Raw genomic sequence first — 57,671 nt, forward strand, 5'->3', positions numbered from 1 at the left:
TCTCTTGTAATCAATTTCACGGCTGTAGGCTGACGCACCTGCGATAATCAATTTGGGTTGCTCCTTTATAGCAATCTCCTCTATTTTATCGTAGTTTAATAATCCAGTTTCTTTTTCAACACCGTAAAAAGAATTTGTATAGATCTTTCCAGAAAAATTCACAGGTGATCCATGTGTTAAATGACCTCCATGAGAAAGATCAAAACCTAATATCTTATCTCCAGGATTTAAGCAGGCATGATAAACAGCTGTATTAGCTTGACTCCCTGAGTGAGGCTGTACGTTAGCATATTCTGCATTAAAGAGCTTTTTTGCTCTTTCAATGGCGATATTTTCAATTTCATCTACAACTTCACATCCACCATAATACCTTTTACCAGGATAGCCTTCAGCGTATTTGTTAGTTAAGATAGAACCAGCTGCTGCTAGCACATCATCACTTACGTAATTTTCACTAGCAATTAGTTCTATACCTTCTGTTTGACGAATTCTTTCTTTTTCAATGAGATTGAAAATTTCGTGATCCTTGTGAGCCATTTTTAGATAAATTTAGATAACAAAAATAAGGCACTTATGCCATCATCCAATTCTTATATAATATATTTGGACATATTTTAACAAGAAATCAAGATAACATGGCTAATAAAACTAACGACCCTAAAAGAAGCTCTTGGATAGGATATAACCGAGATACTCATTTTCCAATACAAAACATACCATTCGGTGTTTTCCTTACTAGAGATAACGTCATTACTATCGGTACACGAATCGGTGATTACGCTATTGATTTAGGGGCACTACAAGAAATGGGCTATTTTGATATGGTACCACTAACCGATGATATGTTCATGCAGGATACCTTAAATGATTTTATATCAGATGGTAAAAAAACTTGGAGCCTTGTTAGGAATAGAATTGGTGATATTTTTGATAAGAATAATCCAGAATTAAGAGATCATAAAGAGCATAGAGACAGGATTATTTTTGCTATGGATGAAGTGGAAATGCAATTGCCGGTGCTTATAGGCGATTATACAGACTTCTATAGCAGTAAAGAGCACGCTACTAATGTGGGTACTATGTTTAGAGATCCAGATAATGCGCTGCTACCTAATTGGTTGCATATGCCTGTAGCCTATCACGGTAGATCCAGCTCCATCATTCCATCAAATATTCCTATTCATAGACCTCAAGGGCAAACCATTCCTGCTGGTTCAGATCAGCCTGTTTTTGGTCCTTCTAAGCTTGTAGATTTTGAGTTGGAAATGGCTTTTATTACAACAGACGCTAATCTCTTAGGGCATCCTATTCCTGTAAAAGAGGCAGAAGATTATATTTTTGGAATGGTAATGCTTAATGATTGGAGTGCTAGAGATATACAAAAATGGGAATATGTGCCACTCGGACCCTTCCTTGCAAAAAGCTTTGCGAGTTCTATCTCTCCATGGATAGTAACCTTAGAAGCCTTAGAGCCTTTTAGAACAGAAAGTCCTAAAAGAGAAAAGCCAGTATTAGATTATCTTGATTCTAAAAAGAATAGTAGTTTTGACATCAACTTAGAAGTGGACATCACTCCACAACAAGGCAGACCTACTACCGTATGTAAGTCCAACTTCAAGCACCTTTACTGGAATATCTCTCAACAGTTAGCACATCATACAGTTAACGGTTGCCCAGTAAATAGCGGTGATTTGATGGGTAGTGGTACTATTTCAGGTCCGACACCAGATTCTTATGGCTCGATGCTAGAGTTGAGTTGGAGAGGAGAAAAACCGATTAAGCTTAACGATGGTACTGAACGTAAGTTTATTGAAGATTACGATACAGTAACGATGAGAGGATATTGCCATAAAGGAGATTTAAGAATCGGATTTGGAGAAGTTTCCAATAAGATTCTACCTTTTTATCAGCCTAAATCTAAATAAATGAAAAGATTATTAATTGTAGTAACAGCCATAATCTTGCTAGCTTCCTGTAGTAGTGTTAAAAAAACAGAAACAGCTATCAATGAGGGCGATTACGATCAAGCTATTAACATTGCTGTAGAAAATTTAGTAGACGGTAAGAACTCCAAAAGAAATCAAGAGTATATCCCACTTCTTGAGAGGGCCTTTAAAAAAGCAACAGAACAAGATCAAATGCAACTTAAAAGGTGGCAATTAGATCCCAATCCTGCGGTGCTAGAATCTATTTATGAAACCTATCTAAGAATGGATAGACGTCAGAATAGAATTCGTCCCTTATTGCCGCTCAAATCATTGAAAAATAATCGTGTAGCTCAATTTGAGTTTCAAGATTACCACTCTGAGATTCTAGCTTCTAGAACTACTCTTAGCGATTATTTATTGGATAACTCTAAAAAAGCTTTAGCGGTTGCTAATATCATGGAGTCTAGAGATGTGTATAATGACCTCAGATATTTGGATAAGATCAATCCTAACTTTAGAGATACACGTGTTTTGATGCAACAAGCTTTAGAACAAGGAACACATTACATACTTGTTGGTTTACAAAATCAGTCACAGACCGTATTACCAGAAAGGCTAGAGGAAGAATTACTTAATTTTTCTACTTATGGTATTAATGATCAGTGGACTCAGTATCACAATAATAAAATCAATACTCTAGATTATGATTATGATCTGGACATTATTATCGATAGAATAGTCATTTCTCCAGAGCAAGTACTTCAAAAGGAATTGGTAAAGGAAAAACAAATCAAAGACGGTTTTATTTATGAGTATGATGATAACGGTAATGTAAAAAAAGATAGTCTTGGTAATGACATTAAAAAAGATAAGTTCATTACGATCAAAGCAAATGTGATTCAAAACACTCAATTAAAGGAATCTAATGTGAATGCAATAGTTCAATTAAAAGATAAAAGAACGTTTCAAATTACCGATCGATTTCCGGTGAGTAGTAGTTTTGTGTTTACCTATATTTATGGTTCCGTATACGGCGATAGAAGGGCTTTGGAAGCTAATTATCTAGAGACTTTGAATCCGCAATCGGTTAACTTTCCACCAGATGAACAAATGGTTTATGATACAGGAGAAGATCTTAAGTTGAAGATAAAACAGATTTTAAATAGGTTGCATTACAATTAGTATAGTTGTTTCGCTTTCGCGAAAGCGAGATAAAAAGAATGGGCACATCTATTTAAGTCTTAAGAAATACTTCACAATTCAACTCCTATCTTTGAACAGATCCAAAATCAATGAGTTTGAACCACAAACCGTATCAGTCTATTAGACATTTCTCTTCGTTAATGTCAGATTACCTTGATAAAGAGGATCTATTGAAACCTTTGTATCACAGGTTTCCTAAGATGGAAAACTTTGAGGAGCAGATTTTAGAAAAGCAATCTGAATGGAGTAATGCTCAAGTAAAGAGAGAACTGTTATCTGACGTATTACAACATCAATATGAGTATATAGAAGACAAGGAGCAGAGTATTCAAAACATCAATTTACTTAAGGATCAAGCTACGTTTACTGTAACTACCGGCCACCAGCTTAATTTGTTTACAGGGCCGTTGTATTTTTTATACAAGATTATTTCGACCATCAATTTGTGTCAACAACTTCAAGAAAAGCATCCTAATTACAATTTTGTACCTGTCTACTGGATGGCCACAGAAGATCATGATTTTGAGGAGATTCAGTATTTTAATTACGGGGATAAAAAAGTAGTTTACAATCGAGAGGCCACAGGTGGAGTAGGAAGGCTATCTAACGATGGATTAGATGATGTGTTTTCTGCCTTTAAAGATCTTTTAGGGAAACATGATCATGCTGTAGAGGTGCTGAGCCTTTTTGAGAAAGGATATATAGAAAATAAAAATCTGGCAGATGCCACTAGAGTCATTGCCCATGAATTGTTTAAGGAGCAAGGTCTGGTTATTATAGACGCTGATAATGAGCGGCTGAAATCCTTGGCAATACCTTATTTTAAGGAAGAACTGGTCTCAAAAGCTAGTTTTAATGCAGTTAGTAAAACACTAGAAACCTGGCCAGATCAATATAAAGTACAAGTAAATCCGCGAGAGATCAATTTATTTTATCTGACGGATGACTATCGCAAACGTATTATAGAAAAGGAAGGAATCTATCATATAGATGAGACAGAAACAAGCTTTACCCAAGAAGAAATCCTTAAAGAATTAGAAAACCATCCTGAGCGTTTCTCGCCTAATGTGATTATGAGACCGCTTTATCAAGAAGTGATATTACCTAATTTGTGCTACATAGGTGGTGGAGGCGAGATGGCCTATTGGTTAGAATTGAAAGACTATTTTGATTCACAACAAGTAAGCTTTCCGATATTGTTATTGCGCAACTCTGCATTGTTAGTGACTAAAAAACAACTGGATAAGCTGGAAAGAATGCAGTTAGATGTCTGGGACCTATTTGAACAAGATCACAAGCTTACTACTCGACTTACTCATAAAATTAGTGGTATAGAAATAGATTTTTCTGATCAGAAAGAGCATTTGAAGCAACAATTTGCGGCACTTCACCTCCTAGCAACTCAAACAGATTCTTCTTTTGAAAACGCGGTAAAAGCCCAGGAGCATAAGCAAATAAAAGGGTTAGAGCACCTTGAAAAAAGGCTTTTAAAAGCCCAAAAGCGGCAACTAGATGATCATCTAGAAAGGGCGTTAAAACTTAAAAAAGAACTGTTCCCTAATGATAGTTTACAAGAAAGACAGACTAATTTTTCTGTCTTCTATGAAGAATATGGGACAGCCTTTATAGATAACATTAAAGAAAATCTAGATCCGTTAGATTTAAGATTCACCATTATTAAACTCTAATTTTAGAACTTATTTATTCTTGTTTTACGTGTTGGAATTCTCTTGAAAACACGTTAACAAAAGTGTTTTATATCTCTTAAGGTTAGTTAATAAAAAAGTAAATTTGTTCATGCAACACGACAAGATATTAATATTAGATTTTGGATCACAATACACGCAGCTTATTGCGCGCAGAGTAAGGGAATTAAACATCTACTCTGAAATCCATCCTTTCAATAAAGTGCCATCTAACCTAGATGGCTATAAAGCAATAATTCTTTCTGGAAGCCCTATGTCAGTAAGGTCTGAAGCTGCTTTTCATATAGATTTAAGTGAGATAAGAGGTAAAAAACCACTTTTAGGTGTTTGTTACGGAGCTCAATATCTAGCTCATTTTCACGGCGGTGAAGTAGGAGCTTCTAGCACTAGAGAATATGGACGTGCCAACCTTTCCTTTGTCAAAGAAGATCCTTTCCTTGAAGGAATCTCCGTAGGAAGTCAGGTATGGATGAGCCATAGCGATACCATTAAAAAATTACCTGAGAATAGTGTCTTGCTTGCCAGTACGCATGATGTTCAAAATGCAGCCTACAAAATAGCAGGTGAAATGACGTATGCGATACAATTCCATCCTGAAGTGTATCACTCTACTGATGGGAAGAAGTTATTAGAAAATTTTCTGATAAATATTGCTCAAGTAACTGCAGACTGGACTCCTGATAGTTTTGTAGAAGAAACTGTAGCAAAATTACAAAATCAAATCGGCGAGGATCGAGTTGTTTTAGGACTCTCAGGAGGCGTGGATTCTTCAGTAGCGGCAATGTTGCTGCATAAAGCAATAGGTAAAAATCTCTATTGCATATTTGTGAACAACGGCTTGTTGCGTAAAGATGAATACAGCCAAGTACTTCTGCAGTATGAAGGTATGGGCTTGAATGTAAAAGGAGTTGATGCTTCGGCACGATTTATGGAAGCTCTGGCTGGAGAAAGCGATCCCGAATTAAAACGCAAAGCAATAGGACGAGTTTTTATTGAAGTCTTTGATGATGAGGCACATGAAGTTAAAAACGTAACCTGGCTTGCTCAAGGTACTATTTATCCTGATGTCATAGAAAGTGTCAGTGCCACTGGTGGACCTAGCGCTACGATCAAATCACACCATAATGTAGGTGGGCTACCTGATTTTATGAAGCTTAAGATTGTAGAGCCTTTAAAAGCATTGTTTAAAGATGAAGTTCGTCGAGTAGGGAAGTCCATGGGAATGGAAGCAGAGCTTTTAGGAAGACATCCTTTTCCAGGTCCAGGTCTTGCCATTAGAATATTGGGGGATATCACACCAGAAAAAGTAAGCATCCTTCAAGAAGTAGATGCGGTGTTTATCAACAACCTAAAAAAATGGGATCTATACGATAAGGTTTGGCAAGCAGGAGCAATTCTTTTGCCTGTAAATAGTGTTGGGGTGATGGGAGACGAGCGAACTTATGAAAAATGTGTAGCGCTTAGAGCAGTAGAAAGTACGGACGGGATGACCGCAGATTGGGTGAATTTGCCCTATGAATTTTTACAAGCTACCAGTAATGAAATAATAAATAAGGTAAAAGGCGTTAATAGAGTGGTATATGATATCAGTTCAAAACCACCAGCAACCATAGAATGGGAATAACAATAATATGAAAAATATAGTAGTTATAGTTTGTATGTGTTTCGCTTTCGCGAAAGCGGATGCCGCATTCATCCAAAATTATAAGCAACATACCGTAGAGCAAGGGGAAACTATTTATACACTTACAAGAAAGTATAAGGTAACCTCTCAAGAGCTGTTAGAACTCAATCCAGACTTAAAGTCTGGGCTTAAATACGGTCAAGTGCTTTTGATTCCAGCTGAGAATAAAGTGCTTACACAACGAAGAATCAAAACCTATAAAAAACACCGTGTAGGTCGTAAAGAAACGCTCTATAGTCTTTCTAAAAAATACGGAATTACAGAGTTAGATATTAAGGAAGCAAATAAAGAGCTGTATTCTAACCCATTGAGAAAAGGAGATCGCATTCAAATACCTGTTTTTGAAGAGGTAGAAAATACAATTCCTAAAATTAAAGAAATTGTATTAGACCCTACTAATTTACCAGACGGTAAGTATCTCGTAAGGCCTGGCGAGGGAATGTACCGCATCGCTACTAAATATGGTATCCACACAGATTCCCTTCAAAAACTCAATCCAGAGGTAGAGGCATTAAGACCAGGGATGATATTAAATGTGCCGAAGAATGTTTCTTTGATTACTCTAGAGGACAAGGATAATGATGCGCCTGTTACTGCAGCTATTGATGAGAATCGAATGATGCAGTATGTAATACCTAAGAAAATGGGTATGTATTCGCTTAAAAAATTAGCTGGTGTGAGTGAAGATTCTTTGATCTCTCTGAACCCACAATTAAAGGAAGGACTCCAAGAGGGAATGAGTGTTACTATTCCTAATCCTAATTATGGAAAGCTCATCGATTTAAAACTCGAGACTTCAGGCATTGCTAGATTAGCAGATAGTTTGAGAAACTTTAAAAAACAGCGTCTTGCGATCATGCTTCCTTTCTCACTTCAAAAAATAAATGAAACTACTAGCGATCGAGATAACTTAAAGAGTGACCGTACGATGCGTATTGCATTAGATTTTTATAGCGGTGTGAAGATCGCAATAGACAGTGCTAATGCATTGGGAATTCCAGTAGCTTATGACCTTTTTGATACGCAGAAAAATCTTCAGGCTACTAAGAATATTTTGAAAGGAACTGACTTTACCAAATACAGTACTGTTATAGGGCCGTTAATGTCCATGAATGTTGTGGAAACCGCCAAGGAGCTTAAAGGAATCAATATTCCAGTCATTTCCCCGTTAACCAATACAGATGTGAAGTTGTATCGCAATTTGTTTCAAGCGCGACCTGATGATGACATGCTCAAGTCAAAGCTCAAAGCCTATCTGGTAAAATATGCCGCTGATAAAAATGTAATTATCGTAACCGATAATAGTAATCCCGAACTTAAAAACGAGTTTGCCTCGATCTTACCTCATGCCAAGCTTTTGGTCCCTAACGCAGAGAAGAATTACATTTATAGCATTGATTATATCAAAAAATTAAAGCCAGATGTGGAAAATGTAGTGGTCCTAGCGGTGGATAATGTAGGCTTTATTACAGATGCGATTACAAATTATTCTGCAAAGGCAGCTACTCATCAAATTACCATGTTTGGTTTGGAGAATTATGAGGAAATGGAACTATCTAGCACAAAACTAGCAAGGCTTAATTACATATTTCCACGTATGTTTAAAGAAAGCGACGATAGTAATTCCTTTATTGAGAAGTATTACTCTATTCATAATATCACGCCTAATGCCTATGCTACCCGAGGTTTTGATGTGGCTCTAGATATTATATTCAGACAAGCCAGTGCTTCTGATTTATACGATAGTGCCAGGAGAAATGGTAAAACTGTTATGACCGAGAACAAATTTGATTATTCCAAAAAGTTCCTTTCTGGATTTTATAACGATGCTGTTTATATTTTACAATATCAAGAAGATTTAAGTATTAAAGAACTAGATATTAATGCAATTACAAAAGAACTATAAGTAATGACTTCAATTGTTGAGTACAAAGGTAATCTAAGATGTGAATCAACTCATTTAAAAAGCAGCGATTCATTCACTACAGATGCTCCAGTAGATAATAATGGTAAAGGAGAAGCTTTTTCCCCAACAGATACTGTAGCTACTGCTCTGGCGAGTTGTATGCTAACTGTTATGGGGATAAAAGCTGAAGAAATGGGAGTGAACCTTATAGGAAGTGTTGCAAAAGTGACTAAAACTATGTCGGCAAGTCCACGGCGTATTTCTCAAATAGATGTGGAACTAGGGATGAAAGGAAATTGTGATCATAGAGCACAATTGATATTAGAACGCGTGGCAAATACTTGTCCGGTTCTCAATAGTTTGCATCCTGAGCTGTTGAAAAACATTATTTTTAATTGGGGATAAATGAAAGTTGTTCTTTTTTGTTTTTCATTCTTTCTCTTTTTCTTTACGGATCCAGTAGAAAAATTCACATATAAAGAACGCCCGCAGTTAGTTTGGAATGATTTTAAAGGGGTGCCACCCAAAAATGCGCAACATTTTGCTAGTGTCAATAGTGGAATGGGGTATCGTCTTGTTAGTAAAAATAGGGATGGAAAGTTAGCGACAGCTATTGATGTGACAACCTACTTTTATCCTCAACTGAGCTGGAAGAAGAATAGCAAAGAAAATAATCAAGATCTTTTAAAACACGAGCAGTTGCACTGGGATATTTCAGAATTATATGCTCGTAAATTAAGAGCTGCCTACAAAAAGTATATTCCACAAAAGAATCCAAAGAAAGAAGTGGATTACATCTTTAGAAAATTTGAAAAGGAGCGCCTGCAAGCCCAAAATGCTTATGATCTTGAAACCAAGCATGGGCTTTTAAAAGACGCCCAAGAAAAATGGTCTGATAAAATCAGAGAAGAACTTTTTAAAACCAGCTTAGAAGCTTAGCGTATTAAAGTTCAAAATATTCCGTAAAAGAAGTGATGACCTGTGGCACTTCATTTACCTCAAAATTTAGAGTTACCTGAAAACCTTTTTGGTGTTCAGAAATATGTAAACGGCCCTTTCTAATTTTATAGAGTCCTGTCGCACCTCGACAAAAGCACATTCTCCTGAAACTCACTTTTGCTTTGCTTAATAACTCATCGTTTAGTTCCACTTCATTTACAGGGTCATCGATTTCTATAAATATCATTTCTGAATAGGAATCATCTGCCAGATGAGGATCTTCATTTTTGCGGTATTCAAATTTTAACACCACTCTTCCTTTAGCCGCTTTTAGTTGATGATAGCTATTTTTAAATTCATCTTCCAGAATCAGAAGTTCTGTGTCTTTAAAGACTTCAAAAGAGCAACTGCCGTCTAGGGGGCATTTTTGCTGCTTTACTGATGTGTTATCTGATACCGTCTGGGTTTTGCACGAAGTCAGTAAGGTCAACACCAAAAAGATTTGCCAGATATGACGCATGAATTATAAGTTTAGGTTTTGAATGTTTCTTTTATTGCCGCTTTTGATATTTTTTAAATGAAGCACATGCCTTGCTTGACGCATTTTGATAGCCAAATCAATTAAAAACACTTTATAGGCAATTTAAAGAGCATAAGGTAAGCTTAGAGTTGCAAAAGGTATTAAAATGCGATCATTTTCTCGTATCATTGTGACACAAAAATTATAACATGTTTCAAAATTACCGGTTATGGGTAACAATACTTTTATTTGGTATTAGTACCGTCTTATCAAGTACAGCACAAAACAGGAAGTCTTCTTGGTCTTCGGTTAGTGTTTCCCAACTAGAAAATGAGTCCCAATGGTCTAGAAAATCGGAGCCTACTATAGCTTCTTACTATAGGATCGATATGAGGGCACTAAAAAACAAGTTAGCAAATGCTCCACAAAGAGGTGCTAGTTCCAACACATCAAATACTATTATTGGATATCCTACTTCTAATGGAATTGAGTTTTTTAAAGTAAAAGAAGCCAGTGTTATGGCTCCCGAGTTACAAGCTACATATTCTGATTTTAGATCTTATGTAGGTCAGAGCATCAGTGAGCCGACCAACCAAATTAGGTTTTCAATAACATCTCAAGGATTTCATGGAATGATGTTTTCCCCTAAATTAGGGACACAATTTGTTGATTCTTATACCATGAATAACTCTTCAGTTGTTGTTTATAAGAAAATGGAGCTTGTTGATTTAGGAGAACGATGGGAATGTCATGTAGAGGATGATTTAGGGTTGAGACAAGGCTTTGCAGGTCCAGAATCACCTATTGATCTAAAGAATGCTAATGATGGTATTTTGAGAAATTTCAGATTAGCTATTTCTACTACCGTAGAATATTCAGCTTTTCACTGGATGAGAGCAGGAGTATCTGCAAGCGCACTAGATGCTGATAAGAGAATGGCAGTAATGGGGGCTATGGTCGTTACCATGACTAGAAATAATTTTATTTACGAGCGTGATTTAAGTATTACGATGACTTTTGTAGCAAATAATGACCTTCTGATCTCTATAGGGTTTGATAATTTTTCAAATACAAATCCAGGTGCCATTCTCGGAGAAAATCAAACTGCTATTGATAACACCATAGGTTTTGCTAACTATGATATAGGCCATATATTTTCCACTGGTGGTGGAGGTCTAGCTTCTTTAGCGTCACCTTGCACCAATAGAAAGGCTCAAGGAGTTACTGGAAGAGGTTCCCCTGTAGGTGACCCCTTTGATATTGATTTTGTAGCCCATGAAATAGGGCATCAAATGGGAGCACCGCATACATTTAATGGAGATGCTGCAAATTGTGCCGGAGGGAATAGATCTGCAAACAGTGCTTATGAACCTGCTAGTGGAACTACTATCATGGCTTATGCAGGAATATGTCCTCCTCAAAACATTCAAAATAATAGTGACGCATACTTTCATCAAACGAGCTTGCTAAGGATATTTAATAATGTTTTTAACGGTCTTAGTACTTGTGCGCAACTCAATCTAACAGGAAATGCTGCACCTAGTGCAATTGCAGATGCTGACTATACCATTCCTAAAGGAACTCCATATAGATTAGTAGGTAATTCTACTGACCCTGACGGGACGTCAACACATACCTATACCTGGGAGCAATTTGATTTAGGACCCGCAGGAACCCCTCTAGAAAATAATGTTAATGGTCCATTAGTAAGGTCCTTTGAAGGAACAGATCAAAAGGTTAGGGTTATTCCTAAATTAGAAGATATTGTTGCTTTTGGTGGGAATTCTACGCAATGGGAAAAGCTTCCTTTTGCAACAAGACCTATGAATTTTGTGTTAACCGTAAGAGATAACGATTCTAGAGGTGGACAAACCGATGCAGACCTAATGACCATTCAGGTTGATGCAAATGCAGGTCCATTTAGTGTAACCTCACCTGGTAATAGTGGAACAGTATGGCGCCCTAATACTACAGAAACAATTACTTGGAATGTCGCTGGAACTAATGCTAATGGAGTTAATACTTCCAATGTAAATATCATATTATCTACGGATAGTGGGAGAACATTTGACACCGTACTTGCCAGTAATATACCCAATACGGGCTCTTATGATCTCTTAGTTCCATCTGGTATAGTTGCTCCTAGCTGTAGACTCATGGTAGAAGGAGCTGGTAATATTTTCTTTGCCATTAACAATGTAGATTTTAATATCAATGCAAGTGTTCAAACCGTATGTACCACCTATTTATCTGGAGCATTAAACACCGCCATACCAGATAATAATAGTAATGGACTTACTTCTACTATAAATGTTCCAGTAACAGGAGATGTAGCGAGTATCAAAGTAGGCTTGGATATTTCTCATACTTATATTTCTGATATGACAGTAGGTATTTCTGACCCTTCCAGTAACAACTTTGCTTTAATCTGGAATAGAGAATGCGCAAATCAAGATGATTTGAATGCTACATTTGAAGATGGAGCAGCTGCTATATTATGTAGACAGCCTACCGTAGGTAACTTTGCTCCATCAAGCACCTTTTCTGTTTTTGACAACCTGCCTGCAAATGGGGATTGGGCTTTAAATATTATTGATAATGCGGCTCAAGATACAGGAGCTCTAAATAGTTGGTCTATAGAAGTTTGTACATTAATGGTGACTCCATTGAGTAATGAGTCCTTTGAGTTGGATAATTTATCCATTTATCCTAATCCTAGCAGAGGTAGCTTTACTATTTTATTTGATAATGCTTCTAGTAATCTAGTGGAACTCGGTATTTTTGACTTAAGCGGTAGATCTGTATTCAAAAAGTCTTATGAAACTTATTCTAGCTTTAATCAAAACATCAGTTTAAAAGGAGTTTCTTCAGGGATGTACCTTGTTCAAATTAAGGACGGAAACAGGACCATTACTAAAAAGATCATTTTAGAATAAATAGCCCTTTCAACTAAATTATAAAAAGCCAGTAAATCCTTACTGGCTTTTATGCTTTCAAGCATTTCTTTTTAAGGTTAAAAGTTCTCGTTTCTCTTATCCAAAACACCTATTTTTGCATCTGTTTTTAAAACTCTTAAAACAGAACTATGGCACATGCAAAGTACATATTTGTAACCGGTGGGGTAACCTCTTCTTTAGGAAAGGGGATTGTCGCCGCTTCTCTGGCAAAACTGCTGCAGGCCAGAGGTTTAAGGGTTACTATTCAGAAGCTTGATCCGTATATAAATGTGGACCCAGGAACGCTGAATCCTTATGAGCATGGAGAGTGTTATGTGACAGAAGATGGAGCAGAAACAGATCTTGATTTAGGCCATTACGAGCGTTTTCTTAACGTAAACACCTCTCAATCCAATAATGTTACTACTGGTAGAATCTATCAAAGTGTCATAAATAAGGAAAGACGTGGTGAGTTTTTGGGCAAAACAGTACAGGTAATCCCTCATATTACGGACGAAATTAAAGAACGAATTCAGATATTAGGTAAATCTGGAGATTATGATGTTGTTATCACAGAAATAGGTGGAACAGTAGGTGATATTGAGTCCCTTCCCTATATTGAAAGTGTTAGACAGTTGCAATGGGAACTAGGCGAGCATAATTCTTTAGTGATTCATTTGACATTGATACCTTATTTGAGAGCAGCAGCAGAGTTAAAAACCAAGCCTACGCAGCACAGTGTGAAAACACTTATGGAAAGTGGTGTACAGGCAGATATTTTGGTGTGCCGCACAGAACACGAGCTTTCTGATGAGATACGTACCAAGCTGGCACGTTTTTGTAACGTAAAGCAAGAAGCGGTGATTCAGTCTATTGACGTAGAGACCATCTATGATGTTCCTAATAAAATGTTATTGGAAGGACTTGATAGAGTCGTGATTAAAAATCTTAAAATTGAGACAAAGGACCAACCGGACTTAAGAAGCTGGAATAAATTTGTCCAGAGACATAAAAATCCTAAGAGTACGGTAACCATAGGATTAATAGGTAAATATGTAGAGTTACAAGACTCTTATAAATCTATATTAGAAGCATTTATTCACGCAGGAGCTGCTAATGAAGTTAAAGTAAAGATTGAATCCATACACAGTGAATATTTAGAAGTTGAAAACGTAGCAAAAAAATTATCTCATCTTGATGCTGTTTTAGTGGCACCAGGATTTGGTGAGCGAGGTGTCGAAGGAAAGATAGAAGCTGTACGTTACGCTAGAGAGCATAAACTGCCATTTTTTGGTATTTGTTTAGGAATGCAAATGGCAGTAATTGAATACGCTCGTAACGTTTTAGGAATTCAAGACTCTAACTCTATAGAGATGGATGAGAAAACGGCAAACCCTGTGATTTCCCTGATGGAAGATCAGAAAAATATTTTGGACATGGGTGGGACTATGCGTTTAGGAGCTTGGGATTGTGAGCTTTTAGGTGGGAAGATCAAAGAGATATACGGTAGTAATCTTATTAGTGAGCGTCACAGACATCGCTATGAGTACAATAACGAGTACCGAGAACAACTTGAACAAGCAGGTTTAAAAACCACAGGTATCAACCCTAAATCAAACCTTGTTGAAACTGTTGAGGTAGAAGATCACCCTTGGTTTATAGGGGTGCAATACCATCCAGAATATAAAAGTACTGTTGCTTCACCACATCCATTATTTATATCTTTTGTAAAGGCAGCAGCAAAGTATAAATTAAAAAGGAATACCATATAAGTTGGGCTTTCTATTTTCTTTTTAGGAAATAGAAATTTATCCTGGGGCAGCTCAAGGCGAAAGCGAGATCAATATAAAAATATACCAAGTAAATTAATCGCCTCATTGGGCAAAAGTATGGAAGAGAAAAAGACGGACTGGAAAAGTATGCTAGGATTAGCAATCATATTTGCTATAGTGGCATTTATGCTTTTCAGAAACCAAGCAGAGAAGAAGCAAGTTGAAGAAAGTACACCAGCTACAGAAATAGCGGCAGAAACTCCGTCTACAGCAGTAGTGCAGAATGATGTTCCAGCAACTTCAGTTGCATCAGAAGGCGAGGTCATTCAATTTAACAATAATCTTGTAGATTTCAAAATTAATACAAAAGGAGCATTGATCAACGAAGCTTTGTTAAAAAGCTTTAAGACCTATGATTCGTTACCGGTTTATTTAGTAAAAGGAGGTGACCATAAGTTTGATCTGGAATTCATGACTAAAGACGGTCGTAAACTTCATACGCAAGACTTGATTTTCACTCCTACGAGTTCCCAAAATGGCGAGAATGAAGTCCTAAGTCTTAAAGCAGATGTTGGAAACGGAGGTTCTATTGAATTTCGTTACGAGTTGAAGCCTGACGATTATATGTTGGACTTCAATATTCGTTCTCAAGGACTTGCTCAAGCGGCAAACACCTCAGAAGAAGTGGCATTGACTTGGGAATTACAAGCATACCGCCGTTCTAAAGGTATGGATAACGAGGGGCGTTATACAGAGATCAAATTTGAATACGATGATGGAAGCGATGACTATACCGGTCAAGGAGAAACTGCCGAAGAAGAAGCGGAGAATATTACCTATATCGCTTATAAAGAACATTTTTTCTCTTCTATTCTGTTGACAGATACGCCTTTTAAAAGTGGCTTACTGCAGTCTTATAACAATTATTCTGCAAATGATCAGCAAGAGGAATTGACTAAAAGATTCACTTCTAAAGTACAGTTGGAGTACAATGGAGGTGAGTTGGCATATAACATGGATTGGTATTTTGGCCCAACGGATTACGATATTTTAGCGGGATATAAACGCAACCTTGATGAGGTAGTAGATTTAGGATGGGGAATTTTTGGAGTGATTAATGAATGGGCTGTCAGACCCTTATTTACTTATCTAAGTAGTCCAGAAAAAGGATTAGGTATTCCTTATGGGATTGCGATCATTCTTTTAACCATTTGTGTGAGACTAGTATTATCTCCAGTATTGTATAAGAGTTACTTGACTCAGGCTAAAATGAAGATCCTACGTCCTGAACTGAATAAGATTTCAGAGAAGTATAAGGATAATGCCATGAAAAAGCAGCAGGAGACTATGAAGGTTCAAAATGAGGCAGGCGCGAGTCCGCTGAGTGGTTGTTTGCCGGCATTGTTACAAATGCCTGTTTTCTTTGCGCTCTTTAAATTTTTCCCTACGGCATTTGAGTTGCGACAAAAAAGCTTCCTTTGGGCAGACGATTTATCCAGTTATGATGAAGTCTTTGCATTGCCATTCAAGGTTCCTTTTTACGGAGATCACGTAAGTTTGTTTCCAATATTGGCATCGATCTCCATATTCTTTTATATGCAGATGACTACGGGTCAGAACATGCAAGCAACCCAGCAACCTGGAATGCCTAACATGAAGTTTATCATGTATTTATCTCCATTGTTCATGCTGGTTTTCTTTAACAACTACGCTAGTGGATTATCATTGTACTATTTTGTCTCTAACTTAATTACCATAGGTATTATGTTAGTGATCAAGCATGTGATTATTGATAAGGATAAGGTTCTCGCTAAGATTGAAAAGGCAAAAGCTAAGCCTAAGAAAAAGAAAGGTCGTTTTGCAAGCAAAATGTCTCAAATCATGGAGCAAGCGCAAGCGCAACAAGAAGACAAAAAGAAAATCAAATAATATTTTTCTTGATTAACATTCTTAAATCCTCAATCTTTTGATTGGGGATTTTTTTTGGTTTAAAATTAAAAGTGCATTTAAATTAAGGAAAACCGTAGAGTAATAGAATTGAGATTGATTAAATGTAAGTTGATATTCTATTTTAGAATAGGAAAAGTTGCAGCTTGGAGATTTTAAAAAATATTAGATGTCGAAGATTAAAAAATTAGTTAAGATTATACTAGTTATTATACAGCTCATTAATTAAAAAGAGTAAGTGATTCATACAGCTCGTTGATCGATTAATGGACTGAGAGCAATAATTTATATTAATTATGAAAATAACTAATCATCATATTGAATTATATTTAAAAGTTGGTGGAGATGTGGATCACCTTCAACGTATGGGGACACCAGAAGAGAAAACCCTTGAAAATCAAAAAATTATAGGAGTAATGGATGAATTAATTTACGAGCTAAAGCTGGTTAAAGATAAACTTGCTTCAACAGAATATGCTAAAGAAATTGAATTCAAACTTAAAAACCTTTGCGCAGATGACGCCGTAATCACCAAGATCAAAAATTTAAAACCATTTAGGTAAAAAAATAGCTTTATTAAAAAAAAAATAATTACAAACTTCCCGAACCTATGTAGACAATGCCAACACAAATAGTTGGCATGTCAAATTCAAATAGCTTTCATATAATAAAAATATTTACTGCCAACTGCCTACTGATTCAAAATTGCCTACTTACTCCAACTCCTTCTTCAAGAAACGCGCCGTATGGCTCGTCTTGTGTTTAGCAACTTGTTCTGGTGTTCCTTTGGCAACTATATTTCCGCCGCCACGACCGCCTTCTGGGCCAACGTCTATGATGTAGTCGGCTATTTTGATTACGTCCATATTGTGTTCAATGACCAGAACGGTGTTTCCTTTATCAACTAGTGTATTCAACACATCCATAAGAACACGCACGTCTTCAAAATGAAGTCCAGTGGTAGGCTCATCTAGTATGTAAAAGGTATTTCCAGTATCTCTTTTAGAAAGCTCGCTGGCTAGTTTGATACGTTGTGCTTCTCCACCAGAAAGTGTAGTAGATTGTTGTCCTAAAGTAATATAGCCTAGTCCAACGTCTTTTATGGTTTTTATCTTGCGATAAATATTTGGAATAGCTTCAAAGAAATCTGTGGCTTCATTAATGGTCATGTTGAGCACATCGCTTATGGACTTTCCTTTGTAACGTATCTCCAGCGTTTCTCGGTTGAATCGTTTTCCTTGACAAGTTTCACAAGTCACATAAACATCAGGCAGAAAATTCATTTCTATGACTCTAAGTCCGCCACCTTTGCATGTTTCACAACGTCCACCGGTAACATTAAAACTAAAACGACCGGGCTTATAGCCGCGTATCAATGCTTCAGGAGTTTTAGCAAACAGGGATCTTACCTCGTCAAAGGTTTTGGTGTAGGTTGCAGGATTAGATCTCGGCGTTCTACCTATCGGGCTTTGATTGATGTCTATGACTTTATCACAATTATCCAGTCCTTTGATGCTTTTATATGGCATTGGGATCTTTACTCCATTAAAGAAGTGCGCGTTCATAATAGGGTAGAGCGTCTCGTTGATTAAAGTAGATTTACCACTTCCAGAAACTCCTGTAACGCCTATCATTTGCCCTAAAGGAAGGTCTATAGAAACGTCTTTCAAATTGTTTCCAGTACAACCTTTCAATGATATTTTCATTCCATTTCCTTTACGACGTGTCTTAGGAACTGCGATTTCTCTTTTACCGTTGAGGTATTGGGCGGTAAGCGTATCGTGTTTTAATATTTCTTCAGGTGTACCTTCACTAATGATTTCGCCACCGTATTTTCCAGCTCGAGGTCCTATATCTATAACGTGATCTGCTCGCTGTATCATGTCTTTATCGTGCTCTACAACAATGACAGAATTACCGGTATCTCGCAAAGAAATAAGTGAGTTGATCAGTTTTTCATTGTCTCTTTGGTGTAAACCTATACTTGGTTCATCAAGTATGTACAATACACCGACGAGTTGTGAGCCTATTTGTGTGGCCAGTCTTATGCGTTGTGCTTCTCCACCAGACAGTGATTTAGCACTTCGATTGATAGATAAGTAGTCCAAACCTACATCCAGTAAGAACTGTAATCGTTCTCTTATTTCCTTTAATAACTCTGTGGCTATTTGTTCTTGCTTTCGCGAAAGCGTCACGTTTAAATGATCAAACCAGTCTACCAGCTCTACGATATCCATATTTGCTAGTTCGGCAATATTTTTTTCGTTGACACGGAAATAAAGTGACTCTTTACGCAATCGCGACCCCTCACAATCTGGACAGGTCACGTTGTCCATAAACTCTTTAGCCCAACGTTGCAGACTGGTACTGTCGTTATTTTTATAGGTTTGTTCTATAAAGTTAGCCAGCCCTTCAAATTCTATTTTGTAATTGCGTTTTACACCTAGGTTTTTACTGTCTACCTCCAGTGTTTCTTTACCGCCGTACAGAATCATTTCTATAGCTGCTTCAGGAACTTTTTCTAATGCATCTGTCAGTTTAAAATCAAACTTTTGGGCGATCAATTCCAGTTGCTTATAAATCCAATTTTTCTTATTGTCAGGATAAGGAGCCAGACCACCTTTAGCAATTGAAAGGCTGCGGTCTGGAATAATTTTGTTTTCGTTTACTTGGTACAGCGCTCCCAGACCACTACACTTAGGACAAGCACCTTTAGGGCTGTTAAAGGAGAAATTATTAGGTTCTGGTTCAGGGTAGGAGATTCCGGTTTCTGGGCACATTAACGTACGAGAGAAAAAACGTCCTTCTTTCTCACCGTGAGGCACAATCATGGTAATGTCGTTACCGTGATACATGGCAGTTTTTATGGACTCATCCAGTCTTTTGATATCTTGTTCACTATCGCCTACTTGCAACCTGTCGATGACTATTTCAATGTCGTGGACCTTGTAACGATCCATCTTCATACCTTTCATGATATCTATAATCACGTTATCGGTACGTACTTTGACAAAACCTTGTTTGGCAATTTGTTCAAAAAGCTCTCGGTAATGACCTTTTCTACCACGTATAACAGGTGCCAAAATATTGATGCGCTGACCCTTGTATTCTTCAATAATAAGATCGCGTATTTGCTCATCACTATAGCTTACCATTTTCTTACCTGTGTTGTAAGAATATGCATCGCTGGCACGGGCATATAGCAACCTTAGGAAATCATAAATTTCTGTAATAGTTCCTACCGTACTCCGCGGACTCTTACTCGTCGTTTTTTGCTCTATGGCAATCACAGGAGAAAGGCCGTCTATTTTATCCACATCTGGACGCTCCATCCCGCCAAGGAACTGCCTGGCATAAGCGCTAAAGGTTTCAATATAACGACGTTGACCTTCGGCATAAATAGTATCAAAGGCAAGGGATGATTTACCGGAGCCAGAAAGCCCCGTAATAACTACTAGTTTTTCTCGCGGAATATTTACATCAATGTTCTTTAAATTATGAACGCGAGCGCCTTTTACCTCAATGATTTCGTCAGAATATGCCATAGTTTTTTACAAGATTGCGAAGTTACCTATTAAGCACTAGGTTTTTATTTAAAGCTACCTTAAAATATAGTGGAGCGTTTTGAAATATAACAGCATAAAACACAGCCTTCTCTTATCTTCTCTCAAGGGAAGAGGGCACTGTATGGGTTTTATGATCTTATGTAAGGTTTTCAATCGAGGGAAATGTCCGCAGGACAAAGGGGCTTGCTGGAATCAGTCTCGGTTTTCAGTCTCAGTCTCAGTTTTCAGTAGGCAGTAGGCAGGTTGATTTGCGAGCAAGCTCACAAATTGGAGTAGGCAGTATTTTATAATTGTAGCTTTTGAAATTATTTTCCGCACTTGATGCGGAATCAGTCTCAGTCTCAGTTTTCAGTAGGCAGGTTGATTTGCGAGCAAGCTCACAAATTGGAGTAGGCAGTATTTTATAATTGTAGCTTTTGAAATTATTTTCCGCACTTGATGCGGAATCAGTCTCAGTCTCAGTTTTCAGTAGGCAGGTTGATTTGCGAGCAAGCTCACAAATTGGAGTAGGCAGTATTTTATAATTGTAGCTTTTGAAATTATTTTCCGCACTTGATGCGGAATCAGTCTCAGTCTCAGTTTTCAGTAGGCAGGTTGATTTGCGAGCAAGCTCACAAATTGGAGTAGGCAGTATTTTATAATTGTAGCTTTTGAAATTATTTTCCGCACTTGATGCGGAATCAGTCTCAGTCTCAGTTTTCAGTAGGCAGGTTGATTTGTGAGCAAGCTCACAAATTGGAGTAGGCAGTATTTTATAATTGTAGCTTTTGAAATTATTTTCCGCACTTGATGCGGCACCCTTTAGAGTTCTCGAGATTTTTTTGATGAGGTTTTCCCTTCTCACATCCGACGAGTGCAACGAGAGGAATGCATCATGTCCTCAGGACAAAGGGTATTGGTGTGTGAGTAAAAAACAAAGCAAGGGGACCATCAGAATCTCGCAACCAAAAATAATTCAATAAAACAAGCTTACTTTCCTAAAAGTAAAGTATATTTGTCATTATAATAAAAATACTTTACGTTATGAAAAGTTCTGTTTTAAAAAAGTTTTGCGAATTTGAAAAGAAAGGCGGCGCTTTTCCACTTATTTCTTATAAGTTTAAATGGATAGGATCTATAATCGCCATCACTGCTGTAGCAGCACTTTTATCAATTAAAATAGTTGATATTTCACAAGCAGCATTTTATAAGCAGCTGTTTATGCATGTCGTGTTGATCGGTTTATTTATAGTAGTTATTGCCAAAGATAAAAATGAAGATGAGCGCATCAATAAGTTGCGCTATCGCGCCTTTGCCTTTGCTTTTGTATTAGGAACGGCAATGATATTACTCATGCCTCTTGCAGCGATGTTTTTAGATGCTCTAGCGGGTAGATTGCCTTTAGAATGGGAGCAAGATCAAAGTGTCTTTTTTATCATGTCTTCTTTCTTGTTTTATTACTTGATGTATTTTCAGATTTTTAAAAGACAGTTGTAATGAAAAACACGGTCCATGTGCAACGCGCCATTCATAAAATGACACAAGCAGATCTTTCTCAGGCCATAGGCGTTTCTAGACAAACCATCAATTCCATTGAGAAAAATAGATATGTTCCTTCTACCGTGCTGGCTTTAAAAATTGCGCGTTTATTTAAAGTCGCGGTAGAAGATATTTTTGAGCTGGACGAAAAAGATTAGCGGGATTAAGGAATTACCTTCAAATCTGTAACTGGGATTTCTATTCCGAATAGGGTACGCTTTCGCGAAAGCGGAAATCCGCCAGCTGTCATCTCCCAATTGGACCATTTTGCTTCTATTCCATCAAATGGAATAATACTCACCCACATTTTAAAAGCAATGGGTTGGTAATTCTCATCCACTTCCCATAAGTAAGTATCTCCAGGAGTAGTACCTCCAGAATTGTATTTTACTAGGAGTTTTTGTCGACCATTTTCCTCAACTAGCTCTCTAGTGGTGCCTATATCAAATATTTTATGAGGTGCCACCACCCAAAAACTATCATTATTAAAATTGAATGCTGCATAATCGATAGCCTCTTGTTTTTCTTCTCCTTCTATTCGTTTTCCCTTTTTAAAAGCAAAACTTATTTTAGGATATTGCGTCTGGTAAGAAACTCGATAATCATCCCAATAGACATCTACCATATTTTGTTGAAGTTTCCATTCATAGCGATTCACACCTCTAAAGGTCCAGTGGATTTCCTTAGCCTGAGTAAATTCTTTGTGATGAATGGCATCCAATATTTTAAAAGCCATTTCATCTGCTGGTTTTCCTGGAATTCCTTTAGGAATATCGTCGTTATATACCAGTTTTAAAACTATAAAGGTGACAAGAAGGAAGGCCACAAGAGCTAAAATACCTTTTAATAAAAAGTGAAATATTTTTTTCAAAGTGTTGGAAATTTATAGATTGGGGTCAAAGATAAACTTATAGGATCGTTATGGAATATTCTAGATCGAGTTGGATCAATTATATTTTAATAATTATATGTCTAGAGCCAAATTCTATGGTAGGACAACCTGTTTATATACCGCCGAGGTTGCTACAAATGAATTTGATTTGAAAAGCAGTCGCTGCAAAAAAGAAACCCCTTAAAATCGCAGATTTTAAGGGGTTTCTTTTTGGAGTAGGGCTACCTAATTATTTGGTACCAAACTTTACTTTATAATCTTCAATAGATTGATTTACAATTTGCAATGCTTTTTCACGACCTTGAAACTCTTCTACTTCTACGGTTTTGTTTTCTAGTTTCTTATAATCTTGGAAGAAATTACGCATTTCTTTTTTCCAAAACTCTGGAAGCTCACTTACGTCATTAAAATGAGCAACAGACATATCATTTGCAGCAACAGCTATGATCTTGTCATCCATTTCACCACCGTCTAGCATTTGCATAACACCTATCACTTTAGCTCTAACAAGACACATTGGTACAATCTCGATTTGAGAAAGAACTAAGATGTCTAGAGGGTCGTCATCATCACAATAGGTTTGTGGAATAAAACCATAGTTGGTAGGATAGTACATAGAAGAGTAGATCACACGATCTAGAATTAGCATTCCAGATTCTTTATCCAACTCGTATTTTGCTCTTGTATTTTTTGGGATCTCTATAATTCCTGTTACATGTCCTGGTGCATCTGCTCCATAACTTACGTCGTGCCAAGCGTGTTTAGTCATTGTATTGTTTTTTTAAGCGGCTGCAAAAATAGGATGTATTCGGCTTTCGCGAAAGCGAAACAGCATTAACTTATGGTAAACTCACCTTATTTATCCTGTTTAAAGTTACGATAACGGTTGCGACACCTCTTTTTAAGCATAAACCAATGTTAAATGCATAACAGAATACTTCGGTTTCCCTTTTTGTCGATTATTTTTAGACTATGGCGCAAGAAAGATTAGGTTTTAAGTTTGAATTTTTTAATCCGAAAGAAAAGGATCCTTTTGAGAAGCTCTTTGATATCTTCAAAGAATTGATCACGCATACTTCTGGAGACTTTGATGAGGCGATAGAATGGCTAAGAGAATTAGATAAAGAATACAAGCTTACCACAGCAGAATATACGGTAGACGACTTTATAGAAGACTTGAAAGCGCGGGGTTATATCAAAGAAGAGTTTGATCCAAATGATGAGAATAAAGAAGGAGGAGAAGAAGGCGATGGAGATAGACCGGGACGTTTTTCTATAACTGCAAAAACAGAGCAGTTGCTGCGCAAACATGCGCTAGATCAAATTTTTGGTAACATGCGCAAAGGAAATAGCGGTAACCATAAAACAGGTAAATTAGGTCAAGGGGATGAGCACAGCGGCGATTACAGACCTTATAGATTTGGTGATGGACTGGATAGTATTTCCATGACAGAGAGTTTGCGCAACGCACAGGTCAATCACGGGATGGGTAATTTCAACCTTACCGAAGATGACCTCGTAGTTGAAGACTCTCAATTTAAAGCACAGATGAGTACGGTATTGATGATCGATATCTCTCATTCCATGATTCTTTATGGAGAAGACCGCATCACACCAGCAAAAAAGGTAGCGATGGCACTGGCAGAATTGATAACCACTCGTTACCCAAAAGACACCTTAGACATCATCGTTTTTGGTAATGATTCCTGGCCTATAAATATTGCAGATTTACCTTATCTTAAGGTAGGTCCTTATCACACCAATACTGTTGCAGGTTTACAACTAGCTATGGATATCTTGAGAAGAAAACGCAATACCAACAAACAGATCTTTATGATAACGGACGGCAAGCCCAGTTGCTTGCGATTAAAAGATGGTACGTATTATAAAAACTCTAATGGTCTGGATGAATACATTGTAGAGAAATGCTACACCATGGCTGCACAAGCGAGAAGATTGCATATTCCTATTACTACCTTTATGATTGCAAATGATCCTTACTTGCAACGTTTTATAGATCAGTTTACAGAAGCTAATCAAGGAAAAGCATTTTTTACTGGACTGCAAGGATTGGGCGAGATGATTTTTAGCGATTATGAAGCGAATAGAAAAAAACGACTAAAGTAATTTTTTAGTAATACGATTCACAGTAATTGGTAAAGCGATATTCACCGTTAGAATAAGGTGAGGTTGCGTAATAGATGCCAAAAGAGTAATTTAAATACCTTTCTTGTTGAGATTTAACCCAGCTTCTTTCTTTAGAAGTGATATCATTACCCTTGCTATTTCTAATAAGGACAGCATCTTTGTACTCGCCATCGTGATATAATTCAGAATCACATACGATGACACGACATTGAGATCCATTAGCTTGATTGAAATTACTCAATCCCGCAGCCATTTCGGCACAAGAGTGTAAGTTGATGCTTATAAAGATAAAACTTAAGAAAAAGACAAAACGTTTCATATCATTTGAATTTATAGTAGTTAAATTTATAATTTTCTACTCTTACTAAAAATACCCTGTATAGGGTATTTTTAGTAAAAAGGGACTTCATAATTTCTCTTTTAAGAATAGGAAGATTTACAAAAGCATTTTTATATATTTGACATGCTTACCAAAAACAAAAACAATGAAAACTATTTACCTTTCTTTAGTTGCTTTATTTCTTGCAACCTTTACTACAGTAGCCCAAGATCTTTCTTATGGAGTTATAGGTGGTGTGAACTTTTCAAAAATCGATAACCTAGGTGGGGATGGTTTTGAAAACAATAGATTAGGCTTCCATTTAGGTGGAGTTGCCGAATTAGCATTTGCTGAAAAATGGTCTTATGAGGCTAGTTTGTTGTATTCTGTAGAAGGAGAAGAATTTGATAATGCAGCAGGAACATCTACAGATGTAAAATTACAATACATCAATGTGCCACTACAATTCAAATACTATGCTTACAAGAATTTTAGTATTCACTTCGGTCCACAAATAGGCTTTTTACTTAAAGGAGAACAATCTATAGGTGACGGGGACGCTGTGGAGATTGAAGACACTGTCAATACTAACTTTGCAGGTACTGCAGGATTAGGTTATGATTTAAAAGAATACAACTTATATTTTAAAGGAACTTTTACTTACGGTTTTTCTGACATATTAGACAATGAAACTGATGGTGTAAACAGAAACCAGCTTCCAGGAAGCGTTCACTTATCAGTAGGTTATAAGTTCTAAGAAGATTATTAACTGATGATGTTTTAAAAAAAATGCGGCCAGAGGCCGCATTTTTTTTTGCTCTTTCAAGAGATGTTTAAACTTCCATTCTCTTCAATTCATTGTAATTACGTTTCAATTTGCGCAGTAAAATACCATAGATCAATTGATAGATCAAATACATAATCACACAAATAATCAAGAATGCAACAAAGGAAGCTCCTAACGCCATGAGGTAGAACATGGTCTCATTACCTGCCATTTTAGGAGATGCTAGAAGTTTAGTAACGTTGGGGTCTTTAGGAATCACCACAGCCGTAGCTATCATTCCTACCAGCATCATATAAATCAAGTTGTACCAGATGTACCATTTCATGGTGCGTCTCGTCTTTAGAATATTATTCATAAGACTTTGGGTAGGTTGTGAGGTAGAGATGTTCTTATAATTGGAATAGAATAAATATATAAAAATGATAATGATTAAGTAATGGAAAATTGTAGAACCGTAATAAAAAGGTCCTCCCATCATTTCAATCACATTGGTTTCTTGATTTGCAAAGTGGGATACAAGACCCAACACAATAAACACAGCAAATTCTATCATGGCAATGATAAACAGCCATTTCACTATTCCTGAAGATTTTCTCGCAAGCAATCCAGTGAGTTGATCTTTAGTAAATCGAGGCGAGTTATCAGTTTGTGACCGCCAGTTTTGTTTTAATATATCTAGTTGATCCATGATTTTATGGATTAATTATGTTAGTTAATTTTGTTTTTATCCTGTTCATCTTCACTCTAGCATTTACTTCAGAGATCCCCATGGTTTCCGCTATTTCTCTGTAATTTTTATCTTCAAGATATAGAAAAACCAATGCTTTTTCTATATCGTTTAATTGTTTTACCGCTCCGTAAAGCAATGTAAGCTGCTCCATTTGTGGATCGTCCTCGCGACGGTCTTCAATCTTAAATTGTACCGACTCATAATCTTGAGTTTTTACCCTTCTTGTAGATTTTCTATAGAGTGTAATCGCAGTGTTTAAAGCTACTCGATACATCCAAGTACTGAATTTAGCGTCTCCTCTAAATTTGGGGTAAGCACGCCATAATTGTACGGTCACTTCTTGAAAAAGGTCGTTATGTGCATGCTGATCATTAGTATATAGGCGGCATATTTTATGCACTATATTCTGATTCTCATCGAGCTGTTTAACAAATTCTTTTTCGAGTTTCTTACTCACTTTTTGATGGTATGGTTGTTAGATAGGTCCACTGTTTTTTAGAAACGTTACACTTCACTGGAAGGATTTCATATGTTGATCAGTTTGAGCAGTTAAATGTTTAGTACATCGCAACAGATTATTCAAGTGCAGCCCTGCTTAAGTGTGGTGTTTTAATAAGTTGAACCACTGAAATACATCATAAAAAATCAAAACACTAAGTTGGCTCTACAGTATGAAAAGATTGTTAATCGCTCGATAAACCAGCTCTTAAAAATTATATTTGTTGAAATATAAAAACATGAATATACCGCATTCAGATTTCCCACGAGTTATTGTTGTGGGCGGCGGTTTCGGAGGAGTGACGCTTTCGCGAAAGCTAACCAAACAAAATTTTCAAGTCGTACTTATAGATCATCATAATTACCATAATTTCCAGCCGTTGATGTATCAAGTGGCGACTAGTGGTCTAGAGCCTGATTCTATAGCTTTTCCATTAAGAGGGCTGGTCAATGACGGCACTAATTTTATATTTCGGCTTGCTGAAGTAGAGTCTGTAGAGCCGGTCATGAAAACACTTAAAACCTCCATAGGAGAGGTCACTTTTGATTACTTGGTCATTGCGACAGGAACTAAGACCAATTTTTTTGGCAATAAAGTACTAGAAGAAACTTCTTTACAAATGAAAAGTGTTCCTCAAGCGCTCAACATAAGAAGTTATATGCTTCAAAATCTAGAGAAGGCGACACTGACCAACGATGCAGAAGAACAAAAGAAGCTTATGCGTATCGTACTTTCTGGAGCTGGACCTACTGGAGTGGAGTTAGCAGGAGCCTTTGCCGAATTTAAAAAAGGAGTGCTCGCTAATGATTATCCAGATCTGAATCCAGAACATATGGAAATTCATTTGTTAGATGGTACCAGTCGAGTTCTTGCAAGTATGAGCGAGAAGGCCTCTCAAAAAGCCGAAAAATACTTGAAAGAGCTAGGAGTAAACATCCATCTTAATGTTATGGTGAAAAGCTATAATGAAGAAACAGTTTTAACTAATACAGATTTAAAAATTAAAGCACTCACTTTTATATGGAGTGCTGGAGTTATTGGAAATCCTATAGAAGGGATTCGGGAGCAAAGTGTCGATCAAAAATCCCAGCGCTTTCTGGTAGATCGTATGAATAGGGTAGAAGGGTACGAAAATATTTTTGCCATTGGTGATATTGCTTTAATGAAAACACCTGAATTTCCACAGGGACACCCTCAAGTGGCACAACCAGCTATCCAACAAGGCAAATTGCTCGTCAAGAATTTTAAACGCATACTTCACGATCAGCCACTTAAGACATTTTCTTATTTTGATAAAGGTAGTATGGCGACCATAGGAAGAAACAAAGCAGTCGCCGATGTAAAATCATTTACGTTAGGTGGTTTTCTAGCCTGGATTATTTGGCTGGCCGTACACTTGTATTTCTTAGTAGGAGTGAGAAACAGGTTAATTGTATTTCTAAATTGGGTCTATAACTACTTCAATTTTGATAGAGCAGCACGATTGATTATACGGCCTTACCAAAAGAAAGAGTTTTCTGATAAATAGAAATAGTTTATCAAGAAAAGCAGTAGGCTAGATGATAAGACTTGCATAGTACAATTATGCTTTAAATAATATATAAATAAGTCTTCCTTTAGTACCTTTGTAGTATCAAATAAGCTTCGTGTTTAATTGATTACAAGACTTTATTATAAAATAAAACCAACCCTTATGAGTAAGTATGATGTTGCAGTAATAGGTTCTGGACCTGGTGGCTATGTAGCCGCAATACGCTGTGCACAACTAGGTATGAAAACTGCCCTTATAGAAAAGTACAACACCTTAGGTGGGACTTGTCTTAACGTAGGTTGTATTCCTTCCAAAGCACTTTTAGATTCTTCTCATCACTACGACGATGCTATGAAGCATTTTGAAGATCATGGGATTGAGATTCCAGGAGAAATAAAGATCAATTTTGAAAAAATGATCGCTCGTAAAAAGCAAGTGGTAGATACTACATGCGATGGGGTGCAATATTTGATGAAAAAGAACGAGATCGATGTCTTTACTGGTATGGGATCTTTTGTAGATGCCACACACATTAAAATAGACGGTGAGAAATCACAAACGATTGAAGCAAAGAACACCATTATTGCAACGGGTTCAAAGCCAGGTACACTTCCATTTATTAAAGTAGATAAAGAAAGAGTAATTACTTCTACAGAAGCACTTTCCTTAAAAGAAATCCCTAAACACATGGTCGTAATAGGCGGTGGAGTGATAGGACTTGAATTAGGACAAGTGTATAAAAGATTAGGGGCTGAGGTTACTGTTATTGAATATGCTGATCGCATCACTCCTATAATGGATAAAGTTCTTTCTAAAGAACTGATGAAAGTTCTTAAAAAGCTAGGGATAAAATTCCACTTGTCTCATGGAGTCAACAAGGTAGAACGCAATGGCGATATCGTTAAGGTAACTGCCAAAAATAAAAAAGGAGAAGAAGTAAGCTTTGAAGGAGATTATTGTCTCGTTTCTGTTGGAAGACGTCCTTACACAGATAAATTAAATGCCACTGCAGCAGGTGTTAAGATCAATGAACGCGGACAAGTAGATGTAAATGAACATTTACAGACCAACGTTTCTAATATTTATGCGATAGGAGATGTAGTCCGTGGTGCCATGCTTGCCCATAAAGCAGAGGAAGAAGGTGTTTTTGTTGCAGAAACAATAGCTGGTCAAAAACCACATATCAATTACAATTTGATCCCTAATGTCATTTACACCTGGCCAGAGGTAGCTAGTGTAGGTAAAACAGAAGAAGAATTAAAAGAAGCTGGAATAGAATACAAAGCAGGGTCCTTCCCTATGAAGGCATTGGGTAGATCTCGTGCCTCTGGAGATACCGATGGCCTAGTAAAAATTCTAGCCGACAAAACAACTGATGAGGTTCTAGGAGTTCATATCATAGGAGCTAGAGCTGCAGACCTTATTGCTGAAGCTGTTACTGCTATGGAATTTAGAGCTAGTGCAGAAGATATTGCAAGAATGTCTCACGCACACCCTACTTATGCCGAGGCGGTTAAAGAAGCAGCTCTTGCTGCAACAGCTGACAGAGCGCTACACGTTTAATACACGTTAAATTACTATAGTTCAAGCCGATTCATTTATGAGTCGGCTTTTTTATTATATAAATTGGATTCCTGTTGGAGCCCAACTACCTGATGTTAGAAATATTTCCTTTTAACTTTGTCATTTACAACGACTTTTAGTTGCTAAGTAATGCAGCTAATATATCAAGATCACGCCTGTTAATTATTGTCATTTCGCTTTCGCGAAAGCGGTACTATACCTAGCCTTTTTTACTTTTCACCAATTCTCTGGGCTCATAGTATTTCTGTTTTTATAAGAGGTTGTTTAGAGTCCCGTTTTTAAGATAGGTATATTAAATGGTAGTATCTTTGTTCGACATGAAACAAAGACAACTTCATCAGTTTCCATTACTCCATTCTGCAGGTTTTAAGAAGAAATTACTGTCGTTTTATAAGGATGAAAACCATCTGGTGTATTTAGAGAGCAATCATGGCAGTTTAAAATATGATTCATATGCCACCTTAATAGGAGTAGGAGCTATAGATCGTATAACATGTAAAAGCGGCACTGCAGTAGAGCAGTTGGCCGCTTTTAGAACAGCTCATCCAGACTGGATGTTTGGCTTTTTAGGTTACGATCTTAAGAACGAGTTGGAAAACCTAGAGAGCACGCATCAAGATCTCTTGGACTTTCCAGATTTATGCTTTTTTGTTCCAGAATTGGTGTTTGAAATTTCAGACAAGGAAGTAAAGCTTCATTCCTTCATTACTTCACAGAATGATGCAGAGAAGTTGATCCAAAAAATACAAGAACATTCTTTTTCTGATCCAAAAACAGTTGCTCAAGAGGTCGTCCTAAAAGCCAAAGACTCTAAAGAAGCCTACCTACAAAAAGCACAAAAAGTTCTCGATCATATTCACAGAGGCGATATTTATGAAGCTAATTTTTGCACACAATTTTATGCTCAAGATGTGGTGTTGGATACGCAAAAGGCCTTTTATGATTTGAATAGCATCAGTGAGCCGCCATTTGCTGTTTATGCGAGGCTGGGTTCTTATTATGCTATTAGTGCTAGTCCAGAGCGTTATTTGAAAAAGACTGGAAACCAATTGATATCGCAGCCTATCAAAGGCACTGCAAAAAGATCTACCGACTTAACAGAAGATGAATCTCTTAAAGAGGCGCTTTTTAACGACCCTAAAGAACGATCTGAAAATGTGATGATCGTTGACTTAGTGAGAAATGACCTTTCTAAAACAGCCGTAAAAGGAAGTGTTGCGGTGGAGGAACTTTTTGGAATATATACCTTCAAGCAGGTACACCAAATGATCAGCACAGTCATGGCAGAGTTGGATCAAAAATATACGGTTATTGATGCAATCAAGACTACCTTTCCCATGGGGAGCATGACCGGAGCACCTAAAATAAGTGCTATGGAGATTATTGAAAAAAATGAATCTTTTAAAAGAGGTTTGTACAGCGGTGCTATAGGCTACTTTACACCACAAAACGACTTTGATTTTAATGTAGTGATACGTACGATCTTATTCAATGAAGATCGAAATACGCTTTCTTTTTCTGTAGGTAGTGCCCTTACCGCAGCAGCCATTCCTGAAAAAGAATACGAGGAGTGTTTTCTTAAAGCTAGAGCATTAATTGAAGTACTCGCACTTCAAGGCATTCGCTTTGATTAAATTTGCACTATGCTAACAGCATTTAAAAATCATATCAGCACTCAATTCCCTGAGCTCTTTTCGGTTCCCATAGCGATCGCGATAAGTGGAGGCAAAGACAGTACTGTTTTGGCCCATTTACTTCATCAATTGGGTGTTAAATTTGACTTGATACACTGTAATTTTAATTTAAGAGGAGCAGAAAGTGATGCAGATCAGGTCTTTGTGGAAGGTCTCGCAAAGCAATTGGGTTGTAAGCTTTATATAGAGTCATTTGAAACGGAGAAAATAGCACAGTCTAGAGGTGTTTCTATTCAAATGGCTGCTCGAGATTTGAGGTACCAAGCTTTTGATAACATAGCGGCTAAGCATCATATCAAACAAGTGCTTGTAGCCCATCACCTAGACGATCAATTAGAAACTTTTTTGATCAATTTAGGCCGTGGTGCCGGACTTCACGGGTTGACTGGAATTAGGGAGCGCAATGGGATTATTGCGAGGCCTTTGTTGATTTTTAACAGCAGTCAGATCAGTGATTTTGCTTTAGAAAACAATATCGATTGGCGTGAAGACAGCAGCAATAGCAAGACTAAATACCTGCGCAATCGACTGCGGCATGAGGTGATTCCCTTGCTTCATGAGGCGTTACCGCATTTGAAAGCTAATTTTTCCAATACGTTGAATTACCTGGAGGGTTCTGAATTATTATTAGATGTTGAGGTGGCACGCTTTCGCGAAAGCGGAACAAAAATAAACCATGGCAACCTAGAAATCTCTATCGAGAAATTAAAAGCAACTCTAAAGCCAGAAGCTTATCTCTTTGAACTTCTAAAAGAGTACAACTTTAACCTCCCTGACGCGTTAGAACTACTGGATGCTGAGCATGGTAAAAGTATTCCATCAGGCAGCAGAAGACTAACGAAGGATAGAGAAGTGTTGGTTTTAAGTAAGCAGGCAGATTGGAATCCTATTTATATGGAAATTGACCAATCGATCGAAAGGCTAAAGTTAGATGGATACCAACTAGAGTTTAAAAACATACGAGAAGATGACCCATTGAAGTATGTGAAATCGGCTAATTCCAGTAATAAAATTTTACTTGATGCAGCAGGATTAGAATATCCTTTTGTTTTGAGAAACTGGCAACATGGGGATCGCATGCAGCCATACGGGATGAAGGGGAGTAAATTGATAAGCGATCTATTAACTGATTGCAAAATCCCTTCTTTAGAACGGGAAAAAGCATTAGTATTGGCAAGTGGTAGCACTATATTATGGCTGGTAGGCATAAGAGCTAGCAAGCACCACAAAATTACAAGTATAACAAAATCTATAATTGAAATAACCTCAGACTTATGAGAAAGCTTCTATTTGCTTTAACAGCATTGATTGCCTTACAATTAACCGCTCAGCAAGACCCTACTACTTGGTCTACGGAGGTTAAAAAATTATCAGATAAAGAGTATGAGTTGACGACTACTGCTGTTATAGAACCGGGATGGCATTTGTATTCACAAACTACATCTCCAGAAAATAGTGGGCCAGTGCCTACCACCTTGAGTTTTTACGGTGTAGAAGATCAAATAGAATTGCTAGGGATTAATGAGGAAACCGGTTCTTATGCAGAATACTCCTCCGTATGGGAGTTTAATGTATACCAGTTCTCTGACGCAGCTGTTTTTAAACAAAAAATAAAAGTCCTTGATACCGAGTTAAAATACATCATTGCCGAAGTATTTTTTATGACTTGTGATGAAGAAAGGTGTTTACGTCCTAAAGGAGTCCCACTTACGTTTAAGTTAGACCCAAATGCAGCCGTTTCACCAACTGCTGCTGGCATCATTGAAAAGTATCTGGATGAAGAAAAGGATCCTATGCTATCTATGGCTCCAGAAGTTTCCTCTTTTCAAGTTAAGGACGCTCACGAGAAAAAAGGAGCTCAAAAAGAGCAGGACGGAAAAAAAAAAATTGATCAAGAATTAGAAGAAAAAGAAGATAAAAAAGACCGCAGTCTTTGGACTATTTTTATTGTCGCCTTTATTTCGGGATTTGCGGCACTTCTCACTCCTTGTGTTTTTCCTATGATACCCCTTACGGTAAGCTTTTTTACTAAGCAGAGTAAAAACAAGGCAAAAGGTATTTCTAATGCGATACTCTACGGCGTTTTTATTATTGTTATTTATGTCCTTCTAGGTACTGTTGTTACTGCTATTTTTGGTTCTGAATCCTTGAACCAGCTCAGTACCAATGTGTATTTTAACGTGGCATTTTTCCTGATATTAGTAGTTTTTGCAGCTTCATTTTTGGGCGCATTTGAAATCACATTACCTCAATCTTGGGCTAACAAAGCAGATGAAAAAGCCAATAAAGGCGGTATCGCAGGTATCTTTTTTATGGCACTAGCTCTTGCGATTGTTTCTTTTTCCTGCACCGGGCCTATAGTAGGATCACTTATTGTGGAAGCCGCATCTAAAGGTGGACTAGCACCAGTGATTGGAATGTTTGGTTTCTCACTAGCTATAGCTTTGCCATTTGCATTGTTTGCCATTTTCCCTGGCTGGTTGAACTCACTACCGAAATCTGGTGGTTGGTTAAATACAGTAAAGGTGGTTTTAGGGTTTTTAGAATTGGCTTTGGCTTTCAAATTTTTATCGGCTGCAGATTTAGTTTTTCAAACGCATTATATAGAGCGTGAGGTATTTTTGACTATATGGATTGCTATTTTTGGTGGACTGGCCTTATATCTTTTTGGTAAAATTAGAATGCCACACGACGGCCCTGACTCCAGTATATCAGTAGGAAGGTTGTTGTTAGGATTGGTCGTATTGAGTTTTACCATTTATATGATCCCTGGTCTATGGGGTGCGCCCTTGAAAATCATTTCTGGGTTTCCACCACCATTAAATTATGCTGAAGCACCATACGGAGTAGGGTATACCAAGTTAGATACCAACCTAGATATACCAGAAGGAGCACATCTAGCCGTTCATGACATCATAGCTTTTCATGATTATGAAGAAGGGCTGGCATATGCTAAGGAAGTGAATAAGCCTATTCTGGTAGACTTTACGGGTTGGGCTTGTGTGAACTGTCGCAAGATGGAAGAACGAGTGTGGAGTGAGCCTGCGATCCTCAATATGCTGAAAAACGATTTTGTATTGATTTCGCTTTATGTAGATGATAAAAACAAACTTCCTAAAGAGCAACAATACATTTCAGAAGTGACTGGAAAGAAAGTGCGCACCATTGGAGATAAATGGATGGAGTTTCAGAAAAATAATTATAAAGTGGCTGCCCAGCCTTTTTATGTAATCAAAGATAAATATGGAAACGATATAGGTCTACCTATCGCTTATACTCCAGAAGTGGACCTTTACGAAGCTTGGTTGAGAAAGGGCTTGGAAGAATAGTTCATTTAATTACAGAATAGCAAAAACCGATTCTAATAGGAATCGGTTTTTTTGTTGCTCCTAATTTAGAGCTCCATACAAGATTATAAAACAAGCCTATGCTATGGCAGCTTTGATACTGCTTATTTGTTGAAAGGAAGAAGGGGGGGACTCTCCTTAAAACTCTCGGGAACTGCAAGGGATTCCGCATCAAGTGCGGAAAATAATTCCAAAAGCTACAATTATAAAATACTGCCTACTGTGAATGTAAACTGAGACGGATTCCAGTTGGCCCCATTGTCCTTACTTCGACAAGCTCAGCACAGGGCGGACCTAATGCATTCCTCTCGTTGCACTCGTCGGATGCAAGAAGGGGAAAATAGTTTTGAATCGCTTTGCTCTTCCTTTTATGGCCCCTTTGTTCTTACTTCGACAAGTTCAGCACAGGGCGGACCTAATGCATTCCTCTCGTTGCACTCGTCGGATGCAAGAAAGGGAAAATAGTTTTGAATCGCTTTGCTCTTCCTTTTATGGCCACTTTGTCCTTACTTCGATAAGCTCAGCACAGGTAGGACCTAATGCATTCCTCTCGTTGCACTCGTCGGATGCAAGAAAGGGGAAAATAGTTTTGAATCGCTTTGCTCTTCCTTTTATAGCCACTTTGTCCTTACTTCGACAAGTTCAGCACAGGTCCGACCTAATGCATTCCTCTCGTTGCACTCGTCGGATGTAAGAAAGGGGAAAACTCTCCTTAAAAATATCGGGAACTGCAAGGGATTCCGCATCAAGTGTGGAAAATAATTTCCAAAGTTATAATTATAAAATATTGCCTACTCCAATTTGCGAGCAAATCAACCTGCCTACTGCCCACTGCCTAATGGAATGGAACCTGCCTACTGAAAACTGGATATTGGAAATAGGGCAAAAAAAAAGGGTCGCGCTAGCGACCCTTTTTAATATTATGTTAGGGAAAGATTAGTTAATTCTAAAAGTAACTCTTCTTACTAATTGTCTAGCATCAGCACTGTTCTTGTCAACAGAAGCATCTTCACCGTCACCATTCTGAGCTAAGCGACTTGCGTCAATTCCAGCAGCGGTAAGTACATCACTAACCATCTTAGCACGACGCTCAGATAATGTTTTGTTGTATTCAGGGCTTCCTATTTCATCTGCAAAACCTGTAAGAGTTGCACTTGCACTTGGATTGTCTTTCATGTACTGAACGATAGTGTTGATAGCTCCTAAAGAATAAGTAGTAGGTTTAGTACTATTAAATCTAAAGTAAACATTTACATAACCTTCGTTGATCAATTGCTTGATTAAGTTTTGGTTAGCACCATCAGCACCGTTGATAGCAGTTTGGATATCAGACTGGCTTGCGTAACGAGAATTTAAAGAGCTTTCCATATCGTCTGGAATACCGTTTTTATTCATGTCAATAGCACGACCTTTACTGTCAACACGAACACCACTTTCTGTAGTATTGTCTCTGTCTAAGTAATTAGGTACACCATCTTGATCATCATCAGCATTTTCAGCAGCCATTTTTTCCATTTGAGCAGCGATATCATCTACTTTAGCTTCCATTGGGTCTTTAGCAAAATCAGCTGGGTCAGTTCCTTCTCCAAGGTAGAAAGTAAGACCAACAGATGCGTTGATCATTAATCCTTCAAATCCTCTAACATCAGTACCTAGTTGAGCTCCATCCCATCCGTAATCATTACGAGTAGTACCTATAATCGTTAAATCTGTAAAGATAGCAATGCTATTAGTCACTCTGTATTGAGGAGTAAGACCTGCTGTAAAGTTCAAGTGGTGATCTGTGTTATCTGATAAGGAGCGATTATTTGAAGTAAGAAATCCTACACCTATACCTCCATGTCCAAGAATACCAAATCTAGAAGATGCACTTTTTAAGTTGACAAAGTCACCTAAATTTACGATTCCTTCTAAACCAACTCTGTAATAATCAGATTCGAAATCTACTGGAGAATCGGAATCACTTTGTATGCTGTTGTAACCGAATTCCAAACCAACTCCAAAACTTCTAGTGAACATATAACGGACACCTAAGTCTGCTTGCCATAAATCTGGTGTGCTTACATAACCGTCAACGAAAGGTCTAGTAGGTTTTTGAACACCAGCACCTACGTCTATTGCCCATCTTTTGAATGTTGCGTTTTCACTTGTTTCTGAAGATGTAGTATCTTCTGTTTGCGCTACTGATAGTAAACCACAGATCAGTATTGTAAGGGTAAATAATTTTTTCATAATATTTTTAACTTGCTTTCAAATGCAAATATATAAATATATTCTTAAGTTTAATAGCTATTAAACCGCTTAATTTTTTTAAATAGTTGTTCTTTTTCTTGGAAGATTGATTTTACGGCTTCATCGTTTTTATAAATTTCTATGTTTTGAAGATCAATATGTTAGTAATGAAATTGCTTTTTTGCGAATTTGATTTAAGTAAATATTTTAAAGATTGCCCTTGTAGTTTTTTTTCTTTTTAACTTTGTAGAGAACTTTTTTATCTCGCTTTCGCGAAAGCGAGCTTAAAATCCAACCTTAATGAACAGAAAAAAGATATTAATCACTGGCGGTGCTGGTTTTATAGGATCACATGTGGTTCGATTATTTGTCACGGCATATCCTAATTACGAAATATACAATTTAGATGCGCTTACCTATGCAGGTAATTTGGAGAATCTTAAAGATGTGGAACAGGCCTCTAATTACAATTTTCTGAAAGCCGATATCACAGATGCAACCGGTTTAGACAAGTTATTTAAACTTTATAATTTTGATAGTGTTATTCACTTAGCGGCAGAGTCCCATGTAGATCGATCCATCAAAGATCCATTACTTTTTGCAAAGACTAATATTTTAGGAACTTTAAATTTATTAGAGTCCTATAAAAAGCACAGTGATTTTCAAAAGGGTCTTTTTTACCATATCAGTACAGACGAAGTCTATGGAACTCTTGGAGCAACAGGGCTTTTTACAGAAAACACTTCTTACGATCCTAATTCACCCTATTCTGCTTCCAAAGCAAGTTCAGATCATTTTGTAAGAGCTTATGGAGAAACTTATGGATTACCTTTTGTGATCTCTAACTGCTCCAACAATTATGGATCCTTTCAGTTTCCTGAGAAATTAATTCCCCTCTTTATTAATAACATTATCAATTTTCAACCATTACCTGTATATGGAGACGGAAATTATACCAGAGACTGGTTGTTTGTTCAAGATCACGCTAAAGCTATAGATACTGTTTTTCATAAAGGTAAAAATGGAGAGACCTATAATATAGGCGGGCATAATGAATGGAAGAATATAGACCTGATTAAGTTGCTTTGCGCCAAAATGGATGTTCATTTAGGCAGATCTGCAGGAGAAAGTGAAAAATTGATCACCTTTGTTAAAGATAGACCGGGTCATGATGTGAGGTATGCCATTGATGCCTCAAAAATAGAGCGAGAGTTGGGATGGAAGCCTTCTCTTACTTTTGACGAAGGCTTAGAAAAAACAATAGCATGGTATTTAGAAAATGAAGCCTGGTTAAATAATCTGACTTCAGGGAAGTATCAGGAGTATTATGATTTACAGTATTCTCTAATTAACACAAATTAAACCGAATTTCACAAATGGATTTCGAGAATATTTTATACAAAGAAGAAAGTTTCAGAATTATTGGAGCATGTATGAAAGTCCATACTGCTTTAGGTGCGGGTTTTCTAGAATCTGTTTATCATGAAGCTCTAGAGAAAGAGTTTAAAAATCAGGAAATAGAATTTGACAGTAAGAGAAAACTTCAAGTTTATTATAATAATGTTCCTTAAAAAAAATATTTTATAGCTGACTTTATCTGTTTTAATAAAATAATTATTGAAATCAAAGCAGCCTTATTTTTACATAAAGACACGGAAGCTCAAACTATAAACTATCTTAAATCCACTAATTATAAATTAGGTTTATTGGTTAACTTTGGACAATCAAGTTTAACTTGGAAAAGATTTATAAATACCAAATAATCCGTGCAAATCTGCTTTAATTCGCGAAAATCTTTAAAAAAATGAAAGGAATAATTTTAGCTGGGGGCTCAGGAACCAGATTGCATCCGTTAACCTTAGCGGTAAGCAAACAACTCTTGCCTATTTATGATAAACCTATGGTTTATTATCCGTTGTCGGTATTAATGGAAGCGGGTATTACTGAGGTGCTATTGATATCTACCCCAAATGACCTTCCTAATTTTGAACGCTTACTCGGTGATGGAGGTAAATTTGGTATTTCTATCACTTATAAAGAACAGCCGAGCCCAGACGGTCTCGCACAAGCATTTATTCTCGGTGAAGCATTTATAGGGGATGATGCAGTAGCTTTGGTATTAGGAGATAATATTTTTTATGGCGCTGGATTTTCTGAGTTATTGGAACGCGCCGTACATAAAGTTACTTCAAAAAATGTGGCTGTTGTATTTGGCAACTATGTAAAAGACCCAGAGCGTTATGGTGTTGCGACTTTTGATACTGCAGGTAAGCTCAGTGGAATTGAAGAGAAGCCTACAAAACCGGCGTCTAACTATGCTGTGGTAGGTCTTTATTTTTATCCTAATTCTGTTATAGAGGTGGCAAAAGGATTAAAGCCGTCTAAGAGAGGTGAGTTGGAGATCACTGCGGTTAATCAATATTATTTAGAGAATAAAAGTTTAGAAATGCAAATACTCAGTCGCGGCTTTGCATGGTTGGATACCGGGACGCATGAGGCACTTACCGAAGCTACAGAATTTGTAAAAGCGGTAGAAAAAAGGACAGGTCTTAAAATAGCTTGTTTAGAAGAGATTGCCCTGACTCAAAAAAGAATTACTAGTGAAGATCTTTATAGCAGAGTCGAACACTTAAAGGGAGATTACTACGATTACATTAAAGAAGTGGTTCTTAAAAAGGGAAAAATTAATTAATTTTTTTATAGTTGTTGTACTGCTATGACCGTTACAATAAGAAGATTCTTATTACATTTGCCACTTACTTTTAGTAGAAATAACAGACTAAAACACCACTAGAAAATTGACACAAGACAAAATACTTATCACCGGCGCCGCAGGATTTATAGGTAGCAACTTAGCTGATTATTTTGTGGGAAAGGAATATGATGTTGTAGGATTAGATAATTTTTCCACAGGTCACCCCAAGAATATTCAACAATTAAAAGAGAAATCCAATTTTCAATTTATTGAAGGAGATATCAGGGATTTGGGGGTTTGTATCAAAGCGGTAAAAGGTTGTCGTTATGTACTGCATCAGGCAGCCTTAGGGAGTGTCCCTAGATCCATCAAAGATCCGATTACGACCAATGAAGTGAATATCAGCGGTTTTTTAAATATCCTAACCGCTTGTAAGAATGAAAAGGTGGATAAATTGGTCTATGCTGCTAGTTCCTCTACTTATGGAGACTCAAAAGCTTTACCTAAAGTAGAAGATGAAATTGGGAAGCCACTATCCCCATATGCGATAACAAAATATGTAAATGAATTGTACGCAGACGTTTTTTATAAAACTTACGGGTTAAAAAGCATTGGTTTACGGTATTTTAATGTATTCGGTAGAAGGCAAGATCCCAATGGTGCTTATGCAGCAGTAATTCCTAAATTTATTGCTCAACTTATGAGTATGAAGTCTCCAGTGATCAACGGAGATGGAACCTATTCAAGAGACTTTACCTATATAGATAATGTGATACAAGCAAACGAGTTGGCTATGTTGTCTACGCATGAAGAATCCAATAATTGTGTTTTAAATATTGCTTTTGGTGAGCGAACTACAATTTCAGGTTTAGTTCAAACATTAAAAGAGCTGTTGAGTCGCTCCACAAAAAGCATACAAAATGTGAAAATTAGCTATGGATCAAATCGAGAAGGTGATGTACCTCACTCCTTGGCATCTATTCAAAAAGCTAAAAATATTATAGGCTATGATCCTCAATACAGTTTACAAGACGGTTTAAGAGAGTCGATCAAGTGGTACCAAGATAACTTGTAAGTCGCAATGCAAAAGAAGATGAAAAAAATAGCAGTTATAGGTTTAGGGTATGTGGGATTGCCATTGGCAAGACTTTTTGCTACAAAATATAGCGTTCTGGGCTTAGATATCAATCGAAGCAGAATAGCTCATTTACAAAAAGGAATAGACAAAACCTTAGAGGTAGAAGAAGATTTATTAAAGTCTGTTCTAAAATCTGAAAATTCAAATACAATTGGTTTGTACTGCTCGTTTGATTTTGAGGAGTTAGAAACAGCAACTATTTATATAGTGACAGTTCCTACTCCGGTCGATTCTAAAAATCAACCAGACCTAACCGCTCTGATTCAAGCCAGTAAGACCCTTGGTAAGTATCTCAAAAAGGATGATATTGTTATTTATGAATCTACGGTATATCCTGGAGCCACAGAAGAAGTATGTGTTCCTATTCTTGAAAAGCAAAGCGGCTTAAAGTTCAATAAAGACTTTTTTGCTGGCTATTCTCCAGAACGCATCAATCCTGGAGATAAATTACACAGAATAGAACATATTTTAAAAGTAACTTCAGGCAGCACGCCTGAAGTTGGGATGGTTATCGATAAGTTGTACGCATCGGTAATAGAAGCAGGTACTCATCTTGCGCCTAGTATTAAAGTGGCTGAAGCAGCAAAGGTTATTGAAAATGCTCAAAGAGACATCAATATTGCTTTTGTAAACGAGTTGGCTAAAATCTTTAATCTATTAGACATTGATACGCAAGCGGTACTAGAAGCAGCAAGTACCAAATGGAATTTTATAAAATTCCAACCTGGATTGGTTGGAGGGCACTGTATAGGAGTAGATCCTTATTATTTGGCGCAAAAAGCACAACAAGTAGGTTATAACCCAGAGATCATTTTAGCCGGTAGAAGGGTCAATGACAGTATGGGGGAGTATGTAGGCAGTCAGACCGTAAAACTCATGTTGTCAAGAGATATCGCTCTTAAAAACGCATCAATTTTAATTTTGGGGATTACCTTTAAAGAAAACTGCCCTGATGTAAGGAATACCAAAGTGGTGGATGTTGTATCAAGTTTAAAAGATTTTGGTTTACAAATAGATATTCACGATCCTAATGCAGACCCAGAGCAAGTGCAAGAGGAATACGGTTTAGAGTGCTCGAAAGTCTTACCTCATAAAAAATACAGTGCGATTATATTAGCCGTAGCCCATAAAGAATTTTTAAGTTTAAATTTAGAAAATTTACTTGAGCCTAAAGGAGTCATTTACGATGTAAAAGGCGTTTTAGGATCTCGTGCAGATAAAAAATTATAATATGAAAGTAAAAAACATTTGTTGTATTGGTGCAGGTTATGTAGGAGGTCCGACGATGACCATGATAGCCGCTAAATGCCCTCATATTACTGTTAATGTAGTTGATATCAATGAAAAACGCATCGCCGCATGGAATGATCCTGATGTAGAAAACATACCTATTTATGAACCCGGATTATCGGATTTGGTGGGGCAAACCAGGGGTAAAAACCTGTTCTTTTCTACCGATGTAGACGCAGCAATTAAAGCAGCAGATATGATTTTTATATCTGTAAACACACCTACCAAAACCTATGGTGTAGGAAAAGGTATGGCGGCAGATCTAAAATATATTGAGCTTTGCGCTAGACAAATAGCCGCAGTTGCGACTACAGATAAAATAATAGTGGAGAAATCTACTTTACCTGTGCGAACTGCAGAGGCTTTAAGGAGTATTCTAGACCATACTGGAAATGGTGTGCAGTTTGACATACTTTCCAATCCAGAATTCTTGGCAGAAGGAACAGCAGTAAGCGATTTATTAAACCCAGATAGAGTACTCATAGGTGGCGAGCAAACAGAAAATGGAAAAAAAGCTCAAAAAGCTTTAGTGGATGTATATTCCAACTGGGTTCCTAAAGAACGTATCTTGACGACAAACGTATGGTCTTCAGAGCTTTCTAAGTTGACAGCAAATGCATTCCTTGCACAACGAGTAAGTAGTATCAATGCACTATCAGAATTATGTGAAGTTACTGAGGCTAATGTGAATGAAGTGGCGAGAGCTATAGGAACGGACACTAGAATTGGCTCTAAGTTTTTAAAAGCCTCTGTTGGTTTTGGAGGTTCTTGTTTTCAAAAAGACATATTGAACCTTGTCTACATTTCCCAGACCTATGGGTTACAGGAAGTGGCAGATTATTGGGAACAAGTCATCATTATGAACGATCACCAGAAAAGGAGGTTTGCTAAGAAAATTGTAAAGACCTTATTCAATACCGTTTCTGGTAAAAAAATAGCCATAATGGGTTGGGCATTTAAGAAGGATACCAACGATACCAGAGAGTCCGCAGCTATTTATGTGGCCGACTACCTATTAAACGAACAAGCAGAAATTACGGTCTACGATCCAAAAGTAACTGCAGAACAAATCTATAGTGACCTTAATTATTTGGGGACCAGATCAGATGAGGAGAATCGGAGACTTCTTAAAGTAGTCACCGATCCTAAAATAGCGGTAGAAAAGGCACATGCTACAGCTATATTGACAGAGTGGGATGAATTCACAGAGTTCAACTGGAAAAACATGTATGACAGCATGCTCAAACCGGCCTTTCTTTTTGACGGTCGTATGCTATTAGATCATGAGGAGTTAAAAAGCATTGGGTTTGAAGTCTACACCATAGGTAAAGGTTGATGCCGCTTTCGCAATATTTGTCCCGAATTCACTTCGGGAAGCGGAAAACATATTTAAAATGAAACCCAACATTAATCGTGAGAATTGATTAAATGTTCAAAAAAATACTGCTGTAAAATGAGTGAATTTAAAAAAAACCTTATCGTTTTTGAAACCCTTCCAGAGGATATCAAAATGGTGCCATTGGTTGAAGAATTCCAAAAACATTCTCAAAATTTTGAAGATAAAGTTTGCGTAACAGCTCAACACCAGGAAATGTTAGATCGAGTTCTTGATTTTTTCAATATCACTCCAAATTTCGATTTGGATCTTATGAAGCCTGGTCAAAACTTATATTCTTTAACAGCAGACATCATCAAAGGAATGAAACCTGTTTTAGAAGAATTTAATCCAGATTACGTTTTTGTACATGGTGATACCTCTACCACCATGGCTACCTGTATGGCTGCTTTTTACAACCAGTCCAAAGTATTTCATGTAGAAGCAGGATTACGTACCGATGACAAATGGTCTCCATTTCCCGAGGAGGTGAATAGACAAGTGACCGGAAGAATAGCAGACTTTCATTTTGTCCCTACAGAGACTTGTAAGAAGAATCTTCTCTTGAAAAATATTGAAGAGGGTCAAATCTTGGTTACTCATAATACCGTAATTGATGCTTTATTGGACCATAATATTAAGGTAGATAATGAACCAATGGCTTTTATTAAGGAAATGAAAGAATTCTAAGACTATGCGCCAAGTTGACTTAAAAAGACTGCTAATTGAGGCGAAGCCGTGCTTTCTTGATAGTGAACAGTCCATAATCCACAGATAAATTTAAACTATCCATAAAAACACACCAATGACATATAAAAAATCAATTGCAGTAATTGTATCAGGCTATTTTAATCCTATCCATAAGGGACATATTGATTATTTTAAACAGGCCAAAGCTCTAGGTCATCAATTGTTTGTTATCGTCAACAACGATTATCAAAGGGAGCTCAAAGGAAGCAAAGCTTTTCAAGATGAGGAAGAACGTTTGCTTATCGTGAGTAATATTAAATCAGTAAATAAGGCTATATTATCCATTGATCAAGACTCAACGGTTAGAGCAACCTTAAAAAAAATTGTAAATGAGTATAAGTCAGATTTTGATTTTATGTTTGCAAATGGGGGTGACCAAAACAACAAAAGCATACCTGAAGCAATAATATGTGAAGAACTAGGAGTGCTGCTTACGGACGGTTTAGGTGAGAAAATCCAATCAAGTAGTTGGCTTTTGAAAAAGTAATATTTTTAATTTTAATCAAATAAAATGGAACACGACATCAGACCTTGGGGAGAATACTTTGTTTTAGAAAATCAAGACACCCACAAAGTCAAACGTATAAAAGTGAAACCTAAAGGCAGACTTTCTTATCAATACCACCATAAGCGTTCAGAAGTATGGACGGTAGTAAGCGGTGTTGGGCGAATAACTTTAGACGGTGAAACCAAAGATTACTATTATGGGGACATTGTGCAAATACCGCAAGGTATGAAGCATAGAATCGAGAACCCTTCAGCCGAAGAAGATTGTATCTTTATTGAAGTACAACTAGGTACTTATTTTGGAGAAGACGATATTGTACGGATAGAAGACGATTATGATAGAAATTAGAAATAATCCTAAGCAATTCAACTGACTTTTAAATATACCTTAAGAAAATCGTAAAGACCTTATTCAATACCGTATCTGATAAAAAATCGCTTTAATGGGTTGGGCCTTTAAAAAGAATACCAACGATACCAGAGAGCTCGCAGCTATTTATGTGACCGACTACCTATTAAACGAACAAGCAGAAATTACGGTCTACGATCCAAAAGTAACCGCAGAACAAATCTATAGTGACTTTAATTATTTAGGCGCCAGATCAGATTAGGAAAACCGCAGACTTCTTAAAGTAGTCACCGATCCTAAAATAGCGGTTGAAAAGGCACATGCTACTGCTATATTGACAGAGTGGGATGAATTCACAGAGTTCAACTGGAAAAAAATCTATAACAGTATGCTAAAACTGGCTTTTCTTTTTGACGGCCGCATGCTATTGGATCATGAGGAGTTAAAAAGTATTGGCTTTGACGTCTATACGATAGGTAGAGGTTGATGCCGCTTTAGCGAAACTTGTTCCGAATTCACTTCGGGAAGCGGAAACCTTAGATTGATAAAGATTATATGAGGTTTTACCACAAGAACCTTTTAAATAGTCTTTTAGTAGGTTGTAAGATTTGTCAATGTATTTTACATTTTACATGTGTTGTTTTATAGCTATTGCACTATCCCTTAAATTTTAAGAAATATATAAAGCTGTAAGCTGTTCGTTTGGACATAATTTATTGTGTGCGGCGAATGTATTTATTTATGGGTTTTGTGAAGAGTAACAAAAGGTACAAACTAACAGCAAACGGAGGAACCTGTATTGAAAATTAAACTTAGAAAAGAACAGATAATTACGGGGCGAAAGCACGGAGATTTATTATCTTGCGACCTGAAAAATTAGCGCTTTTTGCGCAAGTTACTGTGGGGAGTTCCAAATATAATGGGGCTCACAGTAGCGGAGCTATAGAAAAAAAGTAGTATAACAATGCTTTATAAAACAACCAGCCCCTAATTTTTTGTACATAAGAAAAATATATAATAAGAACACTTAACGACGCACAAATGAATTGGTTGGTGCTCTACACAAAACCAAAAAATGAAGTAAAAGTAGCGCAAGGCCTAGCCACTGCTGGTATTAACGTTTATTGCCCTATGCTTACTACTGTAAAGCAATGGAGTGACCGGAAAAAAAAAGTTTCGTTGCCACTTTTTGCTTCTTATGTATTTGTGCAAGTGACTGAGTCGCAAAGATCATCTGTTTTCGATATACCAGGCGTAGTACGCTACTTATTTTGGTTAGGAAAACCTGCCATTGTAAGAGAAGAGGAAATCAATGCAATAAAAGAATTGCTTAGCGAAAACAGCTATAAAGAAGTACGCGTTGCGTCTCTAGAACCGGGCGACAGCCTGATTCTAAAAGAAGGTGTTTTTAAAGGGCAAACAGCAACTTTTAAAGAACAAAAAGGAAACCAAACCATTCTTATTTTAAGTGGTTTCGGGACAAAACTTATTCTAAATAAATAGTTAAGAATATACCAATTAAAGAGTGAAACAATGAAAATATCAGTTATAGCTACTGCTGGGTTTCTAAGCTTCAATTTGGTAGATCTTTTTTTACATAAAGAATATAAAGTAGTAGGCTTGGATAATTTCTCGACCATTCACCTTCATAACACAGCCCCATTAGAAAAACTTGAGTTTTTCACTTTTATTAAAGCCGACATGAAAGCACAATCAAAGTTATAATTCAACCGATGAAAAAGATTTTACTTGTTTTTGGAACCAGACCCGAAGCCATAAAAATGGCACCATTGGTTCAAGAATTTCAAAAAAACCCTCTAGATTTTGAAACCAAAGTCTGCGTAACTGCCCAACACAGGGAAATGTTAGATCAAGTTCTTGATTTTTTCAATATCACTCCAGATTTCGATTTGGACCTTATGAAACCAGGTCAAAATTTATATTCTTTAACCGCAGACATTATTACAGGAATGAAACCTGTTTTAGAAGAATTTAATCCAGATTATGTTTTTGTACATGGTGATACCTCTACCACCATGGCTACCAGTATTGCTGCTTTTTACAACCAGTCCAAAGTATGTCATGTAGAAGCAGGATTGCGTACCGATGACAAATGGTCTCCATTTCCTGAGGAAGTGAATAGACAAGTGACCGGTAGAATAGCAGACTTTCATTTTGCTCCTACCACTACTTCTAGAGATAATTTATTAAAGGAGAATATACCAGAGAATCAAATTGTAGTTACTGGTAATACGGTTATTGATGCCTTGTTAGCTAGTGTAAAAAAGGTAGAAGAAAAGCCTTCTGCATTTGTGAACTCCATGAGTGAGTCCTTAGGGGATCACGAGATGATTCTAGTAACAGGACATAGAAGAGAGAATCACGGTAAAGGTTTTGAAGATATATGTCAAGCTTTGAAAGAGATTGCTGAAGCGAAGCCAAATTTTAAAATTGTATATCCCGTTCATTTGAACCCTAAGGTACAAGAACCGGTAAATAGAATACTTAAGGATGTTGATAATATCATACTTATAGCCCCTTTAGCTTATCAAGATTTTATTTGGATGATGAACCGCAGTAGGATCATTATCACTGATAGTGGTGGAGTGCAAGAAGAGGCCCCTAGTTTAGGTAAGCCTGTCTTAGTCATGCGCGATACTACAGAACGACCAGAAGCAGTAGAAGCAGGCACTGTTATATTGGTTGGAACAGATAAAGATAGGATCGTTTCAGAAGCCTTAGAGCTGATCAATAATAAGGAACGATTTGATCAAATGAGTCAACTTCATAATCCTTACGGAGATGGAAGTGCCTGTAAGCGCATCGTTAACATTATAAAAAATACATAAATGAGTCACCAACCAGAAGTTGTCATGATAGGTTTAGGTTATATAGGCCTACCTACAGCAGCATTAATAGCATCAAATAATGTCCATGTGCATGGAGTAGATATCAATCAAAAGGTAGTCGATACCATCAATGCTGGTAAAATTCATATCGTAGAGCCATCTTTAGGAGGGGCTGTTGCTGCTGCGGTTAAAGATGGTTACTTGAAAGCTGCTACTAAAGCGGTAGTAGCTAATAATTACCTTATTGTGGTTCCTACTCCTTTTAAAGATAAACATGAGCCAGATATTTCTTTTGTGGAAGCAGCTACCAAAGGAATTATACCTCTTCTTAAAAAAGGAGATTTATATATTATTGAGTCGACCTCTCCTGTTGGTACAACAGAAAAAATGATGGAATTGATCTATACAGAACGTCCAGAATTAAAAGATCAAATACACATCGCATATTGTCCTGAAAGAGTGCTTCCAGGTAATGTGATGCATGAATTAGTACATAACGATCGAGTTATAGGAGGAGTGAATGAAGCGAGTACTCAAAAGGCGCTTTCTTTTTATTCTAAATACGTTAAAGGAGATTTACACGCTACCAACGCTAGAACTGCTGAAATGTGCAAGCTGGTAGAAAACTCTTCTAGAGATGTACAAATTGCATTTGCCAATGAGCTATCGCTGATTTGTGATAAAGCAAACATTAATGTGTGGGAATTGATAGAACTAGCCAACAAACATCCGAGAGTAACCATTTTGCAGCCAGGCTGTGGAGTAGGTGGTCACTGTATTGCAGTAGACCCTTATTTTATTGTCTCTGATTATCCAATGGAATCAAAAATAATAGGTACTGCGAGAGAAGTAAATAATTACAAATCTTTTTGGTGTGCTGAAAAAATTCAAACAGAAAAATTAAAGTTTGAGTTAAAACATGGTAGGAAACCCAAAATTGCTCTTATGGGTTTAGCTTTTAAACCGAACATAGATGACTTAAGAGAATCTCCTGCTAAATATATTGTGAATAAGGTTTTACAGAATGATAATAATGGAGAATATTATATTGTAGAACCAAATATAAAAGAGCATAATGTATTTAAAATAACTGATTACAAACATGCAATTGAAAAGACAGATATTCTAGTTTTTTTAGTAGCCCATGATGAATTTAAAAACTTAGAATACGATTCTAGTAAGGTTGTTTTAGATTTTTGTGGTATTAATAAATAAGATATGGATATAATTGCAGAAATTGGTCAAGCTCACGAAGGTAGCTTAGGAATAGCGCATTCTTATATAGATGCTTTAGCATTAACAGGCGTTACAGCAGTAAAATTTCAAACACATATTGCAGAGGCAGAAAGCTCTGAATTTGAAGACTTTAGAGTTAAATTTAGTTATGAAGATAAAACTAGATTTGATTATTGGAAACGAATGGAATTTACAACTGAACAATGGGCTGGTTTAAAAAAACATTGTGAAGATAAAAACCTTGAGTTTATTTCTTCTCCATTTAGTAATAAAGCAGTTGATTTACTTGAAAAAATTGGAGTGCAAAGATATAAAATTGGCTCTGGTGAAGTAAGTAACTACTTAATGCTAGAAAAAATTATTAAAACAGGAAAACCTATTCTTTTATCATCTGGAATGAGCTCTTACGATGAGTTAGATAAGACAGTAGCTTTCATAAATAATAAAGGTAACAACCTTTCCATTTTTCAATGTACTACAAGTTATCCTTCTATTTCTGGCGAGTGGGGTCTTAATTTAATACCAAGTTTTATAAATAAATACAATGTTCCAATTGGTTTTTCTGACCATAGTGGGGATATTTATGCGTGTTTAGCAGCAACAACTTTAGGAGCATCCCTTTTAGAATTTCATGTTGTTTTTGATAAGCAAATGTTTGGTCCGGATGCAAATTCTTCATTAACGATTTCTGAAATAAAAAAATTAACCAATGGTGTTATTCAAATCTCTAATGATTTAAAGAGTAACTCAAATTTCAAACGAGATAATTCTAAATTTGCCGATTTAAAAACAATTTTTGAAAAATCATTAGCAGTTAATAAAGATCTAAAATCTGGGAATATTATTACTTTTGATGATTTAGAGGCAAAAAAACCTTCAACTATGGGTATTACTGCTAAAGAATTTGAATCTATAGTTGGTAGAAAACTAAAGACAGATTTAAATAAGTGGGATTTTATTCAAAAAAATAATTTACAAGATTAATGCAAGTTAAAAGAAAAATATGTGTAGTTGTTACAGCAAGGCCATCTTACAGCAGAGTGAAAACATTACTAACTGCTATTGAAAATCATAATGATTTGGAGTTAAAGCTTGTTGTAGCTGGTTCTGCTTTGTTAGAGCTTTATGGTAATGCAGTACAAGTTATAGAAAATGATGGTTTTAAAATTGATGCTAAAGTTTACAATGTATTAGTTGTAGAAAATGAAACTGCTATGGCTAAAACTACAAGTATGGCAATTATGGAATTATCTAATGTTTTCTATAATATGAAGCCAGATGCTATTTTAACGATTGCAGATAGGTACGAAACTATTGGAACTTCAATTGCAGCTGCTTATCAAAATATTCCTCTTATTCATCTTCAAGGTGGCGAAGTAACAGGGAATATTGATGAAAAGGTAAGACATGCAAATACTAAGTTAGCAGATATTCATTTTGTTTCATCTTTACCTTCTATGGTTAGAGTCCTAAAAATGGGGGAAAATCCAAAATTTGTTTTTAATACCGGATGTCCATCGTTGGATTTAGCAGCGGAAATTTTAGATAATCCGGATTTAGATTTTGATCCGATAAAAAAATATGGTGGCGTAGGTGCAGACTTAGATATAAGTAACGGATATTTAATAGTTATGCAACATCCAGAAACAAATGAGTACAAAAATGCAAGAAAACACATTGTTGAAACACTAGAAGTAATCCGAGAACTAAAAATACCAACGTTATGGTTTTGGCCAAATGTTGATGCAGGTTCAGATGCGACTTCTTCTGGAATACGTCATTATAGAGAGACTTATGATTTAAGTCATGTTCATTTCTTTAAAAATATGGCTCCCATGGATTTTTTGAGGTTGCTATATAATTCCAAAGGATTGATAGGGAATTCTAGTGCAGGAATCAGAGAATGTGCATTTTTAGGAGTACACGCTGTAAATATTGGCAAGCGTCAAGAAGGCAGAGATAGAGGGAAGAATGTAATTGATGCAGATTATAATAGAAAAGAAATAAAACAAGCTATTTTAAAACAAATTAATTCTGAACTTCCTGAAAGAGATTTTATCTATGGAAAAGGAGATTCAGGAGTGAAAATCGCAAATATCTTGGCAGAAATTGAATTACCTTATTCAAAAATTTTACAGTATTAACGATAAAAAGAGTTATGAATATATTGGGTATTATTCCAGCACGAGGAGGCTCTAAAGGAGTTCCTTATAAAAATATAAAAGAATTAAACGGAAAACCCCTTATTCAATACACTTCAGAAATTGCTTTAAAATCTAAATATTTAGACAGGGTTATTGTTAGTACCGATGATGATAAGATAGCTGAAGTTTCTAAATCACTAGGATTAGAAGTGCCTTTTATGAGACCTGATAATTTAGCTCAAGATATAAGTCCTACACTTCCAGTGATAAAGCATGCTTTAACTTTCTATAAAAATTTAGGTATAGAATTTGATGCCATATGTTTATTACAAGTTACATCCCCAATTAGAACTCTCGATTTTCTGAATAACTGTTTAGAAAAATTTATAGCAACGGATTCAGATTCTTTAATATCTGTTTTAAATGTTCCTCATCACTTAAATCCGCATTGGACTTTTAAAGAAAATGAGAATGGGAATTTATCAATCTCTACAGGAGAAAAAAATATTATTCCTAGAAGGCAAGATTTACCAAATGCGTATTATAGAGATGGCAGTGTTTATATAATAAAAACTGATGTTATACTTAATCAGAACTCTTTATATGGTGATAAAACGTCTTACTTTGTTAATCCTACAAAGAATAATGTAAATATAGATACTTTAGAAGATTGGAAAAATGCAGAAATAATCTTTAGACAAAAATATGAAAACTAAAATAGCATTTTATTGTGATCATGCATTTGGTCTTTATGATATTCTACCATTATTCGAAGAGTATAGATATAAAAAAAATGATGTTTATATTATAACAAGAAGTAAATATTATTTAACTGTTAAGGAAAAATTTAATGTTAAAGATGAAAATATTATATTTATAAACGATTATAATAGTCCATTAGGAGTTTTTTTTACAGAGTGGTTTAAATTATTATGCGTTAACGAAAATTTTTCTGAATTTTATCAGCAGAGAAAAAAAATAAAATTTTCTGGGTTTAAGCAAAAAGTATCTAATTCCTTTAAATTATTTAATTTAAAAAATAGTAAAGTAAATAAAACCTACAGTATACTTATAAACTTTCTTTATAGGGTATCCTTAATTAAATCATTTCCAATAAATTTTGACAAAATATATTTGGTGACAAAAGTGTTTAATCCATATTTAATTACACCATTTGAGGACAAAGTTCATTTAATTATAGAGAGTTGGGACCATCCTGCAAAAGAACCATTTTTACTAAATCCAAAAAAAGTTGAAACTTGGAATGATTCTTTAATTGAAGAATTAGAACAATATCAATTTTATAAAAAACCGATTAAAGGAAAACCTTTAAAGTTTAGATATATTGAAGAATATAACAAGGGTTTTGATGAAAAAATACTGAATAAAGAAGAGTTAGAAGATGTTTTGTTTATAAAAAATAATGATGTCGCAATTTATCCCATGTGCACTTCTTCTAGTTATTTTGCGTTTTCTGAAGAATTACGTTTTGTTAGAGATTTAGCATTAAAGTTAAATAGAGAAGATGTTCAACTCTACATTAGACCATACCCTCTGGCGCCATACAAAGATGTTTTAGCTTTACAAGAAATTCAAAATGTTAAAGTTGGTATTGGTAATAAAATTACAGATGGATTAGAGGTTTTTAGTAAAGCCCATATGTTGCATAAGTATTTAATTAATAAATATGCTAAATATGTAATAAATTTAGGAACAACTTTTGTTTTTGATGCAGCTTTGGTGAACTCTAAATGCAAAATTATTCAGATTAAAATCGATATTAATACTTACGGAGATTTAGGGAAATATTCTAGAGGGGTACATATCACTAAATATTTACATACAAAAGATGCCTATGAATTTAAAGATTTAGAAATTAATAAAGCTAATTCATCTTTTAAAGAATATTTAATTAATTGGTTAAATCATTAAATGAAAGTACTATTAAAACTTTTCTCTTTGAAATTTCTTGCAGCCATACTAGGCGTGACCTTTTCGATATTGCAGATACGTTATTTTGGAGCTTCTCGATTGATAGAAATTTACTTTGCTGCTCAGAGTCTAGTTTATATTGTGACTTCATTGACTCAAAGTGGACAACTTTCTGAAATATTTTTGCCAGTATATCATCAGCTCAATGCAATCAAAGCCAGAATGGGATTCAAGGCACTCAACTTGATCCTATCGCGCATGTTGATTTTTGGTCTACTATTAACGGTTGCAGTTTTCTTTTTGACACCATATATCATTCAATTGACCGTTCCTGGATTTGAACCGAGTGATCAAGAATTTGCTACTCTGATTTTTAGAGTATTATTACCTTACTTATTGCTTCAAATCATCAACTCATTCTTTATCAATATCTTGAATGCTGAAGAGAAATTTGGTCGTGCAGAGTTACTAGGTCTTATAAATAGTGCACTCAACGTTCTTTCTTTAATTGTCTTTTTCCCTTACTTGGGTATTTGGGCGCTTGTCGTTTCCTTATTGTTAGGTAAATGTATTGAATTTTTATTTTATTTAGTACAGTTGGCAAAGTTAGGTTACAAGCCAGCTTTTATCTGGAGACTTGAAGGGTTTGATCATACAGAATTCTTTAAGGCCGCGAGAAGCACTGTAGGCTATGCAGTTTCAACCCAAACATATACGATGGTGCTAACCGCAAGTATTTCTTATTTACCAGAAGGTAGTTTTGCTATTTTCAAATATTTACAGAATCTATCTAGTAAGATTCAGAATCTGGTTGTACAGCCTTTTGTGACAATCTTCTTTACACTCTACAGTAAGTCCCTTGATTCTATGGACTATTTAAATGATCTGTTCCAGAAAAACATGAAAAGTCTACTGGCGATCAATGCATTTTTAATTATTTCCATATATCTCTTAGGAGAACAAGCGATCGAAGTAATTTGGGGTGGCGATAAATTTCAGGGTGATGATGTACAGCTGGCATATAACTTTTTTCAATTTAATGCCATTGCTATTTTAATAGGATCTATTAATTTGATGTATAGAAAAATGAGTGTTGCTGACGGTAAAGGAAAAATGTTGTATAGATACTGGACGGTTTCTCAGCTTCTAAGCGCTTTGTTTTCGTATCTATTAATATATCTTTTTGACATCAATGGTCTGTTGTTCGTAATACCTATGAATGTATTGCTGCTAACAATTGCGACATACATTGTTTATAAAAAAGATTCCATAATTCTAAACTTTAATTATTTTGATAGAGATATCTTAATATTATCAGCATTGGTATTTGTAGCCATATTTATTCAATTTTACTTTGAATTTGAGGCGAAATTTTCACTCGAATTTTTTATCCGCATATTTATAACTACGTTATTGTGTTCCTACCCTATTTATCTTGCAATAAAAACATATAGAAAAGTGTTCGTCAGATTTTAATTTATTGCTGGTATTCAGGATGGTTCACTTTCGCGAAAGCAATAACTACATCAACCTAACGTATACTATAAAGTACAGATATCATTACATTTGTAACGCTTGCGGTCAACCTAATAATGATGATAAAAAAAATGGTAAAATACACTAGGATTATTATTAAGTCCTTCTGGAATTATATTATCAGAAGATTCTTAATGAATTTTCCTGCACATTGGTTAAGAGCGATGATTATGAGGTCATCTTGTAATTGTTTTGGAAAAAACTCATCTGTTTTGATGGGTGTAGAATTTAGGGTGCCAAAAAACATCACGGTAGGAAACCATACGGTGATTAATAAAAATGTGCTTCTGGACGGTCGTGGCGGTCATTTGAAAATAGGTAACAATGTTGATATAGCCCAAGAAACAAATATATGGACGCTTGAACATGACGTACATGACGACTATCACATTGACATTGGTGCCGGCATTACCATAGAGGACTATGTCTGGATTGCTTCACGAGTGACTATTCTACCAGGTGTTACTATAGGACGCGGTGCTGTGGTCGCTTCAAACTCGGTAGTAACAAAAGATATTCCGGCGATGACCATATACGGTGGTATTCCTGCAAAACAGATAGGAATCAGAAAAAGCGGATTGAAATATCAGCTCAACTACAAGCCGTGGTTTCAATGATGCTTAAAGTTTTAAATAACCTTTATCTTTGTAGTCGCTTGGAGCAATGCTTATTGTCAATTATTTTTTTATGCCAGAAAAAGAAATTAAAATTTCATGTTTACCTATTGCTGGTCTAGAGAACCCTTATCAAAAGTTAATGATGGAAGGTATCGCCTCAAAGGAAGACCTGCAAGTACGGTATGGTTTTGACGGTAAGTTCTTTGCTATTCTTAAAACTGCCGTTTTGCAAAAACCAGATGTTTTACATCTGGACTGGATTCAGAAATATTATATACGCCGTAAAGAGTGGATGATCTGGCTGTTGTTCCCTTTATTCATTATGGAAGTGTTCCTTGTAGATAAGTTCACTAATGTGAAATTAGTCTGGACGCTTCACAACATCATTCCACATGATCTTAATAATATTGGACCTAAAAAGTGGTGCAGATCTTTTTTTGCTCGTTCTTGTGATTGGATACGTGTTTTTGATGAAAAAAGTATACATAAGGCAGTAGCAGCACTAAACGTTACCAAGGATAAATTTAAGGTGGTTCCAGAGGGTTCTTATGTCGATTACTATAAGAACAATACTACAAAAGAAGCAGCACGAAAGGAGCTTTTCCTAGCAATGGATAACTTTGTGTATTTGTACCTAGGCTCTATAAAACCATATAAAGGTATTGAGAACCTGTTGCTAAGCTTTAAAAGGCTAAAAAATGAAAGGGCTTTTCTGATCATAGCAGGGAAAAGTTTTAACGACGAATATTTGAAGGGATTAAACATTGATCACCCTAGAGTCAAGCTCCATGATGAATTTGTTCCGGATGATCAACTAGATATATATTTTAATGCGGCAGATGTAGTTGTGTTACCATTCCATAGTGTGGAGAACTCAGGTTCTGTAATTCTGGCCATGGGATTTAAAAAACCAGTAATTGCACCTAATATGGGTGTCCTTCAGCGACGGCTTAATAATCAGTCTGATCTTCTTTATTCTGACAGAATAGAATTTCAAAAAATAATGGAAACCGTATCTTTTAGAAGTGATCTCAAAGAAAAAGGTCAAAGTAACTTTGAAGAACTAAAAAAGTACCAGTGGTCTGATTTTTCTAAACAATTTGCAAAATGAAAGTAGCATTTATTACTTCGACCATGTTTTCTTATAGAAACGGCCCTGCAAATTTTGCAATTAATCTATGGAAGTTGCTTGAAAACTTTAATCGCGAACATATTTATTTTCAATTCTTCACTGAAGAAACTCCTGACCTAGTTGTATCTGAAATCAGTAAAGTTTCCTTAAAATGGTCAAGTCGACTAGGTTTTGTTTCTATGTTGGGCAGACCTCTCGATTACGCTGCTGCCATTAGAGAACATCAATATGATGTAAGGATTTGGAACTTTAGTCTTGTTGCTTCCTGGATGCTGCTTAATAAGAAAAATTCTGATAAAACAAAAGATGTAGTTTTTGTAAATGACCCATTTAGCGCTGGTTTCAAAGGTTTTAACTGGAGTAGAACAAGCATACGCTATTGGGCCTTTAGACAGTTCGAGCGCTTCTCTTGCCGTAAAGCAGATATTGTAGTTGCCAATAGCGATGTTTTGAAAGAACTCTTGATTAACGAATATAATTTATCGACTGATAAAGTTAAGGTATTACTAAAAGGTATAGACTTTGATGAGATCAAGGTTAAAAAGCATAATTATTACATTGATACAAAATCGCCAATTAAAGTATGCTTTGTTAAATCAAATCATGTTGCCGGCGGGCTGAAACTACTCTGTGATTCTTTAAGCCTATTACCTTATGAGTTTTCTGTTATCGTGATCGGTCCTCGGGTGATTGAGCCTTATTTTTACGATTACCAAAACATAAAAATCAACCT

Annotated in this window: 49 protein-coding genes and 3 pseudogenes (2 of these 52 cut by a window edge); 42 read left to right on the forward strand and 10 right to left on the reverse strand. The window is 36.3% G+C overall.

What is annotated here, in order from left to right; translation table 11 throughout:
- Window positions 1–537, reverse strand: the beginning of a protein-coding gene (gene glyA, locus CW736_RS08995; protein ID WP_101013630.1) for a serine hydroxymethyltransferase. It extends 735 nt beyond the left edge of the window; only the first 537 of its 1,272 coding nucleotides appear in the window; it begins with the start codon at window positions 535–537; its stop codon lies beyond the left edge, outside the window.
- A gap of 98 nt (window positions 538–635) precedes the next feature.
- On the opposite strand from glyA, the gene fahA reads away from it, so the two are divergent.
- The 7 genes from fahA to CW736_RS09030 all read left to right on the forward strand — a co-directional run bounded on the left by fahA (window position 636) and on the right by CW736_RS09030 (window position 9,366).
- Window positions 636–1,925 (forward strand): fumarylacetoacetase, encoded by a 1,290-nt coding sequence (fahA, locus tag CW736_RS09000; protein ID WP_101013631.1) that lies wholly within the window; start codon window positions 636–638, stop codon window positions 1,923–1,925.
- Complete coding sequence (locus CW736_RS09005; protein WP_101013632.1) at window positions 1,926–3,110, forward strand: hypothetical protein; 1,185 nt, start codon at window positions 1,926–1,928, stop codon at window positions 3,108–3,110.
- Window positions 3,111–3,220: 110 nt separating this feature from the next.
- Window positions 3,221–4,819, forward strand: a complete 1,599-nt coding sequence (gene bshC, locus CW736_RS09010; protein ID WP_101013633.1) for a bacillithiol biosynthesis cysteine-adding enzyme BshC — start codon at window positions 3,221–3,223, stop codon at window positions 4,817–4,819.
- Window positions 4,820–4,928: 109 nt separating this feature from the next.
- A complete protein-coding gene (guaA, locus tag CW736_RS09015) occupies window positions 4,929–6,461 on the forward strand; it encodes a glutamine-hydrolyzing GMP synthase (protein WP_101013634.1) in 1,533 nt (510 codons plus the stop codon).
- Window positions 6,462–6,468: 7 nt separating this feature from the next.
- Window positions 6,469–8,427, forward strand: coding sequence for a LysM peptidoglycan-binding domain-containing protein (locus CW736_RS09020; protein ID WP_232735331.1), 1,959 nt, complete (start codon window positions 6,469–6,471; stop codon window positions 8,425–8,427).
- A 3-nt stretch (window positions 8,428–8,430) separates the two neighbouring features.
- On the forward strand, window positions 8,431–8,832 hold the full coding sequence (locus tag CW736_RS09025; RefSeq protein WP_101013636.1) for an OsmC family protein: 402 nt from the start codon (window positions 8,431–8,433) through the stop codon (window positions 8,830–8,832).
- A complete protein-coding gene (locus CW736_RS09030) occupies window positions 8,833–9,366 on the forward strand; it encodes a DUF922 domain-containing protein (protein ID WP_101013637.1) in 534 nt (177 codons plus the stop codon).
- Window positions 9,367–9,370: 4 nt separating this feature from the next.
- Here CW736_RS09030 and CW736_RS09035 read toward each other — a convergent pair whose 3' ends face one another.
- Entirely contained in the window at window positions 9,371–9,886 is a 516-nt protein-coding gene (locus CW736_RS09035) for a hypothetical protein (RefSeq protein ID WP_101013638.1), read from the reverse strand.
- Between the two features lie 209 nt (window positions 9,887–10,095).
- On the opposite strand from CW736_RS09035, the gene CW736_RS09040 reads away from it, so the two are divergent.
- From CW736_RS09040 to CW736_RS09055, 4 genes are all read left to right on the forward strand, one after another.
- Complete coding sequence (locus tag CW736_RS09040; RefSeq protein WP_101013639.1) at window positions 10,096–12,822, forward strand: zinc-dependent metalloprotease family protein; 2,727 nt, start codon at window positions 10,096–10,098, stop codon at window positions 12,820–12,822.
- Window positions 12,823–12,971: 149 nt separating this feature from the next.
- Window positions 12,972–14,594, forward strand: coding sequence for a CTP synthase (locus CW736_RS09045; RefSeq protein ID WP_101013640.1), 1,623 nt, complete (start codon window positions 12,972–12,974; stop codon window positions 14,592–14,594).
- Between the two features lie 117 nt (window positions 14,595–14,711).
- Entirely contained in the window at window positions 14,712–16,523 is a 1,812-nt protein-coding gene (gene yidC / locus CW736_RS09050) for a membrane protein insertase YidC (RefSeq protein WP_101013641.1), read from the forward strand.
- A 314-nt stretch (window positions 16,524–16,837) separates the two neighbouring features.
- Window positions 16,838–17,104 (forward strand): hypothetical protein, encoded by a 267-nt coding sequence (locus CW736_RS09055; protein WP_101013642.1) that lies wholly within the window; start codon window positions 16,838–16,840, stop codon window positions 17,102–17,104.
- A gap of 150 nt (window positions 17,105–17,254) precedes the next feature.
- On the opposite strand, the gene uvrA is transcribed toward CW736_RS09055, so the two are convergent.
- On the reverse strand, window positions 17,255–20,086 hold the full coding sequence (gene uvrA / locus CW736_RS09060; RefSeq protein WP_101013643.1) for an excinuclease ABC subunit UvrA: 2,832 nt from the start codon (window positions 20,084–20,086) through the stop codon (window positions 17,255–17,257).
- 238 nt (window positions 20,087–20,324) lie between these two features.
- The gene (locus CW736_RS09065) at window positions 20,325–20,951 is read right to left on the reverse strand and encodes a hypothetical protein (protein ID WP_157810917.1); all 627 of its coding nucleotides are present in this window, start codon (window positions 20,949–20,951) and stop codon (window positions 20,325–20,327) included.
- Between the two features lie 179 nt (window positions 20,952–21,130).
- Here CW736_RS09065 and CW736_RS09070 point away from each other — a divergent pair, with 179 nt between their 5' ends.
- Both CW736_RS09070 and CW736_RS09075 read left to right on the forward strand, forming a co-directional pair.
- Window positions 21,131–21,583, forward strand: coding sequence for a hypothetical protein (locus tag CW736_RS09070; RefSeq protein WP_101013645.1), 453 nt, complete (start codon window positions 21,131–21,133; stop codon window positions 21,581–21,583).
- Complete coding sequence (locus CW736_RS09075) at window positions 21,583–21,783, forward strand: helix-turn-helix transcriptional regulator (protein ID WP_198519313.1); 201 nt, start codon at window positions 21,583–21,585, stop codon at window positions 21,781–21,783. Before CW736_RS09070 ends, CW736_RS09075 begins: the two co-directional genes overlap by 1 nt.
- Window positions 21,784–21,788: 5 nt before the next feature.
- On the opposite strand, the gene CW736_RS09080 is transcribed toward CW736_RS09075, so the two are convergent.
- Both CW736_RS09080 and CW736_RS09085 read right to left on the reverse strand, forming a co-directional pair.
- Entirely contained in the window at window positions 21,789–22,496 is a 708-nt protein-coding gene (locus tag CW736_RS09080; protein WP_101013646.1) for a hypothetical protein, read from the reverse strand.
- Between the two features lie 250 nt (window positions 22,497–22,746).
- The gene (locus tag CW736_RS09085) at window positions 22,747–23,286 is read right to left on the reverse strand and encodes an inorganic diphosphatase (protein ID WP_101013647.1); all 540 of its coding nucleotides are present in this window, start codon (window positions 23,284–23,286) and stop codon (window positions 22,747–22,749) included.
- A gap of 203 nt (window positions 23,287–23,489) precedes the next feature.
- Between CW736_RS09085 and CW736_RS09090 the strand changes: the two genes are divergently transcribed.
- The gene (locus tag CW736_RS09090) at window positions 23,490–24,644 is read left to right on the forward strand and encodes a vWA domain-containing protein (RefSeq protein ID WP_101013648.1); all 1,155 of its coding nucleotides are present in this window, start codon (window positions 23,490–23,492) and stop codon (window positions 24,642–24,644) included.
- 4 nt (window positions 24,645–24,648) lie between these two features.
- On the opposite strand, the gene CW736_RS09095 is transcribed toward CW736_RS09090, so the two are convergent.
- Window positions 24,649–24,984, reverse strand: a complete 336-nt coding sequence (locus CW736_RS09095) for a hypothetical protein (RefSeq protein ID WP_101013649.1) — start codon at window positions 24,982–24,984, stop codon at window positions 24,649–24,651.
- A gap of 166 nt (window positions 24,985–25,150) precedes the next feature.
- Between CW736_RS09095 and CW736_RS09100 the strand changes: the two genes are divergently transcribed.
- Window positions 25,151–25,741 carry a porin family protein gene (locus CW736_RS09100; protein WP_101013650.1) on the forward strand — a complete coding sequence of 197 codons (591 nt, stop codon included), beginning with the start codon at window positions 25,151–25,153 and terminating at the stop codon, window positions 25,739–25,741.
- A gap of 76 nt (window positions 25,742–25,817) precedes the next feature.
- On the opposite strand, the gene CW736_RS09105 is transcribed toward CW736_RS09100, so the two are convergent.
- Entirely contained in the window at window positions 25,818–26,459 is a 642-nt protein-coding gene (locus tag CW736_RS09105) for a hypothetical protein (RefSeq protein ID WP_101013651.1), read from the reverse strand.
- A gap of 4 nt (window positions 26,460–26,463) precedes the next feature.
- Window positions 26,464–26,958 carry an RNA polymerase sigma factor gene (locus tag CW736_RS09110; RefSeq protein ID WP_101013652.1) on the reverse strand — a complete coding sequence of 165 codons (495 nt, stop codon included), beginning with the start codon at window positions 26,956–26,958 and terminating at the stop codon, window positions 26,464–26,466.
- Window positions 26,959–27,238: 280 nt separating this feature from the next.
- Between CW736_RS09110 and CW736_RS09115 the strand changes: the two genes are divergently transcribed.
- The 5 genes from CW736_RS09115 to CW736_RS09135 all read left to right on the forward strand — a co-directional run bounded on the left by CW736_RS09115 (window position 27,239) and on the right by CW736_RS09135 (window position 35,138).
- Window positions 27,239–28,528: an NAD(P)/FAD-dependent oxidoreductase gene (locus tag CW736_RS09115; protein ID WP_101013653.1), complete on the forward strand. Its 1,290-nt coding sequence runs from the start codon at window positions 27,239–27,241 to the stop codon at window positions 28,526–28,528.
- A gap of 165 nt (window positions 28,529–28,693) precedes the next feature.
- Complete coding sequence (lpdA, locus tag CW736_RS09120) at window positions 28,694–30,094, forward strand: dihydrolipoyl dehydrogenase (RefSeq protein WP_101013654.1); 1,401 nt, start codon at window positions 28,694–28,696, stop codon at window positions 30,092–30,094.
- 338 nt (window positions 30,095–30,432) lie between these two features.
- Window positions 30,433–31,749, forward strand: coding sequence for an anthranilate synthase component I family protein (locus CW736_RS09125; protein ID WP_101013655.1), 1,317 nt, complete (start codon window positions 30,433–30,435; stop codon window positions 31,747–31,749).
- A gap of 9 nt (window positions 31,750–31,758) precedes the next feature.
- The gene (gene tilS, locus CW736_RS09130; RefSeq protein ID WP_101013656.1) at window positions 31,759–33,087 is read left to right on the forward strand and encodes a tRNA lysidine(34) synthetase TilS; all 1,329 of its coding nucleotides are present in this window, start codon (window positions 31,759–31,761) and stop codon (window positions 33,085–33,087) included.
- The gene (locus CW736_RS09135) at window positions 33,084–35,138 is read left to right on the forward strand and encodes a protein-disulfide reductase DsbD family protein (RefSeq protein WP_101013657.1); all 2,055 of its coding nucleotides are present in this window, start codon (window positions 33,084–33,086) and stop codon (window positions 35,136–35,138) included. Before tilS ends, CW736_RS09135 begins: the two co-directional genes overlap by 4 nt.
- Window positions 35,139–36,092: 954 nt before the next feature.
- Here CW736_RS09135 and CW736_RS09140 read toward each other — a convergent pair.
- Window positions 36,093–37,388, reverse strand: a complete 1,296-nt coding sequence (locus tag CW736_RS09140; protein WP_101013658.1) for an OmpA family protein — start codon at window positions 37,386–37,388, stop codon at window positions 36,093–36,095.
- Between the two features lie 300 nt (window positions 37,389–37,688).
- Between CW736_RS09140 and rfbB the strand changes: the two genes are divergently transcribed.
- The 22 genes and pseudogenes from rfbB to CW736_RS09250 all read left to right on the forward strand — a co-directional run.
- Window positions 37,689–38,750, forward strand: coding sequence for a dTDP-glucose 4,6-dehydratase (gene rfbB, locus CW736_RS09145; protein ID WP_101013659.1), 1,062 nt, complete (start codon window positions 37,689–37,691; stop codon window positions 38,748–38,750).
- A gap of 14 nt (window positions 38,751–38,764) precedes the next feature.
- Window positions 38,765–39,151, forward strand: a pseudogene (locus CW736_RS14275) (GxxExxY protein).
- A 41-nt stretch (window positions 39,152–39,192) separates the two neighbouring features.
- Window positions 39,193–40,080 (forward strand): glucose-1-phosphate thymidylyltransferase RfbA, encoded by an 888-nt coding sequence (gene rfbA / locus CW736_RS09155; protein WP_101013660.1) that lies wholly within the window; start codon window positions 39,193–39,195, stop codon window positions 40,078–40,080.
- A gap of 106 nt (window positions 40,081–40,186) precedes the next feature.
- Window positions 40,187–41,158, forward strand: coding sequence for an SDR family oxidoreductase (locus tag CW736_RS09160; RefSeq protein ID WP_101013661.1), 972 nt, complete (start codon window positions 40,187–40,189; stop codon window positions 41,156–41,158).
- A gap of 18 nt (window positions 41,159–41,176) precedes the next feature.
- Window positions 41,177–42,451 (forward strand): nucleotide sugar dehydrogenase, encoded by a 1,275-nt coding sequence (locus CW736_RS09165; RefSeq protein ID WP_101013662.1) that lies wholly within the window; start codon window positions 41,177–41,179, stop codon window positions 42,449–42,451.
- A 1-nt stretch (window position 42,452) separates the two neighbouring features.
- Window positions 42,453–43,847 (forward strand): UDP-glucose 6-dehydrogenase, encoded by a 1,395-nt coding sequence (locus CW736_RS09170; RefSeq protein WP_101015094.1) that lies wholly within the window; start codon window positions 42,453–42,455, stop codon window positions 43,845–43,847.
- Window positions 43,848–43,964: 117 nt separating this feature from the next.
- Window positions 43,965–44,570: pseudogene (gene wecB, locus CW736_RS09175) on the forward strand (non-hydrolyzing UDP-N-acetylglucosamine 2-epimerase); the annotation flags it as partial.
- Window positions 44,571–44,691: 121 nt separating this feature from the next.
- Complete coding sequence (locus CW736_RS09180; RefSeq protein ID WP_101013664.1) at window positions 44,692–45,123, forward strand: adenylyltransferase/cytidyltransferase family protein; 432 nt, start codon at window positions 44,692–44,694, stop codon at window positions 45,121–45,123.
- A 24-nt stretch (window positions 45,124–45,147) separates the two neighbouring features.
- The gene (locus CW736_RS09185; protein WP_101013665.1) at window positions 45,148–45,492 is read left to right on the forward strand and encodes a phosphomannose isomerase type II C-terminal cupin domain; all 345 of its coding nucleotides are present in this window, start codon (window positions 45,148–45,150) and stop codon (window positions 45,490–45,492) included.
- A 35-nt stretch (window positions 45,493–45,527) separates the two neighbouring features.
- A pseudogene (locus CW736_RS09190) lies at window positions 45,528–45,979 on the forward strand (UDP binding domain-containing protein); the annotation flags it as partial.
- Window positions 45,980–46,533: 554 nt separating this feature from the next.
- A complete protein-coding gene (locus CW736_RS09195; protein WP_101013666.1) occupies window positions 46,534–46,995 on the forward strand; it encodes a UpxY family transcription antiterminator in 462 nt (153 codons plus the stop codon).
- A 30-nt stretch (window positions 46,996–47,025) separates the two neighbouring features.
- Complete coding sequence (locus tag CW736_RS09200; protein WP_101013667.1) at window positions 47,026–47,217, forward strand: hypothetical protein; 192 nt, start codon at window positions 47,026–47,028, stop codon at window positions 47,215–47,217.
- Window positions 47,218–47,225: 8 nt separating this feature from the next.
- Window positions 47,226–48,341: a non-hydrolyzing UDP-N-acetylglucosamine 2-epimerase gene (gene wecB, locus CW736_RS09205; protein ID WP_101013668.1), complete on the forward strand. Its 1,116-nt coding sequence runs from the start codon at window positions 47,226–47,228 to the stop codon at window positions 48,339–48,341.
- Window positions 48,342–49,556 carry a UDP-N-acetyl-D-mannosamine dehydrogenase gene (wecC, locus tag CW736_RS09210; RefSeq protein ID WP_101013669.1) on the forward strand — a complete coding sequence of 405 codons (1,215 nt, stop codon included), beginning with the start codon at window positions 48,342–48,344 and terminating at the stop codon, window positions 49,554–49,556. It begins immediately after the preceding gene.
- 3 nt (window positions 49,557–49,559) lie between these two features.
- On the forward strand, window positions 49,560–50,561 hold the full coding sequence (locus CW736_RS09215; RefSeq protein ID WP_101013670.1) for an N-acetylneuraminate synthase family protein: 1,002 nt from the start codon (window positions 49,560–49,562) through the stop codon (window positions 50,559–50,561).
- The gene (neuC, locus tag CW736_RS09220) at window positions 50,561–51,721 is read left to right on the forward strand and encodes a UDP-N-acetylglucosamine 2-epimerase (protein WP_101013671.1); all 1,161 of its coding nucleotides are present in this window, start codon (window positions 50,561–50,563) and stop codon (window positions 51,719–51,721) included. Before CW736_RS09215 ends, neuC begins: the two co-directional genes overlap by 1 nt.
- Before the next feature lie 14 nt (window positions 51,722–51,735).
- Window positions 51,736–52,437: a cytidylyltransferase domain-containing protein gene (locus tag CW736_RS09225; protein ID WP_101013672.1), complete on the forward strand. Its 702-nt coding sequence runs from the start codon at window positions 51,736–51,738 to the stop codon at window positions 52,435–52,437.
- Window positions 52,427–53,653 carry a hypothetical protein gene (locus tag CW736_RS09230; RefSeq protein ID WP_101013673.1) on the forward strand — a complete coding sequence of 409 codons (1,227 nt, stop codon included), beginning with the start codon at window positions 52,427–52,429 and terminating at the stop codon, window positions 53,651–53,653. The genes CW736_RS09225 and CW736_RS09230 overlap by 11 nt, the downstream gene beginning before the upstream one ends.
- Window positions 53,654–55,129: a lipid II flippase MurJ gene (locus tag CW736_RS09235; protein ID WP_101013674.1), complete on the forward strand. Its 1,476-nt coding sequence runs from the start codon at window positions 53,654–53,656 to the stop codon at window positions 55,127–55,129.
- A gap of 194 nt (window positions 55,130–55,323) precedes the next feature.
- Window positions 55,324–55,806, forward strand: a complete 483-nt coding sequence (locus tag CW736_RS09240) for an acyltransferase (RefSeq protein ID WP_198519315.1) — start codon at window positions 55,324–55,326, stop codon at window positions 55,804–55,806.
- Between the two features lie 70 nt (window positions 55,807–55,876).
- Entirely contained in the window at window positions 55,877–56,917 is a 1,041-nt protein-coding gene (locus CW736_RS09245) for a glycosyltransferase (protein WP_157810919.1), read from the forward strand.
- On the forward strand, window positions 56,914–57,671 hold the 5' portion of the coding sequence (locus CW736_RS09250; protein ID WP_101013676.1) for a glycosyltransferase family 4 protein. Its footprint extends 352 nt past the window's final position; the window shows 758 of its 1,110 coding nt (coding positions 1–758); the start codon lies at window positions 56,914–56,916; its stop codon lies beyond the right edge, outside the window. Before CW736_RS09245 ends, CW736_RS09250 begins: the two co-directional genes overlap by 4 nt.

It is taken from the genome of Nonlabens sp. MB-3u-79 (assembly GCF_002831625.1).
Taxonomy (GTDB): Bacteria; Bacteroidota; Bacteroidia; order Flavobacteriales; family Flavobacteriaceae; genus Nonlabens.

Coding starts and splice junctions, on each gene's coding strand:
- fahA (WP_101013631.1), top strand. CDS start 636: ATGGCTAATAAAACTAACGACCCTAAAAGAAGCTCTTGGATAGGATAT.
- CW736_RS09005 (WP_101013632.1), top strand. CDS start 1,926: ATGAAAAGATTATTAATTGTAGTAACAGCCATAATCTTGCTAGCTTCC.
- bshC (WP_101013633.1), top strand. CDS start 3,221: ATGAGTTTGAACCACAAACCGTATCAGTCTATTAGACATTTCTCTTCG.
- guaA (WP_101013634.1), top strand. CDS start 4,929: ATGCAACACGACAAGATATTAATATTAGATTTTGGATCACAATACACG.
- CW736_RS09020 (WP_232735331.1), top strand. CDS start 6,469: ATGAAAAATATAGTAGTTATAGTTTGTATGTGTTTCGCTTTCGCGAAA.
- CW736_RS09025 (WP_101013636.1), top strand. CDS start 8,431: ATGACTTCAATTGTTGAGTACAAAGGTAATCTAAGATGTGAATCAACT.
- CW736_RS09030 (WP_101013637.1), top strand. CDS start 8,833: ATGAAAGTTGTTCTTTTTTGTTTTTCATTCTTTCTCTTTTTCTTTACG.
- CW736_RS09035 (WP_101013638.1), bottom strand. CDS start 9,886: ATGCGTCATATCTGGCAAATCTTTTTGGTGTTGACCTTACTGACTTCG.
- CW736_RS09040 (WP_101013639.1), top strand. CDS start 10,096: ATGTTTCAAAATTACCGGTTATGGGTAACAATACTTTTATTTGGTATT.
- CW736_RS09045 (WP_101013640.1), top strand. CDS start 12,972: ATGGCACATGCAAAGTACATATTTGTAACCGGTGGGGTAACCTCTTCT.
- yidC (WP_101013641.1), top strand. CDS start 14,712: ATGGAAGAGAAAAAGACGGACTGGAAAAGTATGCTAGGATTAGCAATC.
- CW736_RS09055 (WP_101013642.1), top strand. CDS start 16,838: ATGAAAATAACTAATCATCATATTGAATTATATTTAAAAGTTGGTGGA.
- uvrA (WP_101013643.1), bottom strand. CDS start 20,086: ATGGCATATTCTGACGAAATCATTGAGGTAAAAGGCGCTCGCGTTCAT.
- CW736_RS09070 (WP_101013645.1), top strand. CDS start 21,131: ATGAAAAGTTCTGTTTTAAAAAAGTTTTGCGAATTTGAAAAGAAAGGC.
- CW736_RS09075 (WP_198519313.1), top strand. CDS start 21,583: ATGAAAAACACGGTCCATGTGCAACGCGCCATTCATAAAATGACACAA.
- CW736_RS09085 (WP_101013647.1), bottom strand. CDS start 23,286: ATGACTAAACACGCTTGGCACGACGTAAGTTATGGAGCAGATGCACCA.
- CW736_RS09090 (WP_101013648.1), top strand. CDS start 23,490: ATGGCGCAAGAAAGATTAGGTTTTAAGTTTGAATTTTTTAATCCGAAA.
- CW736_RS09095 (WP_101013649.1), bottom strand. CDS start 24,984: ATGAAACGTTTTGTCTTTTTCTTAAGTTTTATCTTTATAAGCATCAAC.
- CW736_RS09100 (WP_101013650.1), top strand. CDS start 25,151: ATGAAAACTATTTACCTTTCTTTAGTTGCTTTATTTCTTGCAACCTTT.
- CW736_RS09105 (WP_101013651.1), bottom strand. CDS start 26,459: ATGGATCAACTAGATATATTAAAACAAAACTGGCGGTCACAAACTGAT.
- CW736_RS09115 (WP_101013653.1), top strand. CDS start 27,239: ATGAATATACCGCATTCAGATTTCCCACGAGTTATTGTTGTGGGCGGC.
- lpdA (WP_101013654.1), top strand. CDS start 28,694: ATGAGTAAGTATGATGTTGCAGTAATAGGTTCTGGACCTGGTGGCTAT.
- CW736_RS09125 (WP_101013655.1), top strand. CDS start 30,433: ATGAAACAAAGACAACTTCATCAGTTTCCATTACTCCATTCTGCAGGT.
- tilS (WP_101013656.1), top strand. CDS start 31,759: ATGCTAACAGCATTTAAAAATCATATCAGCACTCAATTCCCTGAGCTC.
- CW736_RS09135 (WP_101013657.1), top strand. CDS start 33,084: ATGAGAAAGCTTCTATTTGCTTTAACAGCATTGATTGCCTTACAATTA.
- CW736_RS09140 (WP_101013658.1), bottom strand. CDS start 37,388: ATGAAAAAATTATTTACCCTTACAATACTGATCTGTGGTTTACTATCA.
- rfbB (WP_101013659.1), top strand. CDS start 37,689: ATGAACAGAAAAAAGATATTAATCACTGGCGGTGCTGGTTTTATAGGA.
- rfbA (WP_101013660.1), top strand. CDS start 39,193: ATGAAAGGAATAATTTTAGCTGGGGGCTCAGGAACCAGATTGCATCCG.
- CW736_RS09165 (WP_101013662.1), top strand. CDS start 41,177: ATGAAAAAAATAGCAGTTATAGGTTTAGGGTATGTGGGATTGCCATTG.
- CW736_RS09170 (WP_101015094.1), top strand. CDS start 42,453: ATGAAAGTAAAAAACATTTGTTGTATTGGTGCAGGTTATGTAGGAGGT.
- CW736_RS09180 (WP_101013664.1), top strand. CDS start 44,692: ATGACATATAAAAAATCAATTGCAGTAATTGTATCAGGCTATTTTAAT.
- CW736_RS09185 (WP_101013665.1), top strand. CDS start 45,148: ATGGAACACGACATCAGACCTTGGGGAGAATACTTTGTTTTAGAAAAT.
- CW736_RS09195 (WP_101013666.1), top strand. CDS start 46,534: ATGAATTGGTTGGTGCTCTACACAAAACCAAAAAATGAAGTAAAAGTA.
- CW736_RS09200 (WP_101013667.1), top strand. CDS start 47,026: ATGAAAATATCAGTTATAGCTACTGCTGGGTTTCTAAGCTTCAATTTG.
- wecB (WP_101013668.1), top strand. CDS start 47,226: ATGAAAAAGATTTTACTTGTTTTTGGAACCAGACCCGAAGCCATAAAA.
- wecC (WP_101013669.1), top strand. CDS start 48,342: ATGAGTCACCAACCAGAAGTTGTCATGATAGGTTTAGGTTATATAGGC.
- CW736_RS09215 (WP_101013670.1), top strand. CDS start 49,560: ATGGATATAATTGCAGAAATTGGTCAAGCTCACGAAGGTAGCTTAGGA.
- neuC (WP_101013671.1), top strand. CDS start 50,561: ATGCAAGTTAAAAGAAAAATATGTGTAGTTGTTACAGCAAGGCCATCT.
- CW736_RS09225 (WP_101013672.1), top strand. CDS start 51,736: ATGAATATATTGGGTATTATTCCAGCACGAGGAGGCTCTAAAGGAGTT.
- CW736_RS09230 (WP_101013673.1), top strand. CDS start 52,427: ATGAAAACTAAAATAGCATTTTATTGTGATCATGCATTTGGTCTTTAT.
- CW736_RS09235 (WP_101013674.1), top strand. CDS start 53,654: ATGAAAGTACTATTAAAACTTTTCTCTTTGAAATTTCTTGCAGCCATA.
- CW736_RS09240 (WP_198519315.1), top strand. CDS start 55,324: ATGAATTTTCCTGCACATTGGTTAAGAGCGATGATTATGAGGTCATCT.
- CW736_RS09245 (WP_157810919.1), top strand. CDS start 55,877: ATGCCAGAAAAAGAAATTAAAATTTCATGTTTACCTATTGCTGGTCTA.